Source organism: Flavitalea antarctica, from assembly GCF_054461535.1.
On the sequence record NZ_JBTLQG010000005.1, the window covers coordinates 1 to 57,671 of the forward strand.

At 41.7% G+C, this 57,671-nt stretch carries 45 protein-coding genes (1 of these 45 running past the window's edge); 19 read left to right on the plus strand and 26 right to left on the minus strand.

From position 1 onward, the window contains the following. Window positions 1–909, plus strand: a 909-nt coding sequence (locus tag ACX0G7_RS07005) for a hypothetical protein (protein WP_458922724.1), incomplete at its 5' end; no start/stop codon positions are given. A 71-nt stretch (window positions 910–980) separates the two neighbouring features. Here the strand turns inward: ACX0G7_RS07005 and ACX0G7_RS07010 are convergent. Further along, on the minus strand, window positions 981–2,150 hold the full coding sequence (locus tag ACX0G7_RS07010; RefSeq protein ID WP_458922725.1) for a glycosyltransferase family 4 protein: 1,170 nt from the start codon (window positions 2,148–2,150) through the stop codon (window positions 981–983). Between the two features lie 51 nt (window positions 2,151–2,201). Next, on the minus strand, window positions 2,202–2,987 hold the full coding sequence (locus ACX0G7_RS07015) for a methyltransferase domain-containing protein (protein ID WP_458922726.1): 786 nt from the start codon (window positions 2,985–2,987) through the stop codon (window positions 2,202–2,204). Between the two features lie 200 nt (window positions 2,988–3,187). Here ACX0G7_RS07015 and ACX0G7_RS07020 point away from each other — a divergent pair, with 200 nt between their 5' ends. From ACX0G7_RS07020 to ACX0G7_RS07050, 7 genes are all read left to right on the plus strand, one after another. After that, entirely contained in the window at window positions 3,188–4,378 is a 1,191-nt protein-coding gene (locus ACX0G7_RS07020; RefSeq protein WP_458922727.1) for a glycosyltransferase family 2 protein, read from the plus strand. Between the two features lie 303 nt (window positions 4,379–4,681). Continuing rightward, entirely contained in the window at window positions 4,682–6,874 is a 2,193-nt protein-coding gene (locus tag ACX0G7_RS07025) for an AAA family ATPase (RefSeq protein ID WP_458922728.1), read from the plus strand. Window positions 6,875–7,016: 142 nt separating this feature from the next. Further along, window positions 7,017–8,525 carry an O-antigen ligase family protein gene (locus ACX0G7_RS07030; protein WP_458922729.1) on the plus strand — a complete coding sequence of 503 codons (1,509 nt, stop codon included), beginning with the start codon at window positions 7,017–7,019 and terminating at the stop codon, window positions 8,523–8,525. A gap of 94 nt (window positions 8,526–8,619) precedes the next feature. After that, window positions 8,620–9,279 carry a TolC family protein gene (locus ACX0G7_RS07035; RefSeq protein ID WP_458922730.1) on the plus strand — a complete coding sequence of 220 codons (660 nt, stop codon included), beginning with the start codon at window positions 8,620–8,622 and terminating at the stop codon, window positions 9,277–9,279. 42 nt (window positions 9,280–9,321) lie between these two features. Further along, window positions 9,322–10,452 (plus strand): acyltransferase family protein, encoded by a 1,131-nt coding sequence (locus ACX0G7_RS07040; protein ID WP_458922731.1) that lies wholly within the window; start codon window positions 9,322–9,324, stop codon window positions 10,450–10,452. 85 nt (window positions 10,453–10,537) lie between these two features. Continuing rightward, on the plus strand, window positions 10,538–11,191 hold the full coding sequence (locus tag ACX0G7_RS07045; RefSeq protein ID WP_458922732.1) for a class I SAM-dependent methyltransferase: 654 nt from the start codon (window positions 10,538–10,540) through the stop codon (window positions 11,189–11,191). Further along, entirely contained in the window at window positions 11,151–12,314 is a 1,164-nt protein-coding gene (locus ACX0G7_RS07050; protein ID WP_458922733.1) for a hypothetical protein, read from the plus strand. The genes ACX0G7_RS07045 and ACX0G7_RS07050 overlap by 41 nt, the downstream gene beginning before the upstream one ends. Before the next feature lie 70 nt (window positions 12,315–12,384). Here ACX0G7_RS07050 and ACX0G7_RS07055 read toward each other — a convergent pair whose 3' ends face one another. From ACX0G7_RS07055 to ACX0G7_RS07110, 12 genes are all read right to left on the minus strand, one after another. Further along, window positions 12,385–13,542 carry an acyltransferase family protein gene (locus tag ACX0G7_RS07055; RefSeq protein ID WP_458922734.1) on the minus strand — a complete coding sequence of 386 codons (1,158 nt, stop codon included), beginning with the start codon at window positions 13,540–13,542 and terminating at the stop codon, window positions 12,385–12,387. A 178-nt stretch (window positions 13,543–13,720) separates the two neighbouring features. Continuing rightward, the gene (locus ACX0G7_RS07060) at window positions 13,721–20,710 is read right to left on the minus strand and encodes a fibronectin type III domain-containing protein (protein ID WP_458922920.1); all 6,990 of its coding nucleotides are present in this window, start codon (window positions 20,708–20,710) and stop codon (window positions 13,721–13,723) included. A 465-nt stretch (window positions 20,711–21,175) separates the two neighbouring features. Further along, a complete protein-coding gene (locus ACX0G7_RS07065; protein ID WP_458922735.1) occupies window positions 21,176–22,198 on the minus strand; it encodes a polysaccharide deacetylase family protein in 1,023 nt (340 codons plus the stop codon). Beyond that, window positions 22,195–23,403, minus strand: coding sequence for a glycosyltransferase family 2 protein (locus ACX0G7_RS07070; protein WP_458922736.1), 1,209 nt, complete (start codon window positions 23,401–23,403; stop codon window positions 22,195–22,197). Before ACX0G7_RS07070 ends, ACX0G7_RS07065 begins: the two co-directional genes overlap by 4 nt. Then, window positions 23,403–24,155: a class I SAM-dependent methyltransferase gene (locus tag ACX0G7_RS07075; protein ID WP_458922737.1), complete on the minus strand. Its 753-nt coding sequence runs from the start codon at window positions 24,153–24,155 to the stop codon at window positions 23,403–23,405. The genes ACX0G7_RS07070 and ACX0G7_RS07075 overlap by 1 nt, the downstream gene beginning before the upstream one ends. 14 nt (window positions 24,156–24,169) lie before the next feature. Further along, on the minus strand, window positions 24,170–25,300 hold the full coding sequence (locus tag ACX0G7_RS07080; RefSeq protein WP_458922921.1) for a glycosyltransferase: 1,131 nt from the start codon (window positions 25,298–25,300) through the stop codon (window positions 24,170–24,172). 31 nt (window positions 25,301–25,331) lie between these two features. Then, window positions 25,332–27,236 carry an asparagine synthase (glutamine-hydrolyzing) gene (gene asnB / locus ACX0G7_RS07085; protein ID WP_458922738.1) on the minus strand — a complete coding sequence of 635 codons (1,905 nt, stop codon included), beginning with the start codon at window positions 27,234–27,236 and terminating at the stop codon, window positions 25,332–25,334. Window positions 27,237–27,242: 6 nt separating this feature from the next. Next, window positions 27,243–28,145, minus strand: a complete 903-nt coding sequence (locus ACX0G7_RS07090; RefSeq protein WP_458922739.1) for a glycosyltransferase family 2 protein — start codon at window positions 28,143–28,145, stop codon at window positions 27,243–27,245. Between the two features lie 115 nt (window positions 28,146–28,260). After that, the gene (locus tag ACX0G7_RS07095; protein ID WP_458922740.1) at window positions 28,261–29,283 is read right to left on the minus strand and encodes an endonuclease/exonuclease/phosphatase family protein; all 1,023 of its coding nucleotides are present in this window, start codon (window positions 29,281–29,283) and stop codon (window positions 28,261–28,263) included. Between the two features lie 297 nt (window positions 29,284–29,580). Continuing rightward, window positions 29,581–30,723 (minus strand): sugar transferase, encoded by a 1,143-nt coding sequence (locus ACX0G7_RS07100; protein ID WP_458922741.1) that lies wholly within the window; start codon window positions 30,721–30,723, stop codon window positions 29,581–29,583. Window positions 30,724–30,766: 43 nt separating this feature from the next. After that, a complete protein-coding gene (locus ACX0G7_RS07105; RefSeq protein ID WP_458922742.1) occupies window positions 30,767–31,150 on the minus strand; it encodes a response regulator in 384 nt (127 codons plus the stop codon). A gap of 373 nt (window positions 31,151–31,523) precedes the next feature. Further along, on the minus strand, window positions 31,524–32,576 hold the full coding sequence (locus ACX0G7_RS07110) for a patatin-like phospholipase family protein (protein WP_458922743.1): 1,053 nt from the start codon (window positions 32,574–32,576) through the stop codon (window positions 31,524–31,526). Window positions 32,577–32,755: 179 nt separating this feature from the next. On the opposite strand from ACX0G7_RS07110, the gene ACX0G7_RS07115 reads away from it, so the two are divergent. The 6 genes from ACX0G7_RS07115 (at window position 32,756) to ACX0G7_RS07140 (ending at window position 38,427) form a co-directional block, all read left to right on the plus strand. Next, window positions 32,756–32,950 (plus strand): hypothetical protein, encoded by a 195-nt coding sequence (locus ACX0G7_RS07115; RefSeq protein WP_458922744.1) that lies wholly within the window; start codon window positions 32,756–32,758, stop codon window positions 32,948–32,950. Continuing rightward, window positions 32,947–33,465 carry a hypothetical protein gene (locus tag ACX0G7_RS07120; RefSeq protein WP_458922745.1) on the plus strand — a complete coding sequence of 173 codons (519 nt, stop codon included), beginning with the start codon at window positions 32,947–32,949 and terminating at the stop codon, window positions 33,463–33,465. Before ACX0G7_RS07115 ends, ACX0G7_RS07120 begins: the two co-directional genes overlap by 4 nt. Window positions 33,466–33,611: 146 nt before the next feature. Continuing rightward, window positions 33,612–35,033, plus strand: a complete 1,422-nt coding sequence (locus ACX0G7_RS07125) for a M48 family metallopeptidase (RefSeq protein ID WP_458922746.1) — start codon at window positions 33,612–33,614, stop codon at window positions 35,031–35,033. A 500-nt stretch (window positions 35,034–35,533) separates the two neighbouring features. Further along, window positions 35,534–37,093: a DUF6770 family protein gene (locus tag ACX0G7_RS07130; RefSeq protein ID WP_458922747.1), complete on the plus strand. Its 1,560-nt coding sequence runs from the start codon at window positions 35,534–35,536 to the stop codon at window positions 37,091–37,093. A 61-nt stretch (window positions 37,094–37,154) separates the two neighbouring features. Beyond that, window positions 37,155–38,060, plus strand: a complete 906-nt coding sequence (locus ACX0G7_RS07135) for a LysR substrate-binding domain-containing protein (protein WP_458922748.1) — start codon at window positions 37,155–37,157, stop codon at window positions 38,058–38,060. Between the two features lie 67 nt (window positions 38,061–38,127). Continuing rightward, the gene (locus ACX0G7_RS07140; RefSeq protein WP_458922749.1) at window positions 38,128–38,427 is read left to right on the plus strand and encodes a hypothetical protein; all 300 of its coding nucleotides are present in this window, start codon (window positions 38,128–38,130) and stop codon (window positions 38,425–38,427) included. Window positions 38,428–38,588: 161 nt separating this feature from the next. On the opposite strand, the gene ACX0G7_RS07145 is transcribed toward ACX0G7_RS07140, so the two are convergent. Further along, window positions 38,589–41,360 carry a CHAT domain-containing protein gene (locus tag ACX0G7_RS07145; protein ID WP_458922750.1) on the minus strand — a complete coding sequence of 924 codons (2,772 nt, stop codon included), beginning with the start codon at window positions 41,358–41,360 and terminating at the stop codon, window positions 38,589–38,591. Between the two features lie 109 nt (window positions 41,361–41,469). Between ACX0G7_RS07145 and ACX0G7_RS07150 the strand changes: the two genes are divergently transcribed. Next, window positions 41,470–41,652: a hypothetical protein gene (locus ACX0G7_RS07150; protein WP_458922751.1), complete on the plus strand. Its 183-nt coding sequence runs from the start codon at window positions 41,470–41,472 to the stop codon at window positions 41,650–41,652. Here the strand turns inward: ACX0G7_RS07150 and ACX0G7_RS07155 are convergent. Genes ACX0G7_RS07155 through ACX0G7_RS07165 form a run of 3 tightly spaced genes read right to left on the minus strand, consistent with a single transcriptional unit; the run spans window position 41,649 to window position 43,554 of the window. Further along, complete coding sequence (locus ACX0G7_RS07155; RefSeq protein WP_458922752.1) at window positions 41,649–42,188, minus strand: hypothetical protein; 540 nt, start codon at window positions 42,186–42,188, stop codon at window positions 41,649–41,651. The genes ACX0G7_RS07150 and ACX0G7_RS07155 overlap by 4 nt on opposite strands. A 33-nt stretch (window positions 42,189–42,221) precedes the next feature. Continuing rightward, window positions 42,222–42,980 carry a tetratricopeptide repeat protein gene (locus ACX0G7_RS07160; RefSeq protein ID WP_458922753.1) on the minus strand — a complete coding sequence of 253 codons (759 nt, stop codon included), beginning with the start codon at window positions 42,978–42,980 and terminating at the stop codon, window positions 42,222–42,224. 1 nt (window position 42,981) lies between these two features. Continuing rightward, window positions 42,982–43,554, minus strand: a complete 573-nt coding sequence (locus tag ACX0G7_RS07165) for an RNA polymerase sigma factor (RefSeq protein WP_458922754.1) — start codon at window positions 43,552–43,554, stop codon at window positions 42,982–42,984. Window positions 43,555–43,807: 253 nt separating this feature from the next. Between ACX0G7_RS07165 and ACX0G7_RS07170 the strand changes: the two genes are divergently transcribed. Further along, on the plus strand, window positions 43,808–44,365 hold the full coding sequence (locus ACX0G7_RS07170) for a hypothetical protein (RefSeq protein WP_458922755.1): 558 nt from the start codon (window positions 43,808–43,810) through the stop codon (window positions 44,363–44,365). 127 nt (window positions 44,366–44,492) lie between these two features. Here the strand turns inward: ACX0G7_RS07170 and ACX0G7_RS07175 are convergent, their stop codons facing one another. The 4 genes from ACX0G7_RS07175 to ACX0G7_RS07190 form a co-directional block, all read right to left on the minus strand. Beyond that, complete coding sequence (locus ACX0G7_RS07175; RefSeq protein WP_458922756.1) at window positions 44,493–45,644, minus strand: PepSY-associated TM helix domain-containing protein; 1,152 nt, start codon at window positions 45,642–45,644, stop codon at window positions 44,493–44,495. A gap of 135 nt (window positions 45,645–45,779) precedes the next feature. After that, complete coding sequence (locus tag ACX0G7_RS07180; RefSeq protein WP_458922757.1) at window positions 45,780–46,208, minus strand: PH domain-containing protein; 429 nt, start codon at window positions 46,206–46,208, stop codon at window positions 45,780–45,782. A 56-nt stretch (window positions 46,209–46,264) separates the two neighbouring features. Continuing rightward, window positions 46,265–47,143, minus strand: coding sequence for a sugar phosphate isomerase/epimerase family protein (locus tag ACX0G7_RS07185; protein WP_458922758.1), 879 nt, complete (start codon window positions 47,141–47,143; stop codon window positions 46,265–46,267). A gap of 76 nt (window positions 47,144–47,219) precedes the next feature. After that, window positions 47,220–47,609: a hypothetical protein gene (locus ACX0G7_RS07190; protein WP_458922759.1), complete on the minus strand. Its 390-nt coding sequence runs from the start codon at window positions 47,607–47,609 to the stop codon at window positions 47,220–47,222. Between the two features lie 300 nt (window positions 47,610–47,909). On the opposite strand from ACX0G7_RS07190, the gene ACX0G7_RS07195 reads away from it, so the two are divergent. Beyond that, entirely contained in the window at window positions 47,910–49,034 is a 1,125-nt protein-coding gene (locus ACX0G7_RS07195) for an AraC family transcriptional regulator (RefSeq protein WP_458922760.1), read from the plus strand. A 4-nt stretch (window positions 49,035–49,038) separates the two neighbouring features. Continuing rightward, window positions 49,039–49,590, plus strand: a complete 552-nt coding sequence (locus ACX0G7_RS07200) for a DinB family protein (protein WP_458922761.1) — start codon at window positions 49,039–49,041, stop codon at window positions 49,588–49,590. A gap of 178 nt (window positions 49,591–49,768) precedes the next feature. Here ACX0G7_RS07200 and ACX0G7_RS07205 read toward each other — a convergent pair whose 3' ends face one another. The 4 genes from ACX0G7_RS07205 to ACX0G7_RS07220 form a co-directional block, all read right to left on the minus strand. Continuing rightward, window positions 49,769–50,887: a Gfo/Idh/MocA family protein gene (locus tag ACX0G7_RS07205; RefSeq protein ID WP_458922762.1), complete on the minus strand. Its 1,119-nt coding sequence runs from the start codon at window positions 50,885–50,887 to the stop codon at window positions 49,769–49,771. After that, on the minus strand, window positions 50,877–51,794 hold the full coding sequence (locus tag ACX0G7_RS07210; RefSeq protein WP_458922763.1) for a sugar phosphate isomerase/epimerase family protein: 918 nt from the start codon (window positions 51,792–51,794) through the stop codon (window positions 50,877–50,879). The genes ACX0G7_RS07205 and ACX0G7_RS07210 overlap by 11 nt, the downstream gene beginning before the upstream one ends. Window positions 51,795–51,799: 5 nt before the next feature. Beyond that, on the minus strand, window positions 51,800–53,380 hold the full coding sequence (locus ACX0G7_RS07215; protein WP_458922764.1) for an MFS transporter: 1,581 nt from the start codon (window positions 53,378–53,380) through the stop codon (window positions 51,800–51,802). A 69-nt stretch (window positions 53,381–53,449) separates the two neighbouring features. Next, window positions 53,450–56,989 (minus strand): PVC-type heme-binding CxxCH protein, encoded by a 3,540-nt coding sequence (locus ACX0G7_RS07220; protein ID WP_458922765.1) that lies wholly within the window; start codon window positions 56,987–56,989, stop codon window positions 53,450–53,452. A 141-nt stretch (window positions 56,990–57,130) separates the two neighbouring features. Between ACX0G7_RS07220 and ACX0G7_RS07225 the strand changes: the two genes are divergently transcribed. After that, window positions 57,131–57,671, plus strand: the 5' portion of a protein-coding gene (locus tag ACX0G7_RS07225; protein ID WP_458922766.1) for an AraC family transcriptional regulator. 329 nt of this gene lie beyond the right edge of the window; 541 of the gene's 870 nt are visible here — the first part of the coding sequence; it begins with the start codon at window positions 57,131–57,133; the stop codon falls past the right edge of the window.

The window sequence follows — 57,671 nt, forward strand, 5'->3', positions numbered from 1 at the left end:
TACGACTCTAATGAGCCAAATTACATTAGTCTCAACAAAGACTTTGTGTCAACAAGAAACTGGATAAATCATTATCCTTTGAAGCAATATAATTCATACATATTCGGAAATTCCAGGTCAATGTATTACCAGGTTGATACATGGAAGGATCTGATTCACACCCCGTACCAAAAGTGCTACCATTTTGACGCTTCTGGTGAGTCTATTTACGGAATCGAAAAGAAATTTCAATTTCTGGCAAGTAATAACGCTCCAATTAAAAATGCTTTGATCGTGATTGATGCTGAGTTACTAAATCAAGCGAGTAATTCTGCGGGACACATCTTCATCAAGGACCCAATAATATCAGGCCAAAATGAAATAGTCTTTCAACTAGAATGTTTAAAAGCATTTTTTGATTTTAAGTTCCTGACAGCTTATCTCGATTTTAAAGTATCAGGTAAAGTCAAGGACTATATGAAAAAGGACTTTTTGTTGGACGAGAAAACATTTTACTACGACAACGTTACCAATGAACTACGGCAAGAGGAATACGAGGCAATTATAGAAAAAAATGCCGACAGCTTTTATTTTGCCCGTCGCGGGATTTTTTATATACGTGATACTACCCAAGAAGAAGTTGCTCAACAAGTGATTCGGCAGGAACAGATTAAACTTTTGGCAAACATAAAAAAGATCTTGACAGATAATCTAACAAATTTCAAAATAATAATCAGCCCGTTATATAATCAAAAGAAACTTAATTCTGAGGATTTGAAGATCTTAAATTCAATGTTTGGCAGTAACAATGTGCATGACTTTTCCGGCATTAATGAATACACGAACAGCATCTACAATTACTATGAAACCTCGCATTACCGTCCTCAGGTAGCAAAAAAACTAATGGAGATCGTTTATGATGATGAATGAAAGATATGATCAATGGTGACCAAGTAACCTCATTTTTCATATTCTGAGTCGAACCCTGAAACCAGATTTAATCATACCTCAGTCTTTGCCACTGTTTTTGATTGGTAGGCCTGAAGAAATCGTTCTGCCCATTTGTCCCAATTAAGCTGTTGATCAAATTGTAAACGGCTGGTCCGTATAAGTTCATGATATCTCTTCTTATCGAAAAATATCTCGGAAATGAGTGATGCATAGTCATTGCCTTGAGCACTAACAGGTAAACAATACCCATTGACGCCATCCTTAACGACATCAGGTACACCGCCAGTCAAAGTAGTTATCGCAGGAACCCCATAGGAGTTTGACTCACATGCGACCAGAAGCGAGCAGTCTGCCCTTGTTGGCAACAGAAGAAAATGAACTGATGATAATAATTCAATAAATTGATCATGATCAGATTTGTTGTTCTTATTTAGAAATGGAATTACTTTCACGGCCGGATGATGAAAATGCGGCGGTGGTATACAACCACAGACGATTAGCTGAGAATCTATTCCTGCTTCAAGTAAACTTAGTAATGCATCGTAAGCGATCGCTCCACCTTTTCGCTCCCATTCTACAGCGAGGTAAAATAATGTTAGCGTTTTATTATTCTCCTTATCATAAATTATCGAAGGATCAGGCACAGAATCTATATTCGCGCCCATGGTGATGACTTGGATTTTGTTCTTAGGAACTTTGTAATCTGTTATCGCAGAACTTGCGGCCCAATTCGATGTATAAAGCAACAAAGAACTTTTCTTCAATGATTGTCTTTCTAAAAACTCACCCTCTTTTCTTGAAATTGAAGAGATCTTCTCAAACTCCCAGGTATAGTAGTCCCTAATAAGCCGGAACGTTGTGTCCGCCATATATACTATTGGAACATTTGTCTTAAAAAATGCAAGTCCGTCAGAAGACGCAGGTGCGATTACAAAATCAAATTTCCCCTTTTTGAACCTATGCTGTAGTATGCGGGATGCATACCATGCCCTGACAAGGCTATATTTATAAGAGTATTCTTTGCCGCTGAATATGCGGGTCAATTTTGCGAAGGCTCTAAGATATTTTTCTAATAACCAGGGCAACTTAACTGGTCCGAGCATCTCGACATCACCAATGTTACGTTCAAGCGTTTTGGCAAGATAATAAGTTATACCTGACCACGATCGTTTGTCGTGGGGATCATTTAAGGTTAAATATGCTATTTTTAATCTTTTCACAATGAATTTCCGAAAGCAACTGTACCACATCAACCAATTCGGATGATTTAATCAGTTTTTGAAACATAAATGAACAACATCCTTAGGATTAATCACGCATCGGGCAATCATTTCAGGACTTATAAAATCAGTGACGGAGGTAAATGCCGTGTTAAAGCCAGCTTGTTTAACTCTTTCAACATAGTCTTCACCATAATAACGCAAATGCCCAGTATCCCCATACAGCTTCTCCTGTTCCTTAGGATCAGTTACTGCAGGATCCTCAAGGGTCTCATAGTGACCATGATTTATCGGAATTGAAATAATAGCCTTGGCCCCTGGCTTCAGCACCCGGTATAATTCTCGGATTGCTTTCTTATCCTCTTTGATATATTCGAGCACATGAGAACAGAAAATGAAGTCGAAAGTATCATTTTGATATTCGCTCATATCTGTGATATCGAGATAGACAGTATCCTTAGGGTACGTACTGCCAAACTGTAATACAAACTTATCGCCGGCAATATAATTCACCCCGGGTATCTTCTTAAATCGCTTGTAGTATATAGTTTCCGGACTAACATGTAATAAGTTCACTACGCCTTTGAAAAAGTGCACATTAGCCTCGAGGTATAGCCAGAAAAATCGATCCCTGTCATTTGACCTGCACCGTGGGCACAACATTGGCTCACGTTTTGGCCCAACTTCAAGGAATCTTGAAAAATTGGTGTTGCAACAGGGACAATAGACCTTGCTCCCAAGATACTTCAGCGATCTCAGCCACAGATAGGAAGGGAGAAAATTTTCCTTAAGAAAATACTTCAATCTTGGATATTTATCGAAAACGGGCATAGGCATTTATTCAGGGTTGATTCCGGAATCGAAAAAATAGCAATAAATCGCCTATATCGCAAAGAATGGCAAAATAAAAATTTTTTCGGTACTGGATTCTGCATGTTTTAACCAATGAAAAGCTAAGAAGTTACAGGCTTGTCAAGATCCAATAATAAAACCTTAGCACTAGGATTTCAATTTTATAATTTGTATTTTGTCGAATAATGCAAATTTGGGTATATATTTTCTGGGCAAGTTGTTGTATTGTCTTTTATAACTATGTCGGTTATGCCATTTTGATTTATATACTTAATAGACTAAAACGCACTGCCACTCGAACAACTAACGCCATTATACCCGATTATCCCAACGTATCATTTATCGTAGCTGCATACAATGAAGAAGATTGTATTGAAAAAAAAATCTTGAATTCCCTTGAGCTAGATTATCCGGCAAATAAATTAGAATTTATTTTTGTAACGGATGGCTCCACTGATGACACTGTCGACATCGTAAAAAGGTTCCAATCGGTGCGGTTGGTCCATGACGAAGCCAGAGATGGAAAATCCGCTGCTATTAACAGAGCGGTTCTGACAGCCAGCCATGATATTTTAATCTTCAGTGATGCTAACACAATATTAAACAAGGACGCTATCCGAAATATTACAAGGCATTTTGCAGATGAACAGGTTGGAGGCGTTGCAGGAGAGAAAAAAGTAATCTCCCTTCAAAACCTAGGAAAGGTCAATGAGGTTGGGACTGGGGAGGGACTTTACTGGAAATATGAATCCCTCCTTAAAACATTGGACTCAGAGTTTTATTCAGTGGTTGGTGCAGCAGGTGAACTTTTTTCTGTCCGAAGAAATTTGTTTGAACCTGTCAGCCCAAATGTTATACTTGATGACTTTCTGATCTCAATGAATGTTGCTCTAAAAGGATATCGTATTATTTACGAGCCGAAGGCTTTTGCTATGGAACTTCCCTCTTTTTCCCTTGCAGACGAGAGGAAAAGAAAGATCAGGATCGCTGCGGGAGCATTTCAAGCGATAGTTCTTCTTAGGAAGCTGTTTCTGATTTGGAAACAACCACGATTGTCCTTCTTATATATATCGCACCGTCTCCTGAGATGGACCCTGAGTCCTTTATGTCTTATTTTGTGCCTAATGAGCAGTTTTCTAATATGCTACTCTACAAAAAGCTTACTTTATTCTTCCGTTTTCTTATTGCAAGTCATATTTTATGCCATGGCCGCAATAGCATCTACCAAACACATTCAAAACAAACAGATCAAATTATTTAAACTATCATATTACTTCGTATTTGTGAATATTTCTGTGATTTTAGGGTTTTTCCGATTTATTAGAGGCCGTCAACCCACAGCGTGGGAAAAAGTTAGACGCCTAAAAGAGATTTAGTTAACAATACTTTCTTGAAAAATTGCTTTTTAAAATTTATTAATATTATGTCGCGGGAAGTTATAATCAAATAAGATGCTTGTCCTAACTTTCCAATATCTAACACTATATTTGGATATCCCGCACTGACCTAAGTTATATCCCTGTTTAAGACCTACCCAATATCTTATTACTAATGATTTGCTCCCTGGTTCGGTTCAAACGCCAATGGAGACAATACGGCAGTAACTGAAAAGCCAGGCCGCTGTTCCCGACAAATTCAAAATAACTTATTTTATGGATTTCATTTACCTGCTAAGGGTTTTGTTGAAAAAAAAATGGATAATCCTCGCTGCTGGGATTTTGGCGGCAGGAGTTACCTATTTTTTCTCTAGGAATGAAACAAAAAAATACCGGTCCATTGCTCAGATTTCGACCGGGTTTACAATCAGTGACGGAATCCAGGTTGGCAATGAAACAAGTAATCTGTACGAGGCTGATACCAAATTTAATAATGTTATTGTTACTGCTACTTCACCGTCAGTATTAAGCTTGTTATCCTACGCAGTTATGCTGCATGATTTGCAAGACCCCCAACCTTTCAGAGTCCTGAAAGAAAATCAGAAACAAGACCCAATTTACAGATCAGTTAGCAAGGAAAATGCAATAAGAGTTTTGACTGATAAACTCAATACCAAATCCATGCTTACCAGTTCGAAACCTGCAGAAAAGGAGTTAATTGAGTACCTGAAACTTTATGGATATTATTATAAGACCCTGGGAAACGAGTTGGCAGTATACCGAATGCAACGCACCGATTACTTACAAATTGATTATACGTCTGACAATGCGGAATTGTCGGCCTTCGTTGTAAACAACTTGTTTCAGCATTTCCTGTTATATTATCGGGGTGTTAGAAGCATCAATAATCAGCAATCGATAGACACGCTAAGGAGCTTGATGGAGCGCAGGAAACAAGAATTAGATATCAAAAATGAATTACTCGCGACAAACGGTACCAGCATCGATAATGGATTGGGCAGCACCACGACTACTGGTCTGATATCGAATCTTGAGCAAGCATTAACTTCAGAGAAAGCGAGACAAACTTTACTTTATTCTGATCTCAAAAAAGTTAATCAGCGGCTTGGGCCTATCTCTTCCGCTGCTGCGTCAAAGAATCCAGTGACTACTTTGGATAACAACGAAGTGCTTATCTTGCGGAATGCGATGAATGAAGCGTATAAGGAATTTTTGAATACTGGATCGAAAGACCAGGTTCTTCTGACCAAATACAATGACCTCAAAGCACAATATCAAAGTAAAGTCCTGGACCCTGCGACACCACAAAAATATCTGGAAAGTGGAACGAACAACCAAGCAGAGCTGACAGCGAAAAAGGGAGATCTGGAAATTGATATCGCTGCAACGAATTCAAATATACTCCGACTTCAAAGGCAAATAAATGATTTGAAGGGCAATGTAAGAACTGAGGCTTCCCAAGGTGTTACTACTGATGTGTTATTGAAGGAGGCAGATCTTGCCAACAAAGAATACCTGGCAGCGAAAGAAAAATACAACAATGCTATTGATGTCAACACCTCATCGATTAATAACTTCAGGCAGATTTTATATGGCCAACCTGCTATAGAACCGGAGCCTTCCAAACGAAAGTTGCTGATTGGGCTTGCAGGCGTATCAGCCATTATCGTCACTATGCTGATTTTTGTGCTTGTCGCGTATCTTGATAATTCCGTAAAAACACCCGCCATTTTTGCGAAAGTGGTCAACCTCAAGTTGATTAGCATGGTAAATTTTATGGCGCTGAAAAATAGAAATCTTGCTGATATTATAGTACGCAAAGAAAATGGCGGAGATCACTACGATAAAACAAGATTAAATGTATTTCGGGAATCACTTCGCAAACTTCGCTATGAAATTGAAAAGACGAACAAAAAGGTTTTTCTTTTCGCAAGCACCCAGAAGGGCGAAGGAAAAACTACATTAATACAAGCGTTGTCTTACAGCTTAAGCCTCAGCAAAAAGAAGATCTTGATTATCGATACCAACTTTTCGAATAATGACCTCACAATACAATTGAAGGCGCAACCAATCCTCGAAAAAATTGGTTCAGCAGATAGTTTGGGAACTACACAATTTCTCGCTGACGTTATAAAGTTACCTACCAGCGTTGGGGACGGCTCTATTTTTGCGATTGGTTCAGAGGGAGGAGACTACACTCCTTCAGAGATTCTACCACGGGAAAACATATTGCATCATCTTAAAGAGATGACAAAAGAATATGATTATATATTCCTGGAAGGCCCTCCATTAAACGACTTTTCTGATGCAAAGGAATTGACACAATATGTGGATGGGGTAATTGCAGTGTTTTCTGCTACGCACGCGATTAAACAGATAGATAAAGAGTCTATTAAGTTTTTTAAAGAACTTAATGGCAAGTTTGTGGGATCTATTTTGAATAAGGTGGATCTGGAGAACGTTAATGCTTCCTAGGGTAACTTCTCATCTCATCTTCGTTTAATACTATATGGAAGAATCTCGTTTTAAATCATTTCATGAAAAATTCGTTATCTGCGTTGTAGCTGCGATTATGATGGCGATTTTTATAAAAATCGTTTTCTTTTAACCTTTCAAAGTGTTCAACAAAAATCTTACACCCAATACAAGGAACTCTTCAGTTAAACAAGACAATGTCTTTCACAAGATTTTTGTTCAGCAAAAGCTGAATCACTGGCTCGGCTATACGATACTCGCGTTACTCTCAGTAGCGATAGGATACCTTATTGCGCAAAAAACACTGATTGGCCTTGGAATAGTCGGTTCTGTATGTGGGCTGGCTATTATTTTGATTTGCATGCTCAATACGACAGCAGGCCTGTATATAAACCTGATTTATGCATTTTTCGCGTTTCATATATCCAGACTATTTTTCAATGACCTGTTACCTGTGGGAGTGATTTCGGATATTCTTATTCTTGCTACCCTTTTCAGTTTCTTCGTAAAGCGAATATCGCTCAGGCAAAGATTAAATTCCTTTTCACAAACACCAATTGTAATAGTATTAATAATTGTTTATTGTTATACTGCAATTGAACTCTTTAATCCAAACGCACACTCATTCAACGGATGGTTCCAGGCCTTCAGAAAAATACTTGGAACCTTGCTAATGCTTTTCATTGCATATAATGTATTTGACAACATAGTTCAAGTCCGTAAATTCATTACATTGCTTTTCATACTATGTACCATCTCAGCACTGTATGGATGTGTTCAACAATGGCATGGCTTGTTTGAATTTGAATTAGACTGGGTGACCGCCGATGCGCACCGTTTTGGATTGTTGTATATTGACGGAGATTTCAGGAAATTTTCGACCATGTCCGACCCAACAGCCTTCGGCATTATAATGGCAGTGGGAAGCGTTTTTTTTATCGTAATCGCTTCAGGGTTAAAAAATAACAAAAGACGTTTTATAATTCTCTGCAGCTCGGCGCTCATGTTGCTCTCGATGAGTTATTCGGGCACTCGGACAGCAAATGCGATGATGGTGGGTGGATTGGTGTTATTTATTCTAATTACGTTGGATCAAAAAATGACGCAAATACTTGCTGTTATTTCCACGATAATCTTCCTTGGTGTTATGTATGGTCCGTTTTACAACCCAACTGTGACGCGGTTCAGATCTACATTTATCGGTACACAGGACGATTCTTATAACGTTAGGGAAAAAAATCGAAAACGCATTCAGCCCTATATATACTCCCATCCTATAGGCGGTGGTCTGGGAACCACAGGCGGCAATGGGGTAACTTATCATCCCGGTCACTATCTTGCAGGGTTTCCTCCAGACAGTGGCTACCTCACAAAGGCATTAGAACTTGGATGGATTGGTTTGATAATCTTCTGCGTCCTCAATTTCACAATTTTAAAGAGTGGCATACATGGCTATTTTTTGTGTAAAGACGAAAAGTTTAAAATTATCTATGCTGCTTGCACAAGTGGTATTTTCTGCTTTTATATCGGTGAATTTTCCCAGGTTGCTCTGGGTCAGATAACAGACCTGGTTGTATACTATCCGTTTGTAGCCCTTGTCCTCAAAATAAAAACTTTTGAACAACCAAACCCTCAAGTGAATGAGATATAGAAAAAACACATCATCAAATAACATTAGTATGACTAAAATTGTACCTGAAAAGTTATTTTACTTTATTCGGAGAACGTACGTTATTCTGTTTTGTATGATCTCTCTTACAAGCGTGTCAGCGCAAGTGAATTCGCCGTCCTTGAATCAATTCATGAGATCGGACTCGGTAGTTGAGGAAAAATTAGTGCAACTTGCCATAGACGGACCCGTATATAGTGGATCTAATCACCAAAATAAAATCAACGAATTACAACTAAAAAGAGCGAAAAATGCATGGGCAAACCTCCTAACGTTTTCGATAAACTATAACGATCTTAGTTTCGCAAAAAATAATTCTTCAGCTACTTATGTTTACCCAAAATATTTCTTTGGCTTAACTATTCCTTTTGGAACACTTTTCTCTCGAACGGAAGTAAAATCTGCACGGGAACAAATTGGCATTAGCAAAGACAATCAGGAGCAATTGGCACGGAATATTCGTGCAGATGTACTTGGTAAGTACAAGCAATATAAAAATTTTACCCAACTAATCGTTCTGCAGAGTCAGATTGTAGATGATGAGGAGACAGCTTTCCTGCAAGCAAAAGAAAAATACAAGAATGGCAACATCACTATTGAAATGCATAATAATGCTCAAAAAACTTACAGTAATGAATTAGCAAAAAAACTATCCTTGCAGCTCCAACAGGATATCGTGAAGCTTGAGCTCGAAAAAGTCATTGGAGTATCGCTTGAGTCTGTCATGCAAAACTAATACTACGTGATCCTTTGCTAATATTTTTTATTTGATCGAAGCATGTATTCTTCCCCACTGACCCTTACCACCTGGATTGGGAAATCCTTCAACCTCAAGCAGCTAAATAAGAGCCGCTATCATTGGGTAGACTATCTCAAGGGTATTGCGATTCTGCTTGTCGTCTATCGTCACGTACTTATCGGCATTGAACGAAGTGGAATAATTATCCCAGGGATACTGCAGACAGCAAATCTGATATTCTACAGCTTTCGCATGCCACTTTTCTTCATTCTCTCAGGACTTTTCATCAATTCAAGTATCGCCAAACGAAGGACCGGCGAACTGATTTTTATGAAATTTGAGAATATCCTTTATCCCTATCTCATCTGGTCATTTTTGCAAATAAGCATCCAGATTCTGTTTGCCAGTTCGACCAATTCTCAAAGAACAATTATTGATTATACATATATTTTTTACCAACCTCGTGAATTAGACCAGTTCTGGTATCTTCCCGCATTGTTCAATACAAGTGTCATCTATTTGTTATTGAAAACACGGCTTCGTATAAAAACATACATTCATGTCACTATCGGGCTTGTGTTCTTTTTCATTTCCCCTTACCTTCAAAAAATAAGCATGATATCTGACTGGATGGGCTTTTATATCTTTTTTGCACTGGGGGATGTTATTTCGGTATTATTTTTCAGGGAGTCCTCACAGAAAGTTTTTAAAAAACCTTTTCTCGCTTTAATATTTCTACCTGTATTTGTTGCCACTCAAGTCTATTACCTACAATTCGATGAGTATTTTTTTGTAAATGATTTTGGCGGAAAAATTCAATTTCTTGGAATTTCTCTAATCGGTTGTTTTGCGATGTTTTTGTTTGCAGTCCAAATACAGGAATGGAAATCGCTCACCTTCCTGAGAATGTTAGGCATGCATTCATTGCAGATATACGTGATGCATGTATTTGTGGCGTCCGTTTGCAGGATATTGCTGATGAAATTTGCGGGCGTAACCCAGCCCGTTACCCTACTAATATCTGGAATTACAGTTGGCGTATTGGTTCCTGTTATGTTATACAATCTGTTCATAAGGAATGGAATGCTATGGTTTTTATTTTCCCTTCACAAAAATCAAAAAACAAAATTAAAAACTCAGAAAGCTGTACCTGATGTACTTGCGTCATAATATCGGGTTATTGTGGTCATGGCATGAGCTCATGCGTGACTGATTACGCTCACATCAGATGGATACGTATACAATTTGTAAGGCTATGAATAAACAATTATCGAATCAAGAACTTCTTCGTTTCCTTAAAGGGATAAGTTTTAAGGCCGGTTTGATTGACAGGTTAAAAGTTTACTATCGTCCAATGGTTTGTCCATTTGTAGAATTAATAGCGATGGTAGCAGAAGGACAAAAGGTCGGTGATATTGGCTGCGGTTCAGGCCAGTTTGCATTATTGTTAGCTGAATTCGCAAAACCATCTTATGTTTTTGGAATTGAAATAAATGATCGCCTTGTAACAAATGCAAAAAAGCTTTTCAGTGAGTATGCCAGTCTGAAATTTGATTTCGAAAAGTTCGACGGAGTTCATTTTCCCGACAAAATCAGCGAATTAGATATTCTTTTCCTAAATGATGTGCTGCATCACGTCCCAAAAAAAAATCAGGAACAATTCCTTTCAGATTTGATTTCGAAAATGAAAAGAGGGGCTAGCCTTGTTATTAAAGATATCGATCAAAGCAGTATGTTAGTCTATTTCAATAAAACCCACGACCTCATCTTCGCGGGAGAAATTGGGAATGAATTAGCAGTAAGCTCTACTATTGAACTATTGCGTCGACAACATTTAGAAATTCTGGACTGTCAAAAAAAACGAATGTATGTTTACCCTCATTACACCATCAGAGCAAAGAAGCAATAAATTAAAAGTCTTTCTTTTTACTGTTTGCTTATCATTGTTGTCAATTTACCCGGTTTATAAAAATTTCTATAATGGTAGAGCCGTTACCACCTATGAGCGACATATAGCACTTATTGAAGGCCGGTCAGAATATTTCAATCCCTGGCAATACCGTGTCCTCTCCCCTATGCTCATAGAGGGTATAATGTGGCTGTATAATCACACGATAGACAGGATTTACCCAATTGAGCAAAAGACACACTTCCAGTTTACTCAGACTTCGGAACCAACCGCGGAGACCAGTGAATTTATCAAACTGCTAAACACTAAAGGGGCGCTGAAATACATGATCGTATTCATTGCTTTTCGTTTTATATTAAACTTGATAATATTTATACTCGCCTGGAAACTATGGACGCATTTTGTCGAAAACAAGTTGCTTATAGTTTTTGGTCAAATTTTTCTATCACTCGCGATGGGAAACGCAGTTATCGCAAGTGACCTCACCTTCAACACTTATTTGGATAATATTTTTTATCTGACTGCAGCATGCTTAATCGTTTATAAGCTAAATCCATATTGGCTTGTACCTATTGTTATCCTGGCTGCACTCAATAGAGAAACGTCCATGTTGATACCGTTCCTATATTTCATTTCCCATGTTGACTTCACGCAATTTAATTTTAAAAGAATGAACGTAGCAAAGATTCAATGGCCCAGGTTGCACGTTTGGATGTTAACCATATGTTTGTATGTCGTATTTTTTGGAATATTTGCAGGAGTTCGTGCTTATTTCGGATATCAACCACAACAAGTATGGAAAGTTGAATCTGGCGCGCCTATGATAAAGCTGAACCTGTTTAGCCCAGTGTCTGTTAAGTCGTATTTTGAAATGCTGGGGGTTTTCAGCGTTATACCCCTTATAATACTATATAGGTTCAAAGCATTTCCCCTGAGGCTGAGAGTGTGGTTCCTGGGCCTTGTACCTATCTGGTTTTCTGTTCATATCTATTCAGTGGTAATCTACCAGACACGCCTCTTTATGGTCCCAATCATTCTAGTGATTATTCCTATGTGGCTTTGGTTAGTAGAAAACCAAACATCGCCTGAGAAACTAAGAAAAAATGTGGGAGGCACAATTTGAAATTCACAAGTACAGCAATTACGACCTGGCAGTAAACAGAATTCAATAATAATCCACAGTCCTTGATCAATTAAGTTGTGGCAAGGGACCTTTTCCTTGGTCTGTCCCGAGGTATCCTCTTTCCGTGCAGGAACTCACCAATCTTTGTGTATCGAACAAAGTAGTGATAGCTCGTGAGGCTGAGAGCGAATGTAGTAAGGATAACGATTGGTAACCTCAGCACACCAGGCACTGAGGACCCGATTAATATTACCTGGCAAGTAACCACTATAATAATATGAATGAGATAAACCCAGTACGCAGCATCTGACAAGTACCGCCAAATGTAGCTTTCACGCGTAAAGTATTTCATGAAAAGTCCGGTTATACCAACTAAAAGTGAAACCGTTACTATAGCAGCAATCGAATATTTTAAATCGGTTCTGAATTTCGGTTCATAAATGAAATACAGCCCAGATAAAACAGTCCCGAATAAAAAGAGAAACCATCTGTATCTAATCAATGAGACTACACTTTTCATATTTATCTGCATTAGCCATCCACAGGCGTAAAAGATTCCGTAATAAATGAGATAAAATAGATTTGGACGTATACTCGTATTTACAGGAGGTGTCGAAGCGTTAAAAGCATATAAAACAACGAAAAGCAGGATAGTTACGAGTCCTAGTTTTTGGGGTGTAAGATTTTCCATACGACGTTCCCATCTTCCTGTAACGGATCTTTTATTTTGATCTGCTAGAACATGAAGTAATAGCGATAACAAATAAAAGATTATGAGGTAATAGAGAAACCAAAGGTGCACAAGACCATTCCATTTCCTCATCAAATCTACACTGTTACTGAGAGCTTCACTTTTGTTTAAGTTTTCCACATAGAAGAAACGATAGTAGTGGAATGGCAACAAGCTGATCGGAACAAGTAACACGACTCCGGCGATAAAGGGAACAACAATTCTCTTAAAGCGCTGCATAATGAAATATTTTCCACCGTATTTTAAAATTACAAGGCGGGCAAAAAAACCAGCCACCAAAAAAAATAACGGCATCCTGAAGAAATGGATATACTCATATAGCCAGTCAAGAAATCCAAGTTTGAAAGAACTATCATTTGGCCAATTAGCCTCAGGAACAGTCTTGTAAACAATTATTGAGTGGAGAATTATGCCGAGCCACATTGCTATCGTGCGTAATGCGTCGAAACCGTTAATTCTTTTGTTACTGGCTGTCATCTTCAATTCTAATTGATTAATCTCAAAAGTAATATTTGGTTTTGTCGGATTCAAGTCCTTGAAGCTCTAATTCCATTTCTCACAAAGTCCGTTTCAATTTAAGCCTTTAGTCACATAGAATGGGAGAGGCCGCCTTTTCCACAGGCAGCCTCTCGTTTTAATTTGAACCTCGTATATGCTATCTTTTGATAAGCTTGATGGTTTCCGCTTTTCCACCCGGCATTCCAATTATCCTAACCAGGTACACTCCCGGTGGTAATTTTCCAAGATTCACGCCGGCGGTGTTTAGTTTATGCTGGCTATTACCCCTTGGAAGATTTCGAAGTTCCCTTGAGACGATCGGCTTACCAGAAAGGTCTAGTAAAATCATTGACAATTTATCAACTGGTTTCTCAAGCGATACATTAATCATAACATCATCTGCAAAAGGATTTGGAAATGCACGTACGGTGTTATTTCCCGTTACTGGGTTCAAGGAACTTACTTCGTTTGAAGGTGGTATACTTGTCGAGACCAAAGTCCCATTGCGTACAGGTGCAGCAGACTTCAATACGGTCGGTTCAGTTGCAATAGAATAAGCCTGAATCACCATAGCCCCTATGTAAGCGTAAGGCGACGCACCTCCTGCTTTGATCTCAACGATAACCGATCCGTTGGCGTCAGCCACGACATTATTAATCTGTACGGTTTGGTTGATATTGTTCACAGCATTTAGGAGGACACTCTGTGATCCAATTGAGTAATTAGTGGTCCTGTCTGCTGAGAACCCTCCCCCGTCGCGACTAGCGAAGAAAATGAAGTTATAAGCTTGCGCCTGGCTTAATCCATCGATTCGAAGTCTGGCAGTAAGCCCAGCATCGAGCCACCAGGTACTTCTGATTACATTATCAGGATATATGCCTGAATTATTTCCGGTATTCATTCCAAACGGATTAACTCCGTAGAAAGCGGAACCTACAACCGTCATATTTATACCAGTAGGATTGTTGATGTCGTTTTTCAGGTTTGCATATATGTCGCCTTCTATAGGTGCTTTGTTTGTATTATTCCATGGAGCACCGGCGGCATTTTCCTGGTTGAAGTTAATGAACACTGAATAAGAAAGTGTGGCCGCATTGGCAGTGTTACTATAACCAGAGTAAATATCAGGCGTTTTAACGGCTCTTACTTTGTAGTAATACACTGTGTTTTGAACTAATCCCTGGTCAAGATATGAGGTCACGTTTGCACCGGTGGTGGTAACAAGGGAGTAAACACCATTGGCGGATGTGGACCGGTATAATTCAAATCCAGTTTCGTTCGTAGACTTGTCTGTCCATGTCAACTCAATTGCAGTGGTTGTCTTCGGCGTTGCAGCCAGGCTAGATGGATCGAAAGGGATCCCGTTGTCCACATATGATTGTATCACCAGTGCATTGAGGTATGCATATACTGAACCTGTTGCCTTCCTGACATTAAACTCAATAGTACCACTTGCGTCCGGAGTCAGCCCTGTCAACTGCACTGTATTACTAATATTACCTGCCGCATTTATTGTCACCGATTGAGTTCCAACTGAGAAAGTTGTATTTCTGTTGTCAGTTACGCCCCCTCGGCTTGCGAAGAAGATGAGATTATACTTTTTCCCGATCGTTGAAAGACCTGTAATCCTGATTCGCTTGGTGGCGGTTGAACTTTCAAAATAAGCGGTTTTTAGTACATTGTCCGGATATATTCCACTGTTGGTACCTGTAGTTGCACCAAGATCATTGGCATTTTCCCATGCATCAACAAGGGTGATAGCCGCTGTTGTCGGTGTTCCGCTCTCATCCACTAGTCCCGTGATACTTGCATTAGCTGTTGGCAGTCTATTGAAGCTGTTCCACGGCGAAGGGACCGGCAGAATCTGATTGAAGTTAACCAGTATTGAGGTCAGATCCTTATCCGTCACGATTATACTGAACTCTCGAGTGGAACTTGTACCAGAATTGTCTGTAGCGATAATCCTGACTCCAGCAAAGGTGCCAGAGGTGCTACCTGGGGCAACATGCAATACGCCTGTTCCGTTTCCATTATCATTGAACGTAGCAAAAGATGGCAGCCCGGTAGCTGTCAACGTGATGGTTTCGCCGGGCGCATCAACAGCTGATACTGGTATGTCTACTACATCCTGTGTTTTTATCTTCACATCCGAGATGGCGTTCAACACCGGAGCACCATTCGGAGTGGTTATGGTAACAGTGTCACTGTATAAAGAAGCACCGTATGAGTTCAACGCCCTTATTGTATAATAATAGGTAACATTACCTACCACACCTGCATCCTGCAGAGCTTGAAGATTTGCATTATTTCCACCTGGATTTAGCAAGGCATAACCGCCATTCCTATCAGTGGATTTATAGACTTCATAAGCAGTCTCGTTGTAGGCTGCATCTATCCATGTGATGTTAACCTTGCCTGTGTTTGAGACCGCCGCCACATTTCTGGGTTTCGCCGGTACGGTGCCATCGTCATAGATTGAATTGATGATCATTGCGTTCAGGTATCCGTATGCAGAGGCAGTTCCTTTCTGCAAAGTGAGCACAAGTGATCCATCAGGTTGGGGAGTAAGATTATTTACAGAAACTGTATTTTGGGTATTGCTAGCGGCATTCAAGGTTACAGTTGTACCGCCAATTGTATATCGCGTGGTTCTGTCATCTGTTACTCCCCCTCTGCTACCGAAGAAAGTAAAAGAGTATTTATCCGTAGTGCCCAGGCCATAAATTCTGACTGTTTGCGTATTTGCGTCTGTGAAATAAGCAGATCTCATTACGTTGTCAGGATAGACACCTGAATTGTTACCAGTTGAGGCTCCGAGCAAATTAGTTGCGTTTCCGATATTTTGCCATGGACTAGTGATTTGCAGTCCAATTGACGTGGTAATACCTGCGTCGTCCTTTAAGTTAGCAAAGTTATCGTTTAAGGATGGGGTGGCCTTGTTGGTATTATTCCATGGCGCAGGTGAAACTGAAGTACCATCCGTAAAATTGACAAATATTTTCTTGTTAGGATTAACATCTGTTACGTTGATAACAAAAGAAGTTGTATCCACCGCAGAACTCTGATCTTCAACCTTAGCGGTTACCTGATATGGACCGTTGTCAGGATAGCCTGGGGCCAGGTTAATAGTTACATTATTGCCATTAATCACAGGTGTTGCAAAAGCGGGCAGACCAGTAAACGACCAGGTCAGTGTTTCACCATTTTCATCGTTCGCAGCAAGAGAGATCTGTGCGGTTTCACGCTCGGCAATTGTGATATTGCTCACATCCGCTACAACTGGCAGGAAGTTACCATTTACCAGTAGTTGGAAGATTACTGAGTCTACACCACCGTTCTGATCAGCCACCTGAACTTTAATTGAATTATAAGTACCCTGATTAGCTAAGAGTGGATTGAAAGTTATCGTCCCATTGCCGTTAGTGCCCGGCATATATGTGGCAAAGGTCGGCAAGTTAGACACGGAAATGTTTAATGTTTCCGGATCCGCATCCGTCGCCGAAACATTTAACACCAACTGTGTACCATACCTCATCGCCTGGTCAGTGATCCCAACGAGTTTAGGCAGATTATTACTTGTCTTAGCGCTGTCTTCTGAAGAATAGTCTGAATATCCACCTAAATTCCTCGCTCTTACTTTATAGTAATAAATAGAATTTGCAAACAAGCCCGAATCAATATAGCTAGAACTGTTAGCACCTAATGTAGCAAACAGCACATAATTGCTATTTGTATTCGTTGACCTGAATAATTCGTAAGATGTTTCGGTAGGAACGTCAGACCAGCTAATCTCGATCTTGGAGGTTGATATGCCATTTGCCAAAAGCGAAGATGGGCTTACAGGCGCTGCAGGAAGAGCCGGAGTAGTAGCTGTAGATTGAGGTAAAGAGCCTCCGTTCATCAACGTTGTAATCTCTGTGATTGAAAGTGCTCTGTTATAGATCTCAACATCATCTAGTTTGCCACTAAATCGAGCAGGCGTTGTTGTCTGGAATACGTTACCGTTACCTCCATCTCCGTAGCCAAGTCGATGAGAACCATTTGTAGTAGTAAGTGTATTAAATCCTAAGTCGTCGTTAGCAGAAACTTCGATTCCATTCACATATAATTTAAGTGAATTGACATTATAAACCAGAGCAATATGGTTCCAGGATGTGCTGGTATACGGCACGCTGAAATTTCTCCGGGTATTATTACCTGCCACGCCCGCATAGAGCCTATTTGCATCCAATCTAAGTCCAAGGCCATCGTCACTTGCACCAATATCCAGAAGAAAACGGTTGCCTGTATTATTGGCTGATTTCGCCCATAGAATCACCGTTTTTTGGGTATATGAATTCTGTAGGAAAGATCCCGAAGTAGGAATTGTGAGGTATTGAGAAGTGCCATTTAGGTTAACTGCATGGCTACCCTGCTTCTTATCAATAGGATCAAATGTGGGCGTGCTGGTTTGACTAAGATTTCGGTTATTTCCACTTCCATCTGTGTAATTGTTATCCAGTTTCCAGCTAGCTTCATTGCCTGTCCCCAGGTTTGCAATTAATGAAGACTCACCATGTTGACCCAACGCCCTGATCCTATAATAATATCTTGTGCTTGGACTTACTGTAGAATCCATATAGGCGGTTGCATTGGCCTTCGCCTGCCCAACGGTCACAAAACCGGTTGATGCATTGGTAGATCTCCAAATCTCAAATGCAGTTTCATTGTCACTATTATCCACCCATGTCAGGTTGATCTGGGTGTAGGACGCCGCGACCGCGACAAGTGTAGATGGGCTGGCCGGTGGAGTTCCTGTATTTGCCGGAGCATCACCAAACGCAGACGCAGGGATAGAAGCATAACTTGAACCTGAAGTGGGCGTTCGCCATGACACAGTCATTTGCTCACCTCCACCTTGCTCATAAAAAGCTATTGCAATAGGATAAACACCAGCAGTAAGATTAATAGCAGCCGATGTTACATCCACGCCACCATGCAAACCATCGTTGTTAACGAGAGGCGTTCCCGTGAAGGAATATGGGGAGGTCGTCGCATTCAAAGCGCCAAGCCAGAGTCTGCTTCCGTCATCCGAGTTAGTCCTAAAGTAGTATGTTCCTGTAGTGGGTATTTTAATGAACCCCTCCCAAAAAAATGCAAAATTGTCATTTTGTGTCCTGGGTGTTAATGAAATCGAAGGCATGACACCCGAAGCAACCGGAGTAAGCAATGCGAAATTTGGGAGATTATTCCATGTTCCAGTGAAAGTATAGTACTTATAACTTATGCCGGCAAGTATCGCCTGACCTGAAACCTGGTTGCTCGCCGGCGAAACATTGCCCGCTAGGTCTCTCGCTTTAACAAGAAATGTATAAGTCTGGCCTGAAGTTAAATTATAAACAGTTTTCTGCAGCTCATCAGTCGAAAAAGAATTTATGCCATTAACGTAGACATCATACGCAACCACTCCTACGTCATCAGTTGCAGAAGACCAACTGAGGGAAATTGAGTTTCTTGTTGAACCGGAAATATTGAGCCCGATCGGCGCTCCGGGCGCCTGGCTATCTTCGTCAGTTGTACCGGATGCCTCGTTCGAAGCAGCAGAAGCTGCGCTATTATTCACAGCCCTTATCTTGTAATAATACTTGGTTTTTGAATTGAGGCCGCTTACAGTATGAGTCAGTACATTGGCATCTTTTAACGCAATAAGAGTGTAAGGCCCGCCTGGTTGCAGAGATTGGTAGATCTCAAAATTAGTTTCATCATATTGAGGAGCGGGATTGTCGCTCCAGTCAAGTCGCAGAGAAGTTTTCGACATTGTAGTAACTAGCAAGCCAATAGGCGCGTCCGGTTTATTGGGACCGTTTGCATCTATTACCTGGAAAGGCGCAGAAAAGTCAGTTGAACAACCGAATTGTTCAGTGACCCTAATTTTATAACCGCCGGGCGATGTAACATTCAGTGTGCGTGAAGTACTTAATGTAGTGGTGCTTCCTTCTTTCTGCCATAAGTATGATGTATAACCGGCAGGGACTTCAAGAGTAACACCAGTGCTCCCATCCAATGAGGGAATCACCTTACTCTTCAATCCGGAAACAGTGATCGGGGGAGCAACAGTGGGAGGCTTTAACCTGATGACGGTAGGAATAGGAGACCACTCGGACCAATTAGCGGGAATGTCAGTGCCCCTCAGTACACGACATGAATAAGTACCTACTGTAGTAACATTAATCTGGTTTGTAGTTGCTCCAGGAATTAACTGTGCATCCTTACGCCATTCATATTTACTAAACCCGGCAGATACGCCAAGTGTTACATTGATCGTCGAAATTTCATTCGCACAAAATTCCGTCTTTCCGAATAAAGTCCATGGATTTGATTTATAAGCTCTGAGGATGTATGGGAAAAAATCTCCTTCACGATAGGCATCGTTCCAAGTGCCATGTGCAACATTTGGATATAGTGTATACTTATAGTTTGCACCTAAGTTTAACATCGCGTCCCTTACCTGCTCCGATGTTCCAGGATCAGGTGCGCCATCCAAGCCGCCTTGGAAATTCCAAAATGGAATCCATTTTACCTTTTGTTTCAGGTCATTATCGTCCTTATAGCCAATTGAAGTCCATGACATCGGCAGTGCACTTGCAACATATGTAGGATACTGCTTTACGAAGTCCCATACACCTTCACCCCCGGATGACAAACCGTGAATATTGATTTTGTATTTATCCACCTTGTTGTTCGCAACCATGTAGTCAATGACCGCAGCGATCCTATTATAAAGGTCTCCGCCCCAAAATCCTCCCGGATTTTGCATGAAAAGTACATATCCATCAAATGTACCGTTATCAACAGCATTTCTATGCAGTTCACCACCGTGGTATAACTGATACTCGTTATCATACACGGTTCCATATTCTCCACGCCCGTGAAACATAATGATGATTGGGTATTTTTTCCCATCTGCCACCGTTGAGTAGGTCTTCGGAAACTTCACTCTGAATGCGCTACCATTATATATGTAGGCTTTATAAGAGGATGTATTCCAGTTCAGTCGGTTAGTTTTGACCCATTTCTGGACTGAACCGCTAGCCGGAACAGGCCTAGGATTAGCAGGATCATGAATTACGATAGGATCTGCTGGATCAATCACGCTCTGGGCCATCATTTGTGGCACACAAAATCCAATTAGGATGCATAATAACAGGGTAAGGTGTCTAGTGTAGGAGTTCATGTTTAGGGGGCTTAAATATTGACAAACATAGAGTTGGGTTAAAACTCGATAGAAAGATACTTCGGTAAATTGCTGAGAAGGATAGCTGGAACTCACAAGCTTATACAAACGCTACGACAAACGCCTGGTTAAGCATAACCTTTAACGGAAATTCAGAAGGATTTAATTGTTAGGTTATGTCCTAGGAGATTAGTTTAGAGGGGGGTAGTCGATCGCGAAGCAAAATAAGTATTATTTCCGAAATTCATATTATGTTACTGTGCTTTTTTTAGTAACCATTTTGGTGCGATTAAACTTCAACTTACTCATAACGTTGACGGTTAAAGGCTTAGCGATTTATGTCAGGCGATCTTTTTAATGGTGCCTATGTAATCAGCGTCCACTTGTCTTTAAGAAATGTCAGATTCTTATAACCTTATTTGCTTTAACCAACTTTCGAATGAGCATCCAGAAAAGAAGTCCGTTTAGTTGTTTGCTAAGTGTAACCTGGGGCCTTTCTGCATTAAATCGATGCAAGACTTTATTTGTCAATTCATCATCCTGATTTTGTGTACCAAAGAAAAGATCGATCTGGATCTGCTTGGAAAGTTCTGTGAAAAATGATTGACTGATCCCCTGGTCAGTATGAGGAAAAGAAAACAGCGATAGTTTCTCAGGAAAGTTTTCGTTTATATAACTACAAGACCTCACAGTTTGAGAAATTGCTTCTTGCATCGAAAGTAATTGGTAATAGGGATGATCCCAGCTATGTCCACCAAGCTCAAATCCGTTGAGCGAGAGAAATTCCACCTGCTGTTTCGACATAAAGGGTTGATGGTTTACCAGGTACTCGTTAAAATCAACATCAAGTACTTCGCACAAATCGATCAATAGACTTTGGTTAAGGTTAGTAATTTTCTTCATGGCCGCGACAATTGCACTGGTGGTTGGGTCCGGAACCTGTAAAATATTTGAACATTGCCACACCACGGAGGGATTTGACTTTTGTTTTATCAGTGCCTCAATCAACAGACTGATTCCACAACGATAATACATTTCCTTATTATCAATAAATGCTGGATTAAGGAAAATAACGGCGGGAACTCCTTTCTCCAACAAAATAGGAGCAATAATCTCAGCAACTTCTCTAAATCCATCGTCAAAACTTAGCAGGAAAGAGTTCTTAGGCAAAGCTTTTTCGCCCTTAATATTTGCTAATAAAGCACCCGCGGTTATCGGTGTATAAGACTTTAGCAAATAATCCAAATCGCTGCGGAACTTTTTAATATTTTTATATGAATAGAGATGTTTAATATGTGGCAAGACTTCATCCGATACAACATGATGATAAGGATAAAGCGGTGAGGATGACACCATCCTTCTAAGTATAGAAGTGGGTAAAGCTGAACTTAATCCATAAAAGATTTGTTTTTTAAAATTCATTTCTTCAATAGATCTTCGATGTAAATGACTTCCACATGTTCGGTTTTCAAAAAGTTAGTCCTTGCTCTTTTAATCTTTATCAATGCTGAAACTTGTCTCATAATAACCAGCGGTATGTAGAGGAAAGCCTTATACATCCCTTTTTGCCTGGACTGTGTAAGTATTATTACGAGAAAACTGAGAATGTATGTTAATAGTACTCCCAGCCATGCAAGTGCAAAATAGGGATTAATTAACAGCCAAATGAGCGTGCAAATCACTGCAAGACTGATAGTTATAAACAAGGGCGGCCTAAGCGTAGAAAATGCAAAAAACAGCTGGTTAAACTTTTTTTGCTTTACTCCATCAACCAACAATTTCCAATTGATAGAAAAATATTTGAAATAAGTATAAAGCCACCGTGTTCGCTGCGTCTCTAAAGTGTTACCATCTTTAACTTTTTCATCATACACAATTGCGTCCTCAGCAAATGCAAGCTGAGGTATGCTCCTTATCAGATCCGCTTGCAGTTTTTTATCAAACCCACCCAACCCATCCTTATACATTACCTGACGGTAAAGACTGGTATTCACAGCAATACCCAGTCCCAGTATACTAGATGACAGTCCCAATTCCATTCTTGATTGCCTTTCTACAAAGGTATTATAGATATGACCTATAGAATCGAGTTTGGCGTATACTGTATCAGAATTTTTTGAAAGCATATGGGTTTGTACAGCCTGAAAACCGCGACGAAAATATTGATTTAGATTTTTCAGATAAGATGGATGCACGAGGTTATCCGAATCGAAAACTATCAAAGCATCATGTTGGCTTACAAAATGATCCACCGCATACTTTATGGACTGAATTTTGGCGTTTAGCGCCTCCGCAGGTCTCATTATTATTATCCGAGGATCTGGTGACTGAATCGTACTGATATCACAGTCATCAGCAATTATATAGGCTGTGAATTTTGAATACTCCTGTCTCATGAATGAGTCAATCAGGGGAGGCAAAAATCGTATATCCTGGTGAGCCGTTACTATGGCGGCAAAATCAAAGTCGCTTTCATAAACTATCGGGTATTTCTTTTTGAGAAGTTTAAGGCCTTTGGGGCTTACGGAATGCAGTAGCAAAAATATAGATGGAAGCAGCAAATAAACAAGAAGAATACCCTGAATAATCCAGAAAATGACCCAACCTATCATTATAAGTAACGACATCATTTATTAGCTTTTTCCCATACGGTAACAAATCCCCCCGTAAATTGATAGGGTAATTTCTCAGCAAGGTCGCAGTCCCACTTTTGCAAAAGTTTTATTTTTTTGGTAAAGAATGAGAATGGGAATACGTCTTCAATGAAATTTGTTTTACCAAAAGAAACAATTTTGAAATTGTTTTCAGCCGCGAGCCGTTCCAGTGAACTCTTTGTAAAAAACTGAATATGGGTAAGATCCTCCGCACTTGATTGAGCCGTGGTCCCTCGATATCCAAATGCAGATTTTATTTTTGTAACCACCCACCAAACTCTGTTGTTTTTTTTCTTCAACGCAATAACAGGTTTTGTCACAAAGAGTTCTCTTGGACCTTTTCCATTTGGAACTGTTACGATGAGTACCCCGTCTTGATGCAACACTTTATGGAGGACTCCGACTAGGGTGCCAGGCTCGTTCAGATGTTCAAGCACTTCACTACAAATTATAGCATGATACTGCATACCATCGGCGACTAGTTTCTCAGCGCTAACAACCTCAAACCGCACGTTTGGAAGCGTATTCAGTGACCTGGCCTTGGCAATTGTTTTTTCACTCACATCTATTCCTCTTACTTTTAGCCCTTTTTCACCAAGGCTTCTCGAGATGACTCCATTACCGCAACCAACATCCAAAACTTCCGCCCCGGAAGGAAGCCGAGTACCTAATACTTCGATGATAAAATTTAATCGTTTGACATCAGCAACTCTTATAAATTCCATTGTCGACTTTTATCTTAACTAGTTCTTGAAATTTGGGTGTATAAAGTTTCAATCTGCCTTGTCATGAAGGCTGCATTGTATTTATGACTTATAGTCTCCATTGCCTTCAGTGAAAACTCTGTTCGTAACTTTCGATCGCTACTTAATTTTAGTAATGCGGCCGTTAAATTAGTTACGAGGTTGTTTGTTTCTATCAGCAATCCATTTTCATTGTTCCTAATTATTTCCTTTGTGCCATCTACATTCGTTGCTATCACAGGCTTTCCCATGGCCATCGCTTCGAGTAGTCCAATTGGCAGGCCCTCCCACAAAGATGGTAAGACAAAGATATCTGCGGCTGCCAGCAAATCGGCAACATCTTGTCTGAATGGAAGCAGAGTGACTTTATCATGCAACCCCGACCTTTGAATGACATCACTGGCCATTCCCTTCTGATCACCATCCCCGACCATCAACAGATGCATTTCGGAATTGGACGTAACCGCCTTACGAAAAGCTTCAAACAGGCTCAACGGTTGTTTATGGGCCGTAAACCTCGCAATAAAGAGAACTAATACTTTAGCACGTCCGATATTTAGCTCCTCACGTATATTTTTATAAGATCTTGAAGGGTCAAATTTTCTTTGGTCGATCCCGTTATTTATAACGGTAGATTGAAATATTTTAAGAAATTTTTTACCAGACTCCTGATTAGATTGAGACACTGATATGTTCAAGGTGGATCGGTTCGTAAGATATTTTTCACCCCATATTCTCAGCTGCCGGACAAGCGGGTGCTGGTCCTGATGAAAGGACCATCCGTGTACCGTGTAAATTACGGGGATTTTTAAAGAGCGTGCTGCCCACAAAATATTACTATTAGCCCTGGTTCCATGAGCATGGATGATATCCACTCCGGTTCCGATGACAAATTTCTTTATTTGGTTCCATTTTCTGATATCGAAGGGCTTCTCAGTGAAGATAACATGTGCCGGGACTTTCAGTTTATCCAATCTCCCAATCATAGGGCCATCAGTAAATGACAAAACAATAGGTTCGAATTTTGAGCGATCAATATTTTCGACAAGACTCAGCAGATGAGATTCGCCACCGCCAATCTGACCTTGCCGGATACACTGCAACACTTTTATCTTTTGCGTTTTCACCAAATTATATGAATTAATTCCTCGCGGGAAGCTACAGTTTTTCAATCCAGCGATTATACCACAATTGAAAAATTAACACCTGCCAGAGCTTTTGATAGTTTACTTTTTTTCCATGCAAATACGCGTCACGCAGTTTTATAATAGGAGCGTAATTAAACACACCACTTTTTGAGAGATTCTCCTCATTAAGGTAATACTTCAATTGTTCCTTCAGATCGTCTTTAAACCAAATCATTAAAGGAGCAATAAATGGCCTCTTAGGCCTCTCCATCAATTCTTTTGGGATATATCGATGAACAACTTCCTTAAGCAACCACTTATTCACGCCGTTCCTGATTTTGAATGAAGAAGGAAGCAGTGCGAGGAACTCAACTAGGTTTTGATCAAGCATAGGTTCCCGACCTTCGAGTCCGACAGACATGGTTGCGCGGTCCACTTTAACCAGGTTATTGTCTACCAAAAATGTTTTATAATCCATTGCCAGTAACCGATTGGTTACCCCATCATTTTTAGCGAGTTTGTCGCCATCCTCAAAAAAAGTATGGTAGCTCTGATACGGCCTTCCCAGAAACGACTCCACTTCAGTCTCAGTGATATATTGACCAATATACTTCATAGCCTTCACCGGATCATGGCTGGCCCAGATCAGTTTCATCTTTTCATAACGGGTGCCAAAATTATATTGACTATTAAAAAAAGGGATATACTGAGGGTTAATCAGCGACATAGTCCCACTTAGCACGTTTTGCAATATGGTTGGAATATTCGATGTATATTTTTCCGCTTGATTAAATTTATTATAGCCTCCAAAAATCTCATCTCCGCCATCAGCGCTAAGTGCAACCTTTACTTGCTGTCGTGCTAATTTACTCACTAAGATTGTGGGGACTGTCGAGTTATCAGCAAAAGGTTCATCATATACTTCTGGAATAATTGATAGAACTTCCCCGGCTTCCTTTGCCGTGAGGTACCATTCTGTATGATTTGTGCCAAGGTAATCCGCTATTTTCTTTGCCTCCGGAGCTTCATTGAATTCACTTTCATGAAAGCCAATTGTAAATGTCTTTAACTTTTCTGTTCGCCCAGATTGAAGTAGTGCCGCAACGCTGGAACTATCATATCCACCGCTAAGAAAAATTCCTACAGGAACGTCTGCTACCATTCGGTATTCATATGCTTCATTTAATAACTTATCTGTATGAGCAATAGCTTCCTGATCAGATAAATCAATTTTTGGCTTGTTATAATAGTCAAAAACATCCCAGTATTTCGATATTGTTTGCTTCTTGTTGGTCAAATTAATAGTTAGCATATGACCTGGCAGTAACTTATAAGCATTTTTAAAGATGCAATGCTGACCAGGAATATAGCTATACTGTAAAAAAAGGGCTACGCTGTTTATATCAATATCCTTACGAAAACCTGGATGTTTATACAACGCTTTCAATTCTGAACCGAACAATAGCAGGTCACCTTCGCTGTAATAGTATAATGGTTTTACTCCTGCCCTGTCCCGGATAAGAATAACCTGCTGTTTCTGTTTATCATAGATTGCAATAGCAAACATGCCGATAAACTTCTGTACCACGTCCAATCCCCAGCGGGCATAACCGTTTAAGATCACTTCTGTATCTGTCCCGGAAGAAAATATGTAACCATCGTCCTCTAATTCCTTTTTTATTTGCCTGAAGTTGTAAATCTCTCCGTTGAAGTTCACCGTAAGGTTGTCACCTAAGTGCATCGGTTGATGACCCAAAGGCGACAAGTCAAGTATCGAAAGCCGTCTCTGACCGAATCCAATGGAAGCGTTGCGGGATTCGTAGATCTCATAACCGGCATCATCTGGCCCCCTGTGAACCATTGCATCTGTCATATCCTTCAATATCGAAATAGAGGTTGCCTTTCTATAATCAACGAATCCGGTGATGCCGCACATACAGTATTAATTAAATGTAATTCTAGGGTCGAAATGCCACATAATTCCTTTCCAAAATGAATGTAGGTGTGACCTTTGACCCCTGATGATAAATGTCAAAGTGTTTTTGGGTATTGTGATGCAGGTAAAATAAGAAAGAAAAATTAAATAGTTAAGTAAACTCATATTCCTTCTCATGAATAATATTCTATTTCTTGTAAGATAGAAAGTTTTTAAGGGGCTTGACTTTCCAGTTGTCATAGACTCTTTGTGATAAATAAGAGAATTAGGCTGAAAGTAAATTTTAAACCCGTTTCGTTTGATTTGCTCCGACCAGTCAAATTCCTCATAGTACAAAAAAAATAGCTCAGGCATCATGCCTACCTGCTCTATAACTTTTCTTGAAACAAGCATTGCTCCGCCGTGGACATAGTTAGTAGGGATAATCTTGTTGTACTGACCACAATCCTTCTCACGGCAACCTATCATGGCATTTCTGCCTGTAAAGACGTTCACACTTTGATAGCCAGCATATTCAATAATACCTTTGTTGAAAAAATAATGGAATTTTGGGCTGACCATCCCAACGTCAGCATGGTGCTCGAAAACTTCTAACAAACCCTCTATCAAATAAGGGGTGAATTCTGTATCATTATTCACTATGAAGAAATAATCGCCCTTTGCCTGTCGCATTCCGACGTTGTTTCCACCCGAAAAACCTAGATTTTCGCCAGTCAAAATCACTTTTACGCACGGCAAGACAGCACGTAAAGCATTTGTAGGATCATGGTTAGAACCATTGTCAACAATTATAACTTCCATATTTGGAAATGTACCATTGTCCACTATGGAACGCAAAAATTCACAAGTTATTTCAGTGGTGTTCCAGTTTATGGCAATTACTGAAACCAACGGAACATATTTATGCATCAATTGACGGTTAAGGCGGTGATATAAATGTAATATTCAACCGGCATATTATATAACACAATAGTTATTTATATTTCCCTGAACAAATCCATATAAATGGTATCCGCAACCGAAACTAGAGATCGAGATCAACTATTATTGGGTAGTGATCGGAATATGGAATTTTTGGCCGAAAATACTGAGAAATCGAAAATCTTTTGTCTGTTATCACATAGTCAAGTCTGAGTGTTGGTGAAATAAATCTAAACGTTCTACCAAATCCTGCACCTTTAGATAAAAAAGCATCGGTCAATCCCTCGGTAACTTTAAAATAAGTATATGAATTAGGCACATCACCCAGATTACCGCAAAGAATTATGGGATTTGGACTTACTTGAATTTGATGGCTCAAAACTTCTGCCTGAAGGGCCCTGTATTTATACGAAGTCCTTAACGTGTTAATGCTACTTTTTATCTTCGCTAAAGGATTTACTGTGTAGTCAGGAAGGTAGCCGGTAGTTGTAAATCGGGACGATTCTAGATGTACAGAAAAAACTCTTATCAATTGGCTATCGGTTTGTATGTCTGCATACATAAGTCCCTCGGAGTGCGGTGTACCTCCAAAACTAAATGAAGCTGTGTCTGAAATGGGATATTTAGACAAAATTGCCATACCAAATTTTGCCTCTCCATTCCAAATACTCGACGTGGGAAAGAAATAGTAGTATGTAAATCCCATTTGGGTTAACGACTTCAAGTTGCTTCGAAAGCGTCGGGACTGAAAAGGTTCAAAAAACTCCTGTAGGCAAATTACATCAGGCTGTTGTTCAAAGATCGCATCCATCATAAGATCGCGGTGACTATTCCGCTTATTAGTAAGTGCGTTCATCTCATCCCAGTTCAATACATTCCAAGTTAAAACTCGTAAACATCCATCTCTCTTAACAACATTAAATTGATTTTGAAGGCAATGAAATCCAAAAGTCACCGACAGCTGTTGAAAGCCAAACAACATCGTAACCAAAGGCAGTAAAAACCATTTTGACTTTTTCGACACCCAAGCCACTAAGCAGATGCAGAGCGATGTAAACAGAAAGGGAAAACCAAGCCCAAGAATTGAAATAAACCAGTATTCATCGGAACGCAGGTATGGCACCATACATGCGAGGAGGTACAATGCTATAAGAATATAATTAAAACAGAGAAAAATACGTTTTCCTGAAACTAAACGCTGCGGTATCAACTTAATTGGTATTGAAGATCAACTGGGTTCGACCTGGTAAAAAGTGGAGTCCTGGCAATATGAGTAGTTTGACGAAATCTTTTACAACGAAAACATTATAAGTCTCAGAAAATGGAGCAAATAACGGACCTTGATCGGCACAAAATTCACACTTTTATAATTAGCATTCATTATAAAAGACCCGTTCCAAAGTTTAATCCTCTACTATAGCAATTACACATTACTCTTTTGAAAAAGTGCTGCAGGGGTATTAGCAACTATCCAGAAATCATAAATTACACTGTTCTTTCGGGCATATGAGATGTCCAGATTAACCCTCTCTTCAACAGACATGTCGTTTCTCCCTCTTTTTTTAATCTGCCATAAACCGGTTATTCCTGCTGGAGCCATAAATCGCTCGACATGCTCGTTCGTCGTCAGAGTGCTGGCTTCATACAGGGGCAAGGGCCTGTTTCCAACTAATGACATGTCCCCTTTAAGAACGTTTATCAATTGCGGTAATTCATCAAAACTTGAATTTCTAAGAAACCTCCCGAATCTTGTAATTCTGGGATCGTTTTCAATTTTTATAAATTTTGCCTCGCCAGTATTGGCAACGCTATATTGATTTAGATGGTCAAACTCACCAATTCGTTTGTCAGCGCCTACAACCATGGTTCTAAATTTATAAAATTTGAAGATTTTAAAGCCACGTCCAGCCCGGAGTGAATGATAAATAATTGGACCTGGGCTGTCAATTTTTATCAACAAGGCTATTATCAGCAAAACAGGTAGACTACAAATTAAAATCATTAAGGAAAATACGATATCAATGAACCTTTTGAAAAGCATAGATCGATTTGAACTCCTCGTAACTTGTACGCTGGATGTTGCGTAATTCATTTTCTGAATGCTGAGCTTAACTTTTTTAAGGAAGCGAAGTTTCCTATTTAATGTATCCTGCGAAGTTGACAAACTAATTGTGTCATCTATCAAAGCGTTTTGTTTCAAATAGTTGATGTTCGCAGCTGTTAGCCTATAGTCATTGTAAAGAACGATTGCGCGCGAGCAGATTTTTCTCTCTAGAAGAAACTTTTGAAAATAATGTAGCGCATTTTTTTCAAATGGAAGGTCAATAATAATTACATCAGGATGCTGACTACGAGGTATTTGTTTGAAAAATTTTTCAGCTTCTGTTAACGACTCAACTAATGCTCCATTTTTGAAGACTTCGTCAAAAAGATGAGGAAGCTCTTCATTCTTACCCACGTAAACCAAGCCAAATGGCCCAGGTTCTGTGGATGTTTTTAGTCTAGGTTCAAATCTACGCCATGCAGAAGCATGCCTTACGGATCTTACGTAAAGGTCTTTATTCATTTTAGGGGGGGTGTTAAGCGAACTTCTTAGATAAGGTTGATAACTATGTTTTGTCCATGGACTTTGCTTCAGGTATTTTGTTTACGTAATCAATTAATTGCTGAGGGCTAAATGGTTTCTGAAATATCTGGTCAAGGTATTCATGAAAGGCTAAATTTTTTTCCACAGACACTTGTGAGCTCAATGAGATCAGTGTGCAGTCAGTATATAAGCGGCTGTTTCGTACATGGTGAATAAATTCAAATCCTTCCTCGTAGTCGTGGTCGGCATCGATGATTATGACATCAACCGAGCCACGATTTTTCAGTACTTGCATTCCAAAAACAGCGTTTGGTACTGTAATTACGGTATGTCTTGGTGACAAAACAGTTTCTATTAAAAAGTTCATCGCCTTCAAAGGGTTAACACTTAAAATGACCTTCTTCATAATTACATGTTGAGATATTCACACGAGTCAAACCTCACGTAATCACGGAAATGGACATAAAACTGAATCAGGTAAATTACCTTGAGCAAGAGATCATTCAGCGGATGATGGAAAACGGTCGTATTAGGGTTTGTCAGAGGAAAGCGGGGAATAACAGCTAATCAGGGGCCAAAAGAATATTAATGGCTCTAAAGTAATTGCTTTTTTACTATTTCCAAACATTTAATAAAAAAAAATAGATAGATTTTTAAATTGTTGCAGCGATCTCAGGAAAATTATTCCGGTTTCAGACTCTCATTAAGTCAAAACTGTCTAGTATAGCCGAAATAAATTTCCCATTCTAGTTCGCATGGATCGGCGGGGGATTTATTCCCTACCCCACAATCTCGCAAACCTTGTTCAGCACTGCTTCGTTCTCCTTCACAAATGTTTCAGCGACCTTGACTAAACTTTTTATGTTTTTTTCGGAAGCGTTGTCCATTTCACTTATCTCGGTGGGGATCTGGAAGTCGAGGCGCTGATATCTTGGACTGCCGTTTTCGTAGGGCGGCAACAAATATTTCATGGTATAGTGTGTGCTTTCGGCGACACTACGCATGAACACATTGGCGAGTAAGGGTTCGAACCAATCCTTGTTCCGGTAATTTTTTACCTCTGAACCTTTGATGGCGTTTTGAGTGAATCCCGTGCCCAGCGATAACAGGTAAAAAGGCAGATCATTATCATCTGCTGTTACGACCGCATCAAATCCCCGGTCTGCCTCTGCCAATGACGGATCAGCAACCAGCATTTGCTTCCACAGTTCTTTTGCTTCACTATAAGCCAGTATGGAAGGATTATTCGCAAACACTCCCCCGTCTACAAAAGCCAGGTCAGTTTCCTTATCATATTTCAAAAGGTTTGGTTTGAAATAAGTTGGTGCAGCGGAAGTGGAACGGGCCACTTCCCTGAGTTTAAAATTCTCGCGCTCGTCTTTCGCTGCAAGCCTCGAAGAAAAGTAGAACGGCTTACCTTTTTCAATATCATAAGTGGTGACCAACACGTTAGACAATGCATCCTTCAACCTGGCTTCACCAAAATACCTGTCAAGCAGTGCTTCCATATCCCCGGCATCATAAGGCCTGTCAAACAATTTTGCTGACACCCAGCTTAACAAATCCTTTGGGCGGTCAGAAAAAATATCCTTGCCGAACTTTACATAAAGTTCAAGCATCTGCTCAGCACTGAATGAGTTCTGAAAATTACTTTCATGTTTCGTAAGCCCGACGGAAATAATGCCGCCCGTCGACGTACCAGCGATCAGATCAAATAAACTGGAAATAGGCTTGCCGGTATTTTCTTCGATGTATTTGAGTATAATGCAGGGAATTATTCCGCGTATTCCACCTCCGTCGATGGATAGTACTTTGAATTTAGGGCTGGTCATCAGTAAAGAGTTTTGTACATACAAATTAGGATTTTTTTGAATTACAATTTGATCTGTTTGAGCATGCGCTCCGGGCACCACCAGGAAGCCAGTAAGTTGCAAACCCAACGATTATATTACAGCCTTTATCACAACAAGCAATGCCCATCACTTATATTACACCCCTTAAATCAAAAGCAATGACCAACGCCTATATTACACCCCATAAACCACAAGCAATGACCAAAGCCTATATTACACCCCATAAACCACAAGCAATGACCTACGCCTATATTACATCCCATAAACCACAAGCAATGACCATCGCTTATATTACACCCCTTAAACCACAATCAATGAGCGGCCCTTATATAAATGTCAATGTCAACCAATGAGCAGCCGGCTAAAAATAACAGTGCATCTTATCCTTATACTCGTCTTGTTGCAGGGTCCTCATGCACAAAGCCAGGAACGGCATAAACATACATTGTACATCGATGCCTCCACACGCGGGCCGGTTTATTCGGTTAATTATGACCGCATATTCTACTATGGCGAAAAATTATCCTATTCCTACAGAATTGGCTTTCACTGGCTGCACAACGAAGCTGGTATCCCTTTGGGCATCAGCCTGATCACGGGCAAACAGGAACATCATGCCGAGTTCAGCCTTACGCTAACACCATACATCAAACGCGTTGATTACTTATTCAGGGAGGGGAACATTTCAGACAAATACCTTTACATCACGCCCGGTATTGGATACCGTTACCAAAAACCCACAGGTGGCCTCTTCGTAAAAGCGCTTCTTGCACCACTTATATTGCTTGACCCTCCTTCGGACGACTTCTGGAACATGGATACCAGGCTAAATTCGTTATTCACCATTGGTGCCGGTTATACATTCTGAATTGTGCCAGGTAGTTTTCACAGGGACGCATACACGACCAGGGGTCCAGTGCAGGATTAAATCATCAAAGATTAATATCACGAAAGTTGCTTGCTGTCGATTTTTTGCATTTATTTGAACTCCCGAAACACTAAACCGAATCTGACGTGCTAATAAAATTGTTTCCCAGGGTCGCGAGGCGATTCAGGGCTGGTTTTTATTCATGTCCAATAATCCTCCTCCTTTTTTCGGTTAATACCTTTTCCCAATCCGGGACGTTTACTGCTGCAGCCAACAACAGCTCCGAAAGACAAGCATTACTTAAAAAACACGAGAGCCAATACCTGGCAGCACTGACACTGCTACCCAAAGAATATAAAAAAGACCTGGCTGAAGTTTATACGGTGAGGTGGAACAATATCAAAACTAAGTTTGAAGCCGGCGAAGTTTACACGTCGAACACTGCGCAGCAATACCTCGACAGGATCGTGACGGAAATAAGAACATCAAACCCAATTCTGAGGGACAAACAATTTACCTGCTACTTCTCAAGATCCGGCATTCCAAACGCGAGCTCACTAGGTGAAGGAGTGATACTGATTAATATGGGACTGTTCTCGCGTCTCGAAAATGAGAGTCAGCTTGCGTTTGTGATCTGTCACGAGATAGCGCATGTTTTCCTTCAACACAGCGAATCGGCCATCAACCAATATGTAAACAGGGTCAACTCGATAGCTTATCAGAAAGAACTGCGCGACATCAAAAATACCACTTACGGAAAAAGAGAACGACTTGACCAATTCGCCCAGCGATATTCCTTCGACAGCCGCCGCCATACAAGACAAAACGAGGACCAGGCGGATTCAATGGCGCTTGAACTTCTCCGTAATACAACCTTCGATATTAAACAGAGTCTCACCACGCTCTCCCTGCTGAATATAATCGACAAGGACACACTGAATATTGAATCAAGCCTGGTTAAAAACTTCGATGCTCCCGGTTACCCGTTTCAAAAAAGATGGCTCAAAAAAGAACAGGGATTACTTGGCGGCCATGCACAGTTAAGGGAGGAAACCTGGGACGACTCATTAAAAACACATCCTGACTGCACCAACAGAATCAAAAAGCTTACACCCTTTGTTAATAAAGCCAGCCGCCCCCATCCGATAAAAATCATAGACACCGTACTCTTTCACAGCCTCAGCAATCAGTTCAGCTATGAAAGCATAACATTTGAATTTGAACAGGAGAATTACTCCAGATCACTGTTCTATTGTCTGAGGTTATCAGAACAGCAGCAAAAACCGCGGGCGGATGGTTCAGATGAATATGTGGTGGTTATGATAGGCAAAACCCTGAACAGTATATACGCTGCCTTTAAGGAGCATCGACTAAGCAAGGTGACTGACCTTCCCTCTCCAGGCAATTCTGAACCTTATAATACGCTTTGTCAATTCATTCAGAATCTATACGCAGAAAATGTGGCGATGATCAATTACCATTTCCTGTTAAAACAAAAAGAGCAATTGTCAGGTCATCCTCAATTCAAAGGAACATTTGAGAGTGCATCAATAAACGCAATGAAATGAAATTTGGAGCAGCTGTCTATAATAACGTTGAAAAGAGATACTCAAACTGAGATTTGAAAACAGCTGTTAAAAGAATGGGAGGACAGATACTCAAAATGAGATTTGAAAACAGCTGTTAAAATGATGTGAAGAACAAATACCCAAAATGAGCTTTAAAACGGCTGTTAAAATAATGTGCAGAAGAAATACTTAAAATGAGATTTGAAGACAGCTGTTAAAATGATGCGAAGAATAGATACTCAAAAAATGAGCTTTTAAAACAGCCGGTAAAATAATGTGGAGAACAAACGCAAAATAAGCTTTCAAAACAGCTGGTAAAATAATGTAGAGAACAAATACGCCGAATGAGCTTCGAAAACGGTTAGTAAAATAATGTGAAGAACAAATATTCGAAATCATATCAGAAAACAAATAGTGAAAATAATATTAGAACACAACGAACCAACCTAACTCATATCTCTCAAATCAGTAACCAAACGATCCAAACTAACTAACAAAAAATGCTAAAGAACCTATTATTATCCGCCACCCTTACCTGTATTCTAAACCTGGTGAATGCACAGTCAAAACTGAGTATCGAAAATGTTCACGCCACCTATCTCAGGAATAGCGGAACCATCATGGAAAATCACGAGATAAAAGGTTATTTCTTTTTCTATCAAAGTGATAAAATCAACAAGTCCACGAACGAGTATACCCTCCAGATACTTGATCAGAACGTAAATAAAGTAATAGACATCAAGTTTGAAGACTCAAAAAAACTAAGTCTCCTAGAAGCTGCATACAATGGCAGCAGTTTATCATTTTTATTTAAAAATGAAGAAACAAAAACACTTGATCTTAAAGTGTACACCATTGAGGGCAAACTTAAATACACTTACACCCGTGAGTATGATAAAAGAACAGAGGACCTGATGAAGCGCTACCAGACTTTTCATTCTGATGAAGGAACCAACCAGAATGTTTTCGACCTGGGTGAAAAAGGATATGTTTCTGTTTTACCGATCAGGGAAGGCAATCATGTTACCTACCAGGTTGACTTCTATTCTACGGTTACAAAAAAACAATGGACATATATTCCGATGGACGAAGAGCGTTATTCTAATGCTGAATTCCTTGGATCAACCGATAGCCTCGTGATTCTCCAGGTGTTTCGCAAACCAAGGGCGTTGAGCGGTAGCATTACCTCACACCTCGTAGGCGTAAATTTCGTGACCCGGAAGCTGGCCTTCGATATTGCAGATAATGAGGGCGATGAATTTAAGTTTGTACCAACCAATATTGTACATCTTAAGGATGATAACAGGATCATGGTGATGGGAAACTACTTTGGCCAGGATGCGAAGATCATGAAAGACCATAGTGAAGGAATTGCAGTGTTCGAAATAAACACAAAGGGTAAGATACTTTCCAGGAAATACAACAGCTGGGAACTCGATTTTGCAAAACATCTGCCAGTTAACCGTAAAGGGAAAATTGAAAGCCTCGGATACCTGTTTGTGCACAAAATGATCAAGACACCAGACGGCAAGCTGTTTGTTGTTGGCGAGGGTTACAAGAGACAGGCCAGTGCCGGGGGGATCGCATTGACCGCCCTGAGCGTGGCGGGAGTAAGGTCCAATGCAGGCGTCACAAAAATAGTTGTTACTGATATGGTGATGATGGAGTTTGATGCTAAATACAACGTCGTAAATGCATCAATTTTTGACAAGACAAATAATACAGCGGAGGCCTCAACCATGAGTGACTACAGCAGTCAGCATGCGATTGCTCTATATCTGAAAACGGTCGGCGCCTTTGATTATGAGTTTACCACTACAGACGCCGATAACAATAACTTTGCAGTTTGTTTCAGCGACTGGGTCAGAAATAAAGAATACAAGGGCAAGACATTTAACTCGATCCGTTACAATGGCAACAAGTTTGTTACAGATAAGATTGAGTTGAAATCAAGCGCAAGCAGTATGAAGGTTTTTCCTGCTAAGGCGGGTTCGGTCCTGATCCTGGAGTACTTTAAAAAAGCAAAGAAAATCGAATTCAGACTCGAAAGAATAGGGTAATATTGAGTTGTGAGTGATGAGTTATGAGTGATGAGTTTGGATAAATATCAACGGGATTAATATGCTTTCTACTCATCATCTGGTTTTCCTGGAAGTTGCCAGGCAACTGAGCTTCTCGAGGGCGGGCCAGGTGTTGTATATTTCACAACCGGCCATCAGCAAACACATAAAGTTCCTGGAGAATCATTATAAATGCCGGTTGTTTGAAAGGAAAGGAATTCAGATACAGTTAACTCCCGCGGGGAAGTTACTCATGGAACGGGTGCTCCATATCAAAAACATCCAGGAAGAAACGGAATTCCAGATAACCTCGATAAGTAACGAATCAGAAGCGAGGGGAACATTGAAACTCGGCGCAAGTACAACGGTGGCATTATATATTCTCCCCCGGATACTGTCCGTGTTCCATAAAAAGTTTCCTGAACTGGAGATCAGCCTGCTAAACCGGAATTCCGAAATAGTGCTGGCGGCACTGATCGACCAGGAGATCAATCTCGGTATTGTGGAACAACGAAGCAAACTCACTAATGTCGTTTATCATCCGTTTATCAGCGATAAGGTAATTGCCGTGTGCAACAAAAGTAGCCCGATTGCCAGGAAGAAATCTTACCCGCTTCAGTCCATACTTAACATGCCCGTTGCGCTTCGCGAAAGGGGAAGCGGCACACTAGACGCATTGCAGTTCACCCTGGCTAAACAAAAGATCTCACTGAATCAGCTAAATGTGAAGGTGAGACTCGGCGGTACCGAAGCACTGAAAAATTTCCTGGTCGAGTCGGAATGCCTTGGATTTTTGCCCCGTCGTTCTGTCCTCAAGGAGCTGGCCGATAAAGAACTTACCGAAATAAACTTCGAAGGGCTCAACATAGAAAGAAACTTTTACTTCATCCAACGAAAGGGCGAAAGCAGTGAATTAACAAAATCTTTTATCAGGATTGCGCGCGATTCTCATAACCTGCGGTTATAGGTTATAACCATTTTGTATCGATCTGGTTATATACTTTAGGCTATTTTTGAGGGGAGAAATCTACTATATGAAGATGAAGCTACTATCGCATTTTAAGGCATCTTACCCTGGTTTAAAGCAATTCCGTTCAGCCAAAGAAAGCATAATGGAGCGCCTTAAGCTTTCGGACGGAACCACATCCGGACTCACAGAAGAGACTTTGGAAGAGGGGGATTCAGAAATCACCGCCTCAGCCGGTTCCATGTTGTGTCCCCATGCCCATGCAAGTTTTATGGGATTACGTAAATTAATCGAAAAGGACTGGTTTGAAAGTGAGGGCACATTTCAAGCGACACATATACTTACCGGTTACCGGTTTTCATATTAGGCCCGGCATACCCGGTGTTCAGATATTTCAGCTGATATTTTTCGTGGTGCAAAATATTCAGCCCTGGAAAGGCTATATCGAGGGATACGATGTATTATCTACGTCATCCGTCGGTACATCATTAATGAAATCGGTCGGGTGATTTATATAAAAGATTGCGTTTATTCTCTCTGAAACTTTAAAGCGGTTACCGCAAGTAATACAATCAGGATCGTAAAAAATAAAGCGACACCAACAAGCGTCGGCAAATTACCACCCAGGCGCGGAAGCATCAGGGGCTTGCCTTCCACAACACTGCCCGCCCAAAAATAGGGCATGGCCTTTTCACCTTTTGCTGTTCCCAGGTATTTTATCTTGGCCTGCTGCAAGGCAACATCCACTGGTAAACCTTCCCTCAAAAAATCATAAAATAATTCATTCAACTGGTAAGTTGTTTTACTGTCAACCGGCCAGAGATTCACAATTGATGTAGGAATTCCTATGGCCGCAAAAGCGCGGTTGAAGCTAAAGACGCCCTCGCCCTTATAAAACTGACCGATGCCCGACTCGCAGGCGGCGAGAACAATCAACATGGTTACCGGCTTCGCAGAAACTATCAGGTCGTTCAGGTAAAGTAATGAGTCTGCAAAGTAAATAACGGGATCTGCCCGTTGGCCCCTGGCATCTGCATGGGTGTATAAGTGGACGATCTCGTATTTATGAAAATTATCGAGAAAGTTTTTCTTTGTAGCGGTCCGGGAAAACATACCCGCGTAGCTAAAACCTTCAGCCAGGCTCCTCAGGGATAAATCACTGCCAGCAAGTTCACTCACATTCAAACGCCCGGAATACTCTACAGGAGCCACACCCAGCAACCTGGGTATCGAAATCGGTTTTGCCGCGTCAGAACCGTCCGCCAGGTAAGTTGCAGAGTAGACATAACTAACTGCATAATCCTCCAACAGGTATCGGTTGCTCCCCTTCGCGATATTTGTTACCAGCGCCTCAAATGGAAAATGATTCGAGCCCGGGGATATCATGATCCGACCAGGCGGTATCTCATTATTTCCAAACACCAATTGATAAAGGGCATTCGCATTTCGGGACCATTTTTGAAACGCATCGCTATATACCTCCGGTTTCATCAATCCCTTCTGAAAATCCACGACGAGACAGTCGTAGCTTTTCTTATCGATCTTGTGAAAGAATTGTTTTTGTCCAATGAACTTCAACAAATACACAACGGAATCGCCATCAAAAATGTTTATATATGCCTGGTGAGTTGTAAGAATTTTGTTTACAGCTTTCAAAGCCGCCACAGAATCATGGGTTAACTCACCATGACGCACCAGGGGTTGGCTGGCGGAAACGGGGATCCTCAAAAGATATTCTTGTTGTTCAAGTTCGAGGACCCTTCTTTGTAACGAAGCATAAGAAGGATCATCTTTATTTGTTTGGGAAATACGCTCATTAAGGGCCTTGATTTCGGCACGAAGCGCTGCCTTAATTTTTAGTTCCGCAGGTTGCAAAGCACGAATTTCACTAATCTGGTCTTGTAACAAAACCGCCCTGCTTTTTTCAAAAAAATACAATGCAATATTTTTGTCATCTAACAAATAACAGGATTCGATGGCACGTTCGTACAGATGAATCGCTTGCTTACGCCAGTACAACTTGGAATCCGCTGTATGATATTCATTTTTCAGCCGGGATAGCAACTGATCAGCGCGGTCGTAAAAATCAATAGCGCGCTTCAGTGATTTATGATCGCCAGATAATTTGCCCATTTGCAGATAAACATCAGCAGTCGATAACAACAGTTTAATGGCATATGGTGCCCGCTTTTCCAATGCGAAGGTCAGCAAATGACCAGGCGCGTCTTTAGGGTTACGGATATCAACCCCCAACACAGCGGACGCCATATCAATAAATTGCAGTGCAAGCTTCAGATTATCAGACCTTAGATATGCCTGTGATATGGTATTCAGAATCGAAACGGAGTCGATCTCAACTGCGTGACGTAATGCAAGCTTGCTATATTTTATACAAAGATCAGTGCGGTTAAAATATTCCATATAGGTTTGCCCGAGGATTTCGTAGCACTCTGCAAGGCCCTTTGCATATCTTTCCTTCCGGTGATTTTCAATGGCGATAACAAGCGAAGCGATAGCCGAATCGGGTTTATTCCGAAGCAGGTATAAGTCGGCATTTATGCCGTATAGAGTACCCAGGAATCCAATCTTTCGTAGCTTTTCGTGTTCCTGTAAAATATTGTGAAGTATTTTTTGCGCCACCTCTGTTTCGCCCAGGTACATATGGGCCTGTACCTTATAAACGATTATTGAAGTAGCCCTGTGAAATGCAGTGCCATCATCATGAAAATATTTTTTTATAATGGCCTCACCCAAATCAGCATAACTAATGCAGGCCCTGTAATCCCCTTTATTATATAACCACGCAACCTGTTCTTCTATAAGCAGCGAAGTATTGTAATAGTCGGTATTTAATTCCTTGTCCACCGAAATGCAGCTGTCTACCATATTCATCTGCATTGAATATTGATCCAGCGAATCATAACAGGCAACCATCAGGTAAAAGTTCTTCGCGAGTTGCTCCAGGCTTTTCTCTTTGTTATCGGTCGGTCTCCTGAAAAATAGCCTGGCTTTCCCGGCCCATTGTAGTGCATTTGTATAATCATCCTTGTCATAATATATAACGCTGATCATCCGCTGCACCCGGCCGCGGATATGTGCGTCCTGCATTGCCTTAAGAGAAAGGGCAGAGTCAATAGCTATCCATGTACTTAAATTTTCCGGGCTTCTTGCGTTGTCAGCTGAAAGTTTTTCTAAAATACAATCACTGTCTGTGCAATGCACGGACAGTGATTGTGAATTTGCGGGATTGCCGGACAACATTGTTACCAGGCAACAGATATAGTATATTATCCCTTTCAAAATATAGGATCTTAAGATTCTCACTCACATTTCTATAAGAGCCGCACCAATAACAAACGAAGACGAGTAACCGGCAACTGCGATCAGCGTCAGCGATAACAGGCAACAAATGACACCGCCTATAATGACACCGGCAACGGCAACATGTACCAATCGCAGTGATACTAATTACAGCGTTAGCAATAATAGCTACTGTAATAACAGCAGCCCCAATAACAGCAGCGACAATTACAGCCAGGTTACCAGCATCCATACTACCAATACCATCCGGGCAAAACTGGAGCTCCACTAGTAATAGCTACATTCCCATCCTTCAAAATCATATTTGGATGTGTAGCCTGGGCGGGGACGGGGACATTGGGGCGGTGTATGACCGGTATCGGATCCGGCTTCCAGAGACATCATTTGTGCACCGGCCCTCGGCGTGTCACTGCCCTGGTAGGATGAGTCGGCTTTGAAAGTTGAATTGTTATAATTATCCTTTACGTCTGTAATTCTCACTGTATAATATTGCACCTCAAGCAGCCGTTTCCCTTCAACCGCAATTCTCTGCCAGGTATAACCAAGCCTGTATTTGCCCTGGTAACCATATTTGTCGACATGATTTGCCTGTATCTGCGCGGTTATCTTTTTAAGTTCGGCATCTATTGCACTGTCCTTATCAAATTCCTCGGGATAATTATTAACGGACAAATACAATCTTCCCCATTTTCGGACATTTGAATGAGATGAACATGGCCAGCATCTTCTACGGGAAACTAATAAGCCGGCGGCAAATGATGCCAGGCCGAGGGCAATCAGCGAAGTGGTGCTTGTCTTTACAGGCATAGTGAATAGGTTTAAGTAATATATAATAAAACGTTACCAGTTACTGAGCCAGGCTTCGGCAATCTCACTATGTGTTTCTTTGTTTTTGACAACGTTCTGCAAAATTTTCTTTGCCTTGTCGTTGTCACCTGGTTGGTTGCGTTTCATCAGGGTAACCGCAGTGTAAAAGTTTCCGGGGTTGGACTTCAGTCCCTGCACAGATGACAGGTTCTGGAAATATTGAAGAGCTTTGTCGTATTCTTTCATCATAAGCGCCGCAATGCCTGCATATTCGCGTGCTTTGACATCTGTTGGATATTGTTTGGCTAAGTTTTCAAATATGGCCAGTGCCTCCGCATACTTGCCTTTATCGTTTAACTGCCTTGCCATGGTCATGCTATCCGCAGTTGTACCCATGGTAACACCTAATGTCTGGAATTCTTCTGATATGAACTTATCAGCCATCTGCTGAGGGGAAGGATTTTTGGTATACAAGTAGCCACTTACTAAAACAGCACTGAATACGGCTGCAGCAACAGCGTATTTCCAGATTTTCCGTACAATTGCCCCTTTTGAGTCTGCAGGGGCCAGATGGTCAGCAACCACCATTTTAGAACTATCATATACCTGGCGGAATCGGGCCTTCTTTTCTGTGTTGAGCTGATCCTTAACTGTTGCCACCGAACTCATATAAAAAGCTACCTCTTTGGCAAAATCGGGATCATTTTGAATTGCCTTTTCAAATTCCCGGGCCTCGACCGCGTTTAGTGTACCCTGGAAATAATTTTCAATGTGTTCGAGGCTCTGTGACATGTTATGTGTTTTTGTATGATTGTCTTAATTTCTCAAGACAACGGATCCTGCTGGTTTTCGCTACCTCACCGGTTTTGTAGTCAGCTATTTCCGCAATCTCCTTATCACTGTATCCTTCCGCAAATAGATTGAGCAGTCTCTTACATTTTTCACCTAACAACTCCAGCTGATGTTTCAGTTGCTCAAAGTCTGATCTTTCAATCAATTGTTGAATTACTGGTTTCGCGGTATCAGACAACTGCATCATCATATCATCAATCGCAGACGTTTGGTGAACGCTCATCTTATTTGTCGTCTTTTTACGGATAAGGTCAACACATTTATTATGAAATATTTTGTATAAATAAGTTTTAAGGCTGGACCTGTTCTCAAAGAGTCCTTTTGTAATAGTGTCGATTGCTGAAAGGATGCTATCGGCATATGCATCAAATGACTCTTCTTCGGTTATAGAATATTTGTGACTGCCTTCGCGGATAAAGTAAGCGTACTTCCTGAAGAGTTGGTCCTCTGCCGTCCGCCGTGGAACCCCGTCCAGGCGCAGGTTGCGTGTTATTTCAAAGTCTTGATCATTCAAAGGGGAAGTAAAGGATGGCATAAGTGTTCCTCCTTATAGAAAGATATGTAAAAATGCGTATAAAAAAAATTTGAGTTTTCTGTTACCCTAATGTTTCCCGTCCACGACCAAATAGTGCAGGCCTGCTGGCAAACACTAAAAGGAATCATCCAAACAGTGACCAGGCAGCAGGGACCCCGGACGTTAACACCGGAATGCTTTAAATCCGCTCATCCTCGCCACAAATTTTATATAATCTACAAATTTAAAAAAAATGAAACCTATTTTAGTAAGGCTACTGGCCTTCCTCTCTCCGCTCGCACTTAATGATGCAGCAATAGCACAAAGTTCTTCACCACTGAACTTTACTCCAACAAATGTTAACGCCACCATTGCGCCTTATGTTGCCGCAGAAGCTGATCTCAGGTCGCTCACAGAAATGAAAGCAATATCACCAAAAATGTTTGAAAGATTCAGCCGCGATTTTAAAACAGCGTATGATATCAAGGTCCTGGATGATAAGAAACTTAAGACCGTCCAGATCAACCACAAAACCGATGGTGACATGAACAGGACTACCTACACACGTAAAGGCAAATTCCTGCACAACATCAAACATTACGACTACACCAAGCTTCCTGAATCAATCGCTGACATGGTAAATGATGCGTACCCAAGGTATGAGATCTTTGGAGGCGTAGCCCAGATACAGGTAATGAACAAGTACGCGTATTTTGTGCTGATCGAAAATAAGACATCATGGAAACGTTTGAAAGTGGTAAATGGCGAGATCGAAGTTTACGAAGAATTCGACAAGCCTGCTAACCAATGACAGGCCCCGACTTTACCACCCCCAACTTCTGTCACCCTTTTTACATCCCACCCATCCACTAAAAGGCTGTGTCATAATCATGACGCAGCCTTTTCTTGTTTTTCGGTTACACATCGCCGTTACTTAACTATATTGTCTCTTCCAATCTCACTGATTTTGGACTCCTTGCAGCTAAACTTCTTTTTTTGTTCCTGCCTCTCCAGATAAGGAAACCGGTAACAGGCAGGCTTGCTGCGATCAGGCTGGCAAAAAATGCCAATAGCTTTCCCGGTAAACCAAGAATTGCACCAACATGCAGGTCGTAGTTCATACGCACGATTTTATCAGCTACCGCCGCTTCCGAAAATTTGCCGGCATAACTTCCCACTGCAGGCAACTCATCTCCTGTGTACTGATCATAATGATAATAATCGTTCATATAATAAGTCCCCGGCTTATGATTGATAATCACTTCGAGGGGATCGGTAGGAAGAGATGCGAAAAATACTGATATACTCTCGTTGTCTTTCAGCTCAGCCCGATGGTTGTTCCAAAGATGATCAGCCATATTGGTATAGGCCGCTGGTTTTGTTATATCAGAAACCGGGTGCGCATGATCCACCATAGTTTCTCCCCCGCTGCTGACCCAATACACTGACCTGGCGAACCACTGGAATCCAAACACCAGCCCGGTTATCGCCAGAAATATAGCGACCCAGGTCATATAGAAACCAAGCACATTATGGAGATCGTAATTTCGTCTTCTCCATTTGCCGTTCCATTTTATGCTAAAGCGCTGTTTACGTGCACCCGTATTTTTCGGCCACCACAAAATGAGACCGCTGATCATCATCACCAGGAAAACCAGTGTGGCAGAAGCAGCAATAGGTTGCCCGATATGTTCGGGTAGCCATAGATAGTAATGACCATTGAGCACGATACGAAAAAAATCTTCGTTCATGTTCTTATGTTTCAATACTTTGCCGCTGTAAGGATCCAGGTAAACAAGCTCGTAGTGACTGGAATCATACCACGAAGCAATGGCAGCTTTACCGGGGCCGGGATATTCAACACCCAAAGCCTGGCCGGATGATAATTTTCCATTGGCTATCGACTTCAGAGCAGATGGTGGCAGGACCGGACCGGCTTGTTTTTCCACCTTGCGGAAAGGCTCGGTCAGACTCCTGATCTCGAGCTCAAATGCCAACAGACACCCGGTAACTCCCAGGATTACAATGATTAGACCCGATCCGAGGCCCAGGACCAGGTGGAGCTTTCGAACCAATATTTTGAATGACATGTTTCGTTTTGTGTACCTCATGTATCGTACCGAGCGCTTCGGAAACCGGCAAATGTTAATACGCAAACGTATAGAAACACAGAAAAGGAACTTTATGCAATCGGGAAAGGGATTTACGAGAACCGAAATAATATGTCAGGACAGACCTTTTTTATCCTTTCGCATGATGACTTCAATACCGGGTTTTACGGCCAGGAGTTCGCGGATAAATGCACCTTTATCTTTTGGTGAAACCAATATGCTGTCCTTACCCTGTAACCTGATTTCAAGCCGGTCGAGTGAGGTGGCCGGGGCACTCAGGGGATTAAATGTCTCCCGGACAACAGCAATTTCATGAATGTTAATCTCTTTGTCGATCAGGAATCCGCATTTGATCCTCAGCAGGTTTCCTTTTATATCATACCAGGTAGTCAGAAACACGTGTAAAACAAAAATCATCACCAGCAAGATGATTACCACGCCGATCCAGTTTTGTGCCCTTGATGAGAGCATCAGCCCCCCAAATAACACTACACCAACCGGGATGGCAAGTTCAGGTCCTATCCTGGATCTAAATTGACTCATAAATAGTTTATTTTTTCGTCGGATGCCGAAACAAGGCAACAAGAAGAAAAATCACTTTATTTAAGTTTATTTACCTGCTCATTATAATATTGCAGCGCAAGTTTAACCGAAGACAGGTTGCCGGAGCTTTCAATGGAATCCCTTTCAATATAAATATGACCCTTGAACTGCTGGTCCTTCAATTCCTGGAATATCGCGGGAAAGTTGACGACACCGGTACCTGCCCTTACATCTTTCAATGCCGGCTGATTGAAGGCTGCAATGTCCTTCATATGTATCGCGATAATCCGGCCTTTAAATTTTTTCACGGCTTCGAGCGGGTCAATACCGCTCTTTGGAAAATGCCCCAGATCAGCACATACACCAAAATTCGGATGATCCTTTAATGCCATTAAGGTGGTATCAGGGTTCCAGTATTGGCTCACACCTTTCCAGTGCTCATGAATGGCGACCATGAGTCCATAAGCACCGGCAAGGCTATCGATACTATTCAGCATGTTGAGCGGGGGCTCCGTCGTCACAAATTTTGCTCCCAATTTTTTTGCAACGTCGAACTGCTTGGCCCATGATTGAATGGTTGAATCACCAACAACATATACAGATTCACAGATCAGGCCCTTTTCAGCAATCATTGATTTGAGCTTGTCCAGACCAGAAGCCGATAACCTGCCGACAAGGGTGTCCTTCAGTGCCGGCCCCGATGGGTGGAAAGTGTTGGGCTCGATATATTTTAAACCGGCGCTGTCGACCCGATTCAAAGACTCAGGAAAGTTTACATCGTGAAATGTCCACAAGGCGATGCCAAATTTCCAGTCTTCAGTGGGACTCACCTTGCCTGCTACCGCCGGATCTGGCTGCTCATCCGCGGCCGGCTTCCCGTCAGAACATGCATTCAGAAATATGATAAGGGCGAAAAGTAATCCGGCAGGTTTCATTCTTAATAATTTCCCTTAAGATAGAACTTATAGGCAACATTGAAAAACCATGATCCATATGAAATTAGTCAACCGTTCACGCACGTTTTGCTGTGGTCAATTGTTTCTGACTGCCTGATTGCAGCACAACCATCAATCCAACCCATGCGGCAACTACAATAATCAATACGTTCCCTGTCACCGACATGTGGGATCCAGCTAGCCCAACCACAATCACGCTTGCGAGTATCCAAATGATATCAAGTGTACTCACCAACCTCAAGGCCGGAAAACGTATCGTTTTAGATAATGCTATTCTTACCACGTACAAACCGAAAATTATAAGGAAGATTCCGGTATAAACGAATGGACGGTGCTGATCAAGTCCAAAGATCAAAGCAACCGTCCTGGCGAAAGCAACTAATCCTGCGCCGGTAACTGCGGAGCTTATTCCATTAAGCAACAAAACCGATTTTAGTGTCAACATAAAAAATTTGTTTAAGAATTAATAAAAGGATTTCATTTACCTGAGAAGTTTTCGATGTATCAAAACTACGCCTGCCACTCACCCCGGGTTTCATCATGAGGCGCCAACCCATGTTCATTTTGTGACAGGCAGGTGATGCCAGAGTATTTGCATTTCACGACAGGATGATAATGAAAAGAGATTGGTTGATATATTTGCGCCTCAGTGTTCGGCACATTTATCCTGGCAAAAATTTAGCTGACGTAATATTTAAGTGATCTATGCTACTAACAGCCAGTGACCGACAATAAACTGCTGCGAATGGAAGATTTTCAAAAGAAACTTATTCTGGCGCTACTCGCCTATGTTTCACAAAGAGGTGTAAACTCCCACCGGCTCTGTGATCTGGCAGGCATTGATTACAAATCATTTCAAAAGAAAAACAGCAGACCGGTTTCTCCTGAGCAGATAAACAGCCTTTGGAAAAATGCTTCTCACCTTACGGGCGATCCATTCTTCGGCCTTCATTTTGGAGAATCCATGCAGCTCGCTGCCCTCGGCATAATCGGCCAGATCGTGCTCACAAGCGCTACTGTGGGAGAAGCATTATCAAACGCAGGTTCTCTTACACCACTGATCACTGATATGTTCCAGATGCGTATTCATCATGAAAAAAATAAGTTCAGAATTACCTTCAGCGCAGACCTGGCAAAAGCAACAAAATTTAATTCAACATACCGGCACATGTCCGACTTCCTGGTTGTTTTCAGCTGCCATGAATTGAGAGGTCTTCTCCTCGAAAACTTAGAACCGATAGAAGCAAACATACCTCACATAAAAAATGGGGATCAGAAGGCGGATGAAGTTTCTCTTATCACGCTTAATCAAGCTCGTGGTGTGATCGGATCAAACGGAACCATGATTGGTGTGGTCAGAGATATTGATGCTGCCTATGAATACCAAAGGGTTTTAAATTGTAAAGTCTCAAGAAAAGTTGACGAAGCCTGGATCGAATTTCCTGCAAAAGTGCTGCAGCAGGAGATACTAAGCGCCAACTATGAATTACAAAATCATTTGTTAAATCAGGTCAGTCCGCTGATGAAACCCGTTGAAGCCGATGGCTCGTTTCATAAAAAGGTGTATAATTATTTATTATCCAATTCGTTCCTGTATTCTCTTACACTTGAGGCTGTAGCATCGAACTTTAATATGAGTGTGCGGAGCTTACAAAGAAAACTAAAAAACGAAGGCATCACATTCCTCGAAATTGTAGATGCAGTGAGAATGGCCCTGGCAGTTACATACCTGAGATCCGGAAATTACCCCATGAAAGATATTGCTTTTACTCTCGGCTACAATGAACCGACAGCCTTTGTGCGTGCGTTTAAGAGATGGACAGGTCAGACACCTGTCGCTTACAAAACTTCCATTCAAACCGAAAAGTGATCAAATGAAAATTACAAAACCAACTGAACAGGAAACGAACGTCTTTTACAATAAATATATAGACCTTGTCGAACAACCTGACCTGGTCGGCGCTTTGCGAGAGAATCATGACAAAGCGGTTAGCCTGTTCAGCAGTATTCCTCCGGAGATTGAAGTATTCAGATATGATACCAATAAATGGTCAATAAAAGAGGTGCTGATGCACATAATAGATTTCGAACGTTACCTGTTCTTTAAGGCATTTGTTTCGCTCAGGAACGATACCGTTACCCATCTCCACCATCCGGACAGAGATCATTATCTTCAGAATGCACATACCGAAACGAGGTCATTGACTGATCTGATCCCTGAATTTTCGGCAGTGAGATCAGCAACGATCAGTCTTTTCAGGCATGCCAACCCGTTCCAGCTTTCACATACCGTGTTACATAATAATGCAAATCATGCCATCTCGGCCCGGGCGATCGGGTTTGCTATTGCCGGTCATAGTATACACCATATGCGTATCATCAGTGAAAGATACCTGCGTTTGTCACGGCGGGGGCATGAATCGTAAATACAATCTCCAGCCATATAATGGTCACGAACCAGGATATGATTGATGCTGTGATATGGCTCACGAACCGGAATATAATTGATGCCGTGATAATGGCTCACGAATCATAACTATTCCTGCGATCATAATAGCTCAGGAAGGCGATTAGGGACGTCTCCCGTAAAATGAATGCGAACTTCTAGACACCTGATTTTAGCGTGAATGCCGGCAGCTTTATCTGGATGCCTCCCTGCATTGCAGATTCATGCGCCAGGATACCCACGCAGGTGATGTTGGCCGACTGCCTTGCATTCGGAAACGGTTCTGTTTTCTCCACGAGCGCCGTCAGGAATGCATGCACAAGATGTGGATGTGAACCTCCGTGGCCCGATCCCTGGATAAAAGACAAGTGCTGGTTTTCTTCTGCATCGTACACGCCGCCTGTGGTAAAAGACTGAATTGGTTCCGGCAGCAGGTGCGCATAATCAGGTATCTTAACCTTTGAAGGAACCTCACCCGTATGGATAACCGAATCTTCATGTTCCACAAGTGTCCATTCAAATGATTTTTTCGAGCCGTAAACATCGAAGCTTTCGCGGTATTGTCTTGCTGTGTTAAAAAGTGACCTTGTCACTTCTGCCCCAAGATCTGAATCTTTGAATTTTATGTGACAGCTTTCTATAGCGAAAGGAGAATTGTATTTTTTTATAAGCGCTTCATCAATCCGTCCAGAGCCAAGACAGGAAACACTTTCTGCATCAGCATTTGCCAAAGCTACCACCGGACCTACGCAATGTGTAGCATAATGCATTGGTGGCAGGCCTTCCCAGTATCCTGGCCAGCCCGCCATCTCCTGTTGATGTGAAGCACGCATAAACTGCAGTCTGCCGAGTTCACCATTGCGGTACATTTCCCGGACAAATAAGAACTCACGGCTATACACAACGGTTTCCATCATCATATAGGTGAGACCGGTTTCAGCCACGGCTTCAACGATCTGTCTGCATTCTTCTACCGTTGTGGCCATTGGGACTGTGCAGGCAACATGTTTGCCGGCACGTAGCGCTTTAAGAGATTGTTCCGCATGATTTTGAATGGGTGTATTAATATGCACCGCATCAACCGCGGGATCTTTTAACAGGTCATCATAATTCTCATATCGCTTCTCAATGTTAAATGCGTTGCCAATCTGATCGAGTTTTTCACGGTTACGCTGGCATATAGCGTACATGTTCGCATTAGGATGTTTTTGATAGATAGGAATAAATTCAGCCCCAAAGCCCAGTCCCACGATCGCGATGTTAATTTTATTTGCCATTTGCCAGTGATTTATAGTTTATCGATTGTTGATGATCGTTGTCAGTTGTTGCACCCCATTTTTTCAGGAAGGCCAGACCGTCACGCGCAAACTGATCCTGGCTTTCGGCCATCGGGTGCCAGAAACATACCGCGCCTGCGAGTTCCTGGTTTTCAGTTGTAAAACTTTCAATACTTACCACTCCTTTATAACCGACTGCTGCCAGCCCACGCCGGTAGGCATCCCATCTCGTTTGCCCGGTACCGGGAGTTCCCCGGTAGTTCTCAGAAACCTGTACATGCAAAAGCTTGTCTCCGGCTTTTATTATAGCCGCTTCTATATCCCTTTCTTCAATGTTCATATGAAAACCGTCAATCATTATTCCTGCAGCCGGATGATCAATTGCATCTATCAATCTAACAACATCATCAACGGTATTGACAAGGTCTGATTCAAAACGATTTAGTGGCTCAAGGGCTATCTTCAAGCCCCGCTCCGCGGCCATTTCACAAACTGTCCGCAGGTTACGTGCAGCCAGCTCCCATTCCAGCTTTCGTTTGTCAGGAGATAACAACCTTGCTTTGCCAACCGCAGAATACATGGGCCCGCTGAAAAAGGGGTTACCTACCGCCACGCAGAAATCAAGACATTTGGCGATATAGTTAAAACAGTTCTGGTGAACAGCAGGATCTTCATGGGTGAGATCTCTGCTTGGTCCAAAAGCTCCGCAGATGACGGCTTTAAGATTATATTTTTGTAACCCCGTTTTTACTGCTTCAATATCTATAAGTTCCGGGTCCTCTACTGCTATTTCAACAACATCAAAACCAAGAGATGAAATTTTTGAAAACAGCGGATCGATCGATGAAGTTGAAAACGGCGAGATCCATAACCAGGTACTCACTCCATACGTTATTTCGAGCTTCATAACTGCTAGTTCTTATTTTTGATAGAATGCATTACCGGTACAACATCGGGGTTAACTGTATCAGGTTTGAGAACAACGGCATGATACCCGCCTTTAGATCTGAAATACAGGATCAATAAGACATAACTGACCAACATAATGATCGGGAAGATGACTATGTCTCTCAGTGCTTCTTTCTTGGCTGAGTCCCTGATCTCTGTCACGGTTGCTTTATCAGCTGCTGTAGCCGTTTCCAGCTTGGCCTGGTCCAGCGCCTGGTAATCTCCAAACACACTGGTTTTATTTTCTGTAATATAGGTTGAGTGAATATTCGTATTGTTTGCATTGTCATAAGCCTGCACATTTGCATCCACAGACTTGTCCTGGATGAAACCAAGTATACCCGCTCCTATCACTCCCGCGGCAATCATACCAAGACCACCGGTTATATTCAATGTTAACGCACCACCTTTCGGGAATCTTTCCGCAACAAGACCCAGCATGGTTGGCCAGAAAAATGTTTTGCCCAGTCCATAGATGGTAGCGGCTACCAATATCATGACCCCGGCAGATTGGGATAACATAAACAAGCCGAGTGCCGCGATGCCGGAGCAGATGGCAAGCAGACCCAATGGTGAGATCTTATGTACGATAGGTCCTGCAAAAAATCGTAGCACAAACATGATGGCAGAAGTATAAACCAACACCCAACCTGCCTGCATGCCCAATTGATTCATCGCAGGAGTCATAAGGTCAGTGATCCAGCTATCTGTTCCGAGTTCGGTTGTTGCCAGCGGGATCATGATCAGTAATAAGATAATGAACAAAGGCTGACCCAGGCTCTTTGTATACATGCCGAACAGAACGGTAATAAGCAGGATCAGTATAACATTAAATGTGGTCGACCAGCTAAACACTGCCCCAAGCTGAAATATGATCAGTGAAACAATGATCAGCGCTCCCAGCGCACCAACTTCACTCAACATCTCTTTATAGGAAACACCTGCCTGAATTCTTTCGTTCACAGGGAAGCGGCGGGGAAACATCATGATTCCATAAGTGATGGTAGGTAACAGGATCAGGCCAATCTTATACTCCCATTGTGTACCGGGCCCCATCAGCAAAGCAATCAGGCCACCAAGTGCTAACCCACCTGCCCAGGCGGCATGAAGGATGTTAAGCCATTTAGTTTTTGCTTTTGGAAACATGGTGGCCACCACGGGGTTCACTACAGCCTCTACCGTACCGTTTCCGAGTGCCACGATAAAAGTGCCGATGTATAACATCCAGTAACCCGTAGCATAGACTGTGAGGATAGCGGAGGTTACATGACACAAAAAAGCAAAGATCATAGCCGTTTTATAGCCGATCTTATCGATGATCAGGCTAAACAAAACAATGCTGATAGCAAATGGCCAGAGGCCGACACCTGCTATCTCCCCAAGCTGGGTCTGTGTAAGATTGAATTCCTTCCCCCAGTCAGGCAATATAACTGCCCTGAGAATAAATCCGAAAGCGGTTGTCATCAACGCCACAAAACAGGCATAGAATAACTTCATATCCGGCCTGGTAGCTGTGGCAGTAGTTGAGGCTTGTATTTTTTCCATCTGCAGCTAATTGTTTTGTTCTGGTGTGATTGAACTATGTATATGTTACCGGGGCTTCCCCGGTGATGATCATTTTGTAACCCTTAGTATCCCATTCATGATTCTCCAGTGACCGGGGAAAGTACATACATAGGGATAGTCGCCCGGTTCTGTAGGCACTTTGATAGTCAGTGTAAATTTACCTGATGGGTTTAACAATGGTGTAGCATACAATACTTCCGGAATCTTTGGAACATACTGCATTTTTGCACCATTAGGGTCCTGTGCCAGTTTATCAGCTGCAGCACCGACTTTTTCGAGTGTCTTTGGTTTTATCAATACAAAATTGTGTTGCATGAAGTCTGGATTCTGCATGACCACCTGTATCGTTGTTCCAGCCTGCGCCGTTATCAACTGTTTGTCAAACTTCATCACATCCTTCACTACTTTGATCACAATCGTTTTGGCAATAGTGCCTGCCGCCGGAGCAGCAGGTGCAGTGGTGCCCGTCAGCGTCTCGAGTTTTGCATTTGACAGGTTACCCCTGAGTATAAACAATGAGTCCGGAAACTCTGCCAGCCTTTGTTCACCCTGGAGATTATCAAATCCGACCCTGACAGGAGCAGAAAGTTCTTTCTTGAATAAGCCAGGCGATTTCGTGGTAGCGGCCTGCTTCTCATTTACATACAAGGCCATCGTGCCATTCTTTTGAAGACCTGCCTTAAAAGTGAATGTTGCCGGCAATGCTTCGGTTGTACTTACCTTATATGCCTTACCTGCCTGGTTTACCTGGAACCATAGCTTATTATCAACCAGGTAAACTCCATATCCGTCTAAGCTTGTGCCCTGGGAAACGACCACACCTGAATAAGGTACCGGTGTAGCTGTCGCTGTTGGTGAAGCCGGGTTCCTGGACACTGATTTCTCCAGGGTGCCTGATATTAAGATCTCTTTACCTGCAACTTCAGGTGAAGGCCCTGGTATTTGACGGTTGAAGTTCCGGCGCAATGGCACCTCATCCAGCCTTGACCCAAAAGTTAGTCTCTGGGCCATCGAAGCTTCGGTTAAAGATGGATTAGCATTGAGTCCTCTTTTTTTGAAGGCCGCAGCAAAGGTTTGTTGATTTAATTTGCCAGCAATTACCAACGCCTGTTTTAGCCATGTATCTTTTACGTTTTCTTCTTTTTCAGCCATAGCCAGCAGGATATTTCCTATCGTCTCAGAAGGTTTAACATCGGTAGTGGCAAGCACTCCCGCGAGACGAACGCGCAGATCCTTGTCAGTAAACACACCGGCTTTTTGCATCGCAGCGATAGTAGCATTCGTTTTTGGCAATGCTTCTATAGCGGCTTTGCGCACACCTGCCGCAGGATGCGACAATGCCTTTATCACAACATCAGTTGCCTCCTTATTGGTACCGTCAAGCGCCTTCAAACCGTGAATTGTCCAGATAGCGTGAACAGCAGGCGCATTGGTATTGATCTCATCCATCTTGGTATCCTGCACGAGTTTGTACAATGCGGGTAACAGTGATTTATCGCCTTTCTCTACGATAAGCCGCTGTGCATGGGTGCGCCAGAACATGTTGTCGTTCGACAATGCCGCAAGCAACCCCTGGCTATCTTTTATATCAAGAGAAAGCGTATTCTTTTTATCATTGTTTTTGTAAGTGATCCGGTAGATCCGGCCACGCTCATGATCTCTTAAAGGATTAATATACGCGTTGCCTTTACCGTTTTCAGCTTTAAGACCCGATGAAGCGATGCTTGGAGTCGGATTATGCTGGATGATAAAATCATACCAGTCCGTCACCCAAAGGGCTCCATCAGGACCGACTTCGGCCTGGACCGGCGCGGCCCACTCATCGGCACTGACAAGCATGTTCCAGCCATCCCCATCCTCCTTGAAGCCAGCTCCGTTCTGCTGGAGAATATGTTTGTGTATGAGGCGACCTGTTGGTTCTGTTACGAAAGCAACACGGTTCCAGTATTCCTTTGGAAAAGTTCTCGCAGTGTAAAGGCCATGTCCTGCGGCTGCAGTAAAGCCACCGTGCACATCAACCTGGCGCAGGTTTTTCGTGGCAACGTGCATTGCATAATGTGCATCGATCTTTTCAACACCTGTTTCCCTGATCTTTACTTTGTCCTGGTATCTTTTTGGCATTCCAAAAAATCCACTGTGGGTGTTGTTTGCTGTAGAAATGAATACATCGAAGTCTTCTGAAAATCCAAGTCCCCAGGTATTGTTGCTTGTAGTGGAAAGAAATTCGAGTTGTTTACCATCAGGGTTAAAACGATATACACCCATACCAAACTTCAGGGAATCCTTTCCAATTTTGCCTTCAAATCCGGAGTAACCTACAACACCCCATATTTTGTTATCGAGGCCATAACGGAGATTTGATGCCTGTGCATGGGTGTCACTTTTACCCCAGCCGGTGACCATCGTTTCTCTTACATCCGCTTTGCCATCCCCGTCTGTATCTTTCAGGAACAGGAAAGAAGGAGCGGAACTTACAATTATCCCTCCGTTTGAAAACGCAAAGCTGGTGGGTATATTAAGTTTGTCAGCAAAGATGGTGATCTTATCTGCTTTAGCATCACCGTTAGTATCTTCCAGTATTTTTATACGATCATCACCTTTATCATCATCTTTTATTTCATTCGGATAATCGACAGTTTCAATCACCCACAATCTTCCCTTCTCATCAAAATTCATGAATATCGGGTTCACAACATCCGGTTCGGCTGCAAACAACTGCAACTCAAATCCAACGGGAACCTGGATGAGAGACATGGATTCTTCCGGTGACAATGAGGACTGCACTTTCGGAGCAGGATCCCTTTTCTCATAATTAGGAACAGGGCCATCGAAATAGGTGGGATTAGCAATTTTCTGAGCCGCAAGCGCCGCCGCAACCTTATCACCAACTGCCCAAAGGATGCCGTTTTTTACCAGTTGCAAAAAACCAGGATTATTAAAAGTTGCATCATCATGACCATAGGCGGTATAAAACACCCTGCCTTCTCCGTACTTTTTTACCCAGGTGTACGGTTCATGATGTTCTCCCTCCACGCGCTCCGTAAGTACCTGGATATCCTTGCTCATCTTGTCATGGACATAGGTTTCATCCTTAGTTTTGAATGCCGGGACATCCTTCATCACGGGGTGTGAAGCGTTTAATATAACGGCCGGGAAAGAATCGTATTTATGTGTTTTGAACTGACCACCGATAAGTTCAATTGCTTCGGGTGAATTCTGGAAACACCAGGAAGCAGAATGCAATGGAATGAATCCTTTACCGCCTTTTACATAGCTCAGCAATGCCTTTTCCTGTGACTTTGTGATCGTGTCATAGTTGGCGTACAGGATCAGTCCATCATATCTGGAGAGCGTCTCTTCATTCAGATCATTCGGATCAACCGAATAGGAAATATTGATCCCCTGTTTGAAGTATTCCTTAGTGAGGATATCGGCGAGCTTTTCAGAGTCGTGATGTTTGCTCTTATGACCGAGGAAAAGAATTTCGATTCTTTTTGCTATTTCTAACCGGTCGGACGTGGTGGCACCGGTAACAAAAAATACAATGGTGGTAAGTAAGCCGTAAAGCCTGAAGTTAATTTTACACATGGCAATCAGTTAAGTCTTTGTAAACCTAAACCAAATTTCCATTTTCACCGCGTTAATCCCTATCCAAATTTTATCCAGTAATGACTGAATTATATCATAAATTGAAGTAATTTCGGGTTTCCAACGACAACTTAGACAAGATTGAGGGCAGCCATACATAAATCCACAGTTCCACTTTCACAGATTTTTGTGGTCAGGCATCTGCATGACAAGCATTTTGATCCGGTTTGGCACGCGCATTCGGAGTTCCAGCTTTTTGTTGTGCTGGAAGGTACTGGTACCCGTTTTATCGGAGATAATATCAAGGCGTTCCGGCCGGGCGAGTTAACACTGACCGGTCCTCATCTTCCGCATCTCTGGCGCAGTGATGAAGCTTACTTCGAAAAATCAAACTCCCTGAACATAAGTGGTGTGGTAATTTATTTTAATGAACAGTTCCTGGGCGATCATATTATGGAGAAGGAAGAGATGGCTGTACTGAAAAAACTATTTACCAGGTCGATGCGGGGGCTTGAATTTCATGGGCAACGAAGGCTGCAGGTAATTAATATGATGCAGGACCTGGTTCATATGCAGGGAGTGATGAGCGTAGTACAGTTATTATCTATCCTCGATATCTTATCCGTCACTAAAGAATTCAACTATGTCTCGGGTAAGTCATATGAAAACTCTTTTGATGAGC

Excerpts from the sequence above, each read along its gene's own strand:
- ACX0G7_RS07175 (WP_458922756.1), bottom strand. The coding sequence starts at position 45,644 with ATGTCATTCAAAATATTGGTTCGAAAGCTCCACCTGGTCCTGGGCCTC.
- ACX0G7_RS07050 (WP_458922733.1), top strand. The coding sequence starts at position 11,151 with ATGTTTACCCTCATTACACCATCAGAGCAAAGAAGCAATAAATTAAAA.
- ACX0G7_RS07035 (WP_458922730.1), top strand. The coding sequence starts at position 8,620 with ATGATCTCTCTTACAAGCGTGTCAGCGCAAGTGAATTCGCCGTCCTTG.
- ACX0G7_RS07105 (WP_458922742.1), bottom strand. The coding sequence starts at position 31,150 with ATGAAGAAGGTCATTTTAAGTGTTAACCCTTTGAAGGCGATGAACTTT.
- ACX0G7_RS07115 (WP_458922744.1), top strand. The coding sequence starts at position 32,756 with ATGACCAACGCCTATATTACACCCCATAAACCACAAGCAATGACCAAA.
- ACX0G7_RS07130 (WP_458922747.1), top strand. The coding sequence starts at position 35,534 with ATGCTAAAGAACCTATTATTATCCGCCACCCTTACCTGTATTCTAAAC.
- ACX0G7_RS07190 (WP_458922759.1), bottom strand. The coding sequence starts at position 47,609 with ATGTTGACACTAAAATCGGTTTTGTTGCTTAATGGAATAAGCTCCGCA.
- ACX0G7_RS07075 (WP_458922737.1), bottom strand. The coding sequence starts at position 24,155 with ATGGAATTTATAAGAGTTGCTGATGTCAAACGATTAAATTTTATCATC.
- ACX0G7_RS07160 (WP_458922753.1), bottom strand. The coding sequence starts at position 42,980 with ATGTCACAGAGCCTCGAACACATTGAAAATTATTTCCAGGGTACACTA.
- ACX0G7_RS07200 (WP_458922761.1), top strand. The coding sequence starts at position 49,039 with ATGAAAATTACAAAACCAACTGAACAGGAAACGAACGTCTTTTACAAT.
- asnB (WP_458922738.1), bottom strand. The coding sequence starts at position 27,236 with ATGTGCGGCATCACCGGATTCGTTGATTATAGAAAGGCAACCTCTATT.
- ACX0G7_RS07140 (WP_458922749.1), top strand. The coding sequence starts at position 38,128 with ATGAAGATGAAGCTACTATCGCATTTTAAGGCATCTTACCCTGGTTTA.
- ACX0G7_RS07185 (WP_458922758.1), bottom strand. The coding sequence starts at position 47,143 with ATGAAACCTGCCGGATTACTTTTCGCCCTTATCATATTTCTGAATGCA.
- ACX0G7_RS07150 (WP_458922751.1), top strand. The coding sequence starts at position 41,470 with ATGACACCGCCTATAATGACACCGGCAACGGCAACATGTACCAATCGC.
- ACX0G7_RS07070 (WP_458922736.1), bottom strand. The coding sequence starts at position 23,403 with ATGTCGTTACTTATAATGATAGGTTGGGTCATTTTCTGGATTATTCAG.
- ACX0G7_RS07060 (WP_458922920.1), bottom strand. The coding sequence starts at position 20,710 with ATGATGGCCCAGAGCGTGATTGATCCAGCAGATCCTATCGTAATTCAT.
- ACX0G7_RS07120 (WP_458922745.1), top strand. The coding sequence starts at position 32,947 with ATGAGCAGCCGGCTAAAAATAACAGTGCATCTTATCCTTATACTCGTC.
- ACX0G7_RS07020 (WP_458922727.1), top strand. The coding sequence starts at position 3,188 with ATGCAAATTTGGGTATATATTTTCTGGGCAAGTTGTTGTATTGTCTTT.
- ACX0G7_RS07220 (WP_458922765.1), bottom strand. The coding sequence starts at position 56,989 with ATGTGTAAAATTAACTTCAGGCTTTACGGCTTACTTACCACCATTGTA.
- ACX0G7_RS07040 (WP_458922731.1), top strand. The coding sequence starts at position 9,322 with ATGTATTCTTCCCCACTGACCCTTACCACCTGGATTGGGAAATCCTTC.
- ACX0G7_RS07110 (WP_458922743.1), bottom strand. The coding sequence starts at position 32,576 with ATGACCAGCCCTAAATTCAAAGTACTATCCATCGACGGAGGTGGAATA.
- ACX0G7_RS07205 (WP_458922762.1), bottom strand. The coding sequence starts at position 50,887 with ATGGCAAATAAAATTAACATCGCGATCGTGGGACTGGGCTTTGGGGCT.
- ACX0G7_RS07170 (WP_458922755.1), top strand. The coding sequence starts at position 43,808 with ATGAAACCTATTTTAGTAAGGCTACTGGCCTTCCTCTCTCCGCTCGCA.
- ACX0G7_RS07195 (WP_458922760.1), top strand. The coding sequence starts at position 47,910 with ATGGAAGATTTTCAAAAGAAACTTATTCTGGCGCTACTCGCCTATGTT.
- ACX0G7_RS07055 (WP_458922734.1), bottom strand. The coding sequence starts at position 13,542 with ATGACAGCCAGTAACAAAAGAATTAACGGTTTCGACGCATTACGCACG.
- ACX0G7_RS07045 (WP_458922732.1), top strand. The coding sequence starts at position 10,538 with ATGAATAAACAATTATCGAATCAAGAACTTCTTCGTTTCCTTAAAGGG.
- ACX0G7_RS07065 (WP_458922735.1), bottom strand. The coding sequence starts at position 22,198 with ATGAATTTTAAAAAACAAATCTTTTATGGATTAAGTTCAGCTTTACCC.
- ACX0G7_RS07090 (WP_458922739.1), bottom strand. The coding sequence starts at position 28,145 with ATGCATAAATATGTTCCGTTGGTTTCAGTAATTGCCATAAACTGGAAC.
- ACX0G7_RS07155 (WP_458922752.1), bottom strand. The coding sequence starts at position 42,188 with ATGCCTGTAAAGACAAGCACCACTTCGCTGATTGCCCTCGGCCTGGCA.
- ACX0G7_RS07180 (WP_458922757.1), bottom strand. The coding sequence starts at position 46,208 with ATGAGTCAATTTAGATCCAGGATAGGACCTGAACTTGCCATCCCGGTT.
- ACX0G7_RS07210 (WP_458922763.1), bottom strand. The coding sequence starts at position 51,794 with ATGAAGCTCGAAATAACGTATGGAGTGAGTACCTGGTTATGGATCTCG.
- ACX0G7_RS07135 (WP_458922748.1), top strand. The coding sequence starts at position 37,155 with ATGCTTTCTACTCATCATCTGGTTTTCCTGGAAGTTGCCAGGCAACTG.
- ACX0G7_RS07215 (WP_458922764.1), bottom strand. The coding sequence starts at position 53,380 with ATGGAAAAAATACAAGCCTCAACTACTGCCACAGCTACCAGGCCGGAT.
- ACX0G7_RS07015 (WP_458922726.1), bottom strand. The coding sequence starts at position 2,987 with ATGCCTATGCCCGTTTTCGATAAATATCCAAGATTGAAGTATTTTCTT.
- ACX0G7_RS07095 (WP_458922740.1), bottom strand. The coding sequence starts at position 29,283 with ATGGTGCCATACCTGCGTTCCGATGAATACTGGTTTATTTCAATTCTT.
- ACX0G7_RS07100 (WP_458922741.1), bottom strand. The coding sequence starts at position 30,723 with ATGAATAAAGACCTTTACGTAAGATCCGTAAGGCATGCTTCTGCATGG.